We start from the raw sequence: 57,671 nt of genomic DNA, 5'->3' as shown, positions 1-57,671 counted from the left end.
AAATTGTGTGATTATGGTTTAGGTTTAACTGGTTTATATGTAACTAAAATAAGCCTTTCTAATGGTTACGAGGTTAGCTTTAATATAAGTTCAACGCGGGTCTATGAGGAGCATGCTCGTGGACAGCAATTTTATAAATGTACAGCGGTTTATTATACTAAAATATCAGATAATCAAGGTAGGGTTTGGACATTTGGTCGTAATTCAGGAAATGGTTTCTTACAAAATGTCAAGTATCCAGATGGCAGACAAATTAAGTTTGATTTTTCTCATATAACAGATGTTAATGGAATCACGTATACATATGGGAGCCTAACATCAAAACATCAGTTTCCTTATGTTAATTATTCTGGAGCAAACCTGACTCAATCTCTTAGAGAGTCTTTTTCAGTAGATTCCAGTTATACTAACAACGCTATTACACATATGAATGGTAGTGTAGATAAATATTTAGGTTACCCAAAACACTATACCATTTCTGCAGATCCTGGAAACGGTACATATAAAGAACATAAAAAACTCGATAAAAGTGGTAGTGTTGTATACGATGAAGTAAATACATGGAATTATACAGCAAATGCAACACCATATTTAATAGAGCAAACAATTACGCAAGATGGAGTTACTATTTCTAAAAAGTTTGCTGATTTTAATGCATATTTGTATCCTCAAACGATTACTGAAACTGCTTCAGATGGACAAATTAGGGTTACTAAAACTACATATTTGGAACTTCAAGCTTCAGCTACTCATGGGCATATGGTTAAGCCTGAAAAGATACAAGTAACTGATGATAGCGGTAAAGTTTTGCATACTATTATAAACCAATATGATAGTGAAGGATACTTGATATCTAGTACTAACGATGGTGTAGAAACAAAATACTCTTATGATTCTAACGGTAATTTAGCAACTTCAATGGACGCTAATGGTAACACTACAAAATATCAAGGTTATCAATATGGTAAGCCTACAGTTGTAATTGACCCTAAGGGTGGTAAAACAGTTTATAGTTATGATTATAGAGGGCTTGTATTAAGCAAAACAGATCCAGAAGGTAACACAACTAAATATTATTATGATATAAGTGGCCGTCCAACTTTAATCACTCCTCCAACAGGTTATTCTATTAGCTATGCTTATAGTAATAATGGTTTAACTGTCACTAAGTATCAAGGTCAAGTTGCTACGGTAATAAACTATGACGGTTTTGGTAAAGTGATAAATACAACCTCAAGTGTTAGGAATTCATCTGGTTCAATTGCACAAGTTTATAAATACGATATCGTTAATAATAAAGTATTTACTAGTTACCCGTGTTTATCAATAAACCAGTGCTCAACTGGAGATATTTACACTTATGACATATTGGGTAGACCAATTCAATTAATTAAAGATACTAGTTCATTTTAAGGGGTAGCGAAATGAAATATATAAAAAAAATATTTTTGGCTACTTTAGGGCTTCTTGGAGCATTGAACTCTTTTGCTAGTTACACATGGACCGCTCAATATACTGGAAGTAATGGAAATGCAGTAAAAAAAGTTACTAGTCCAAATGGAACAACCACATACAGTTATAGACAAGGTTTTGGCGAACCAATTTTATTAAGTAAAACTAGGCAATCTATAAGTAATACTGCTCTTTATGATAATGAAGGTAGACTTCTATCTTTATCTCAAGGTGAAGAAAATAGAAATTATAACTACACAGATTCTACTCATTTAAATTGGTTAATGTCCCAAAACGACCCAGAGCTTGGCACTACAAGTTATTCATATTATTCTAATGGACAGCGTAGAACTGAACAAATCGCAGGCTCAACGTTAACAAACTTTACATATGATGGTAGTGGTAATATTATCCAAGTGAATTACTCATCCTCAAATGGGATTCCTGCATCCCCAACAGTTACATATGGCTACGACGCTAATAATAATGTTATTTCTAAGAGTTTAGGTGAAGATAACCAAATAAACAATACTTACGATGCACTAAATCATCTGTTAACATCAAGCCTGAAATATTCATATCCTGATGGTACTTCCCAAAAAAGTATCTCTTACATCTATGATAACTATGGTCATATTAAATCTATTACTTACCCTGATAGGTTAGTTATTAATTATAATCCTAATGGGCTTGGAAGGTCACAATCTATTACAAGCTCGTCAAGTAATATTATTACAGGCATTACTTATAATTCTGCTAATAATATCACCTCTTATGCTGGGGCAAATTTTAGTTTGTCTATAGCCTACGATAATATGAATCGTGTTACTGATATTAAAACAACCAGTATCAATAGTAGCTATACTTATGATGGTGAAAACAACGTTATAAGTATTATAGATGGCTTAAGTTCATCTAATAATGAATCATTTTCATATGATGGTAATAATCGGTTAATTCAAGCAAGTGGTCCATGGGGACAGGCAAGCTATAGCTATGATAATTTAAACAATATAACCTCCCTTACAACCACTAATGATGGTGCTCATAGCTATGTTTATGATGGTAAGAACCTACTAAGTTTTGTTACATCTAATACAAAAAAAGGCACTCAGAAACTAGATTATGACACTAACGGGAATGTTATAAAAAAAGGTCAAGACACTTATGTTTATGATGCTGCAAATCATCTGATTAGTTTTAAAAATAAAGATCATGAAATTGAGTTTGTGTATGATCCACATGGTCATGTTATATCTACTACTGAGGATGGTAAAAAACCTGTTATCACATATTACGATGAATCAGGAAGATTGCTTTATAAGTTAGATCCAAATAAAACCACTCAGCAAGTAACTGATTATATATATCTTAATGATAAGCTTGCTGTTGAAGCTAGACATGACCAGGGTGATTTGAAAAATGTATCTTACCACTATATAACAACAAATCCATTAGGTTCTCCAATTGCTAGTACTTTAAATGGGGATACAGAATGGAGGCAAATTTATCGACCATATGGATTAGAGAAAAGTCAGATTACTCAAGATGAGGACCATATAGGTTTTACAGGAAAAGAAACGGTTAAGAATATGAATCTAGTGAATATGAATGCTAGATACTATGCTCCTGATTTTGGTAGATTTATGGCTTATGATCCAGCTGAGCCAACTGTAGGTGATCTATTTAGTTTTAATAGATATGCATATGCAAATAATAATCCGTTATTATATACAGACCCTACAGGATTATTTTCGTTTAGTGGTTTCTTTCATGGTCTAAATGATTTCGCGTCTGGTATGGTAAATGGGATGTCAGCTGGGTTTGTTAATACGGAACATACTCAAGGCTTTGCCCACAAGGCGGGTTGGGCTGTTGGGACTGCTTTGGGATTGACCTATGGAGCTACAGAGCTAAGAGCAGCTAGGTATGCTGCTAGTAAAGCAGGCGGATTACTTGAGTCATCGACTACAGCAGCAATGGAAGAACGCAACCTTGCTGGACAGGCTGATGTGGCTAAGGCTGTTAAGGGTATAGAATATGACTCCAAAGGCAAGTTGATTAGTAGAGAGCCAAAGAGTTTGAGAGATAAATTAACTATGGAGGAAGCTGAATCTGGCAAATATACGTTAAATGCAACACCTAAAGAAGGTTTGAGTGATGCTAAGTACAAGGGTATGCAGAAGCTAAGATATACTAGAAATTTTAGTAATGGTACTAAAACTACAATTCATTATATTAAAGACCCTGTAACTGGTAAAAGATATGATTTTAAATTTAAAAATCACGCTGAGGATTAGTAAATGATAGTTAAAACTAAGTATAATGAAAAAAGATGTCTAGAGAATGATCCTGTCGACTTAATAGTACATGGATTAGAATATTCAAGTGGCTCTTTAAAATATTATTTTGCTGAAATGTATCCAGATGGAACTGGTTCTATTGGTTATGATAAAGCAATAAATTATGAAATTGTTGATCCAAGGGTTTCAAAATATTGGGATATTGAGTTTTTTGATATTAATGGTTCTGTTGGGTATATAATGAGACATAGAAGCTGGATAAGCTGGGAAAAGAATAATTTAGGTGAGAGCTTTTGGGAAAAAATAGATACGTGCTCAGAACCTGAGATATATGAAATTTTTTCTGATTCTATAAATCAAATGAATGAAGAATCTAACACACATCTTATTAAAATAGAACTATTAGGAAAAATATTAAAAGGTGATTATAAGCTGTATTTTATTAAAATATTTGATGATTCAAAAGTTAGTGGAGGATATTTATTATCTTTATACAAGACTTTACCACAGAATGGTTCTGACGCAGATGAGTGGTTTGATACTTATGAGGAGTTAGAGAAATATTTTAAGGATAATGATTTAGAGGTTGAGTGGTTGGAGGATTGATTTGATTTACTGGTGTAGATCATACTCAAGGCTTATTGCGGCAAGCTTTAAAAACATAATTTAAAAGCAACTTAAAATCTATAAGACTTCCTCTAAGGAAAAAATAGGAGAATAAAATGATGGATGAATTAAAAAAGAAGAATATATTTGTAAGACTCTACAAAGGAGATCTATCGCTAGCCAAAACTTTTTGGCTACCTAACATATTGTTATTTTTGGTTGGTACACTTGCAGTTTATACAGCTTCTATATTTATAAAAAGTCCAGGTGCTTGGTTAATATATTTATTTTTCTACTCTATTATAATTTGGATATTCCATCTGTTGATTTTTATATCAATATTGAATGCGTGTAAAAAACATAAAGGCTTACTTATCTGGAGGATTTTATCCAGAATTTACAGCATATTAGGACTTGTAAGTTTCATAATCATAATATACTGTATTGCTTTTGCAGCTACAGTTATTATTACGGATATAAATAATAATAGCAATTTGAGAGATAAAACTTTTCTTTCAAAACTTGATAATTATTTGCTAAATCAAAACTTGCCACAAAAGATAAGTGATGTATTAAGTCTTGAAAGAATAATGGATGATCAAAAGCAACAAACCTATATTTTTAAAAATACTGACCCAAATCAAGAATTGATTTTTGATAGGTTGGATAACTTTTTCTGTAGAGAAATGCTAGATTTTAAACAAAATAAGAAAGTAGTATTTCAAGTTTATGATCAAAACAATAAACTAAAACAAGAAAACGAACTTACTTACGGTAAATGCTTAAAAATAATTAACGCATCTATCAAGTAATCGAGATAAAAAGTTGCGGTATTTAAAAAAGATGGCGACTACCTACTTTCACCTGGGCAACTGCCAGACTATCATCGGCGTGTTGTAGTTTCACTTCTGAGTTCGGAAAGGGATCAGGTGGTTCCTACAAGCTATCATCGCCAAAACTTGAGTTTTGGTATATAAAGATATTTAACAATTCAGCATAGAAATAGACTTAAGTCTCTCGGATCATTAGTACTGGTAAGCTACATACATTACTGCACTTACACACCCAGCCTATCAACGTCGTAGTCTCCAACGTTCCTTACTAGCTTATAGCTAGAGAGATCTAATCTTGAAGGAGGCTTCCCGCTTAGATGCTTTCAGCGGTTATCCCGTCCGAACGTAGCTACCCGGCAATGCTTCTGGCGAAACAACCGGAACACCAGTGGTTCGTTCACTCCGGTCCTCTCGTACTAGGAGCAACTCTTCTCAAATCTCTAACGCCCACGGCAGATAGGGACCGAACTGTCTCACGACGTTCTGAACCCAGCTCGCGTACCACTTTAAATGGCGAACAGCCATACCCTTGGGACCTGCTTCAGCCCCAGGATGTGATGAGCCGACATCGAGGTGCCAAACTCCTCCGTCGATATGAACTCTTGGGAGGAATCAGCCTGTTATCCCCGGAGTACCTTTTATCCGTTGAGCGATGGCCTTTCCATACAGAACCACCGGATCACTAAGACCTACTTTCGTACCTGCTCGAGCCGTCACTCTCGCAGTCAAGCGCACTTTTGCCTTTATACTCTTGGTATGATTTCCGACCATACCGAGTGCACCTTCGTACTCCTCCGTTACTCTTTAGGAGGAGACCGCCCCAGTCAAACTACCCACCATACACTGTCCTCGCCTTCCGGCTGAGTTAGAACTTCAATAATTCAAGGGTGGTATTTCAAGGTCGACTCCACATGATCTAGCGACCATGCTTCTTAGTCTCCCACCTATCCTACACATAAATGATCAAAGTCCAGTGCAAAGCTATAGTAAAGGTTCACGGGGTCTTTCCGTCTAACCGCGGGTACGCTGCATCTTCACAGCGATTTCAATTTCACTGAGTCTCTGGTGGAGACAGTGTGGCCATCGTTACGCCATTCGTGCAGGTCGGAACTTACCCGACAAGGAATTTCGCTACCTTAGGACCGTTATAGTTACGGCCGCCGTTTACTGGGGCTTCGATCCAGAGCTTCGCCTAAGCTAACCCCTTCAATTAACCTTCCAGCACCGGGCAGGCGTCACACCCTATACTTCCTCTCTCGAGTTCGCAGAGTGCTGTGTTTTTGATAAACAGTCGCAGCCACCTGGTATTTGCAACCCTCAACAGCTTACGTAGCAAGTACTTCACCATTAAGGGCACACCTTCTTCCAAAGTTACGGTGTCATTTTGCCTAGTTCCTTCACCAGAGTTCTCTCATAGCCTTAGTATTCTCTACCTACCCACCAGTGTCGGTTTACAGTACGGTTACTTATACAATATACTTAGAAGCTTTTCCTGGAAGCAGGGCATTAGTAGCTTCGCCAAATAAATTCGGCTTCGTCTCGTATCTCAGATTATCAAGATGCCGGATTTGCCTAGCACCTCTACCTACCTACTTTCACTTGGACAACCATGCGCCAAGCCTACCTAGCCTTCTCCGTCCCTCCTTCGTTCATATAAGCAGCACAGGAATATTAACCTGTTTCCCATCGACTTCACTCTTCAGCTACGCCTTAGGGGCCGGCTTACCCTACGTTGATTAACATTGCGTAGGAATCCTTGGGTTTTCGGCCAATAAGAATCTCACTTATTTTACGTTACTCATGTCAGCATTCGCACTTCTGATACCTCCAGCAAACTTCTCAATTCACCTTCATCGGCTTACAGAACGCTCCCCTACCAATATATTAAATATATTCCGCAACTTCGGTGCATAGCTTAGCCCCGTTAAATCTTACGTGCAGGCCGACTCGACCAGTGAGCTATTACGCTTTCTTTAAAGGATGGCTGCTTCTAAGCCAACCTCCTGGCTGTCTGGGCCTTCCCACTTCGTTTCCCACTTAGCTATGACTTAGGGACCTTAGTTGGCGGTCTGGGCTGTTTCCCTTTCCACGACGGACCTTAGCACCCGCCGTGTGTCTCCCGTGATAAAACTTGATCGTATTCTGAGTTTGCATCGAGTCGGTAAGCTCGTAAAAGCCCCCTAGTCGAAACAGTGCTTTACCCCAATCAGTCAATTCACGAGGCACTACCTAAATAGTTTTCGGGGAGAACCAGCTATCTCCGTGCTTGATTAGCCTTTCACTCCGATCCACAGCTCATCCCATACTTTTGCAACAGTACCGGGTTCGGTCCTCCAGTTAGTATTACCTAACCTTCAACCTGGCCATGGATAGATCGCGCCGGTTTCGGGTCTACTCCTAGCGACTAGGCGCTCTATTAAAACTCGCTTTCGCTACGGATCCCTTATTCAGTTATCCTCGCCACTAAAAGTAACTCGCTGACCCATTATACAAAAGGTACGCAGTCACATGACTAAATCATGCTCCTACTGCTTGTATGCAAGCGGTTTCAGATTCTATTTCACTCCCTTTATAAGGGTTCTTTTCACCTTTCCCTCACGGTACTAGTTCACTATCGGTCATTCAGGAGTATTTAGCCTTGGAGGATGGTCCCCCCATGTTCAAACAAGGTTTCTCGTGCCTCGCCCTACTTGTTCGTATGCTTAGTTCCATCTTAATCATTTCGTATACGGGACTATCACCCTCTATCGTCAAGCTTCCCAACTTGTTCTACTATAATTAAGACTATATCATACCAGGCTCTTCCCACTTCGCTCGCCACTACTATGGGAATCTCAATTGATTTCTCTTCCTAAGGGTACTTAGATGTTTCAGTTCCCCTCGTTCGCTCTCTATCTTATATCAGATAAAGTAACTAGACTACTCTAGTTGGGTTCCCCCATTCGGAAATTCCGGGATCAATGCTTATTTGTCAGCTACCCCAGACTTATCGCAGACTAACACGTCCTTCTTCGCCTCTGAATGCCAAGGCATCCACCGCTTGCACTTATTTTCTTAAGTCTATCTCTATACTAAATTGTTAAATATCTCTATCTTCATGCAAATAAAATAATGGTGGAGCCAAGCGGGATCGAACCGCTGACCCCCTGCGTGCAAAGCAGGTGCTCTCCCAGCTGAGCTATGGCCCCAAAAAAATGGTGGGTCTGAGTAGACTTGAACTACCGACCTCACCCTTATCAGGGGTGCGCTCTAACCAACTGAGCTACAGACCCGTATCTTATTTACACTAAAATCTATTATCTACAAACACTCTATCAATTTATCTGAATTAGCAATTAAGCTCTATTCTTATTATTCTTTTCGTATTTCCTTTAAGGAGGTGATCCAGCCGCAGGTTCCCCTACGGCTACCTTGTTACGACTTCACCCTAGTCATGAATCACTCCGTGGTAAACGCCCATTCGTTAAGCTATCTACTTCTGGAGCAACCCACTCCCATGGTGTGACGGGCGGTGTGTACAAGACCCGGGAACGTATTCACCGCGACATTCTGATTCGCGATTACTAGCGATTCCGACTTCATGCTCTCGAGTTGCAGAGAACAATCCGGACTAAGAGTACCTTTCTGAGTTTCGCTCCACCTCGCGGTTTGGCAGCCCTCTGTAATACCCATTGTAGCACGTGTGTAGCCCTGGTCGTAAGGGCCATGATGACTTGACGTCGTCCCCACCTTCCTCCGCCTTGTCAGCGGCAGTCTCAATAGAGTACCCAACTTAATGATGGTAACTATCAATAGGGGTTGCGCTCGTTGCGGGACTTAACCCAACATTTCACAACACGAGCTGACGACAGCCGTGCAGCACCTGTCACACAGTTCCCGAAGGCACCAATTCATCTCTGAAAAGTTCTGTGGATGTCAAGACCAGGTAAGGTTCTTCGCGTTGCATCGAATTAAACCACATGCTCCACCGCTTGTGCGGGTCCCCGTCAATTCCTTTGAGTTTTAGCCTTGCGGCCGTAGTCCCCAGGCGGAGTACTTATCGCGTTAGCTACGCCACTAGGCCCTTTACACCGAACCTAACAGCTAGTACTCATCGTTTACAGCGTGGACTACCAGGGTATCTAATCCTGTTTGATCCCCACGCTTTCGTCCCTCAGTGTCAGTATTAGTCCAGAATGTTGCCTTCGCCATCGGTGTTCCTTCTGATCTCTACGCATTTCACCGCTACACCAGAAATTCCCCATTCCTCTACCATACTCTAGTTTGACAGTATCAAATGCAGTTCCAAGGTTGAGCCCTGGGCTTTCACATCTGACTTATCAAACCACCTACAGACCCTTTACGCCCAGTAATTCCGATTAACGCTTGCACCCCCCGTATTACCGCGGCTGCTGGCACGGAGTTAGCCGGTGCTTATTCTTCAGGTAACGTCAATTCCATTAGCTATTAACTAACAGACCTTCCTCCCTAACTAAAGTGCTTTACAACCCTAAGGCCTTCTTCACACACATGGTATTGCTGGATCAGAGTTTCCTCCATTGTCCAATATTCCCCACTGCTGCCTCCCGTAGGAGTTTGGGCCGTGTCTCAGTCCCAATGTGGCTGATCATCCTCTCAAATCAGCTATGGATCGTCGCCTTGGTAGGCCCTTACCCTACCAACTAGCTAATCCAACGCAGGCTCATCCATTCGCGACAGCAACAAGTTGCCACCTTTAATCCTCAGATATTATGCGGTATTAACAGTCGTTTCCAACTGGTATCCCCCTCAAATGGGTAAATTCCTACGCGTTACTCACCCGTCCGCCACTCGTCAGCATCCGAAGACCTGCTACCGTTCGACTTGCATGTGTTAAGCATACCACCAGCGTTCAATCTGAGCCAGGATCAAACTCTTCAGTTTAATCTATTTCTTGACTCAATTACTAAACTCAAATTTATCAACAAAGTGTTTGTATATAATATATCTCTTAAATATCTTCCAGGCCTAAACCCTCTCTACCGCTAACATCACCCGTCAGCCAGTGAAGACATATAATACACACCTCCCTCTCTCAACGCAAGAGCTTTTTCTAAAATTTTTAAAGTTTTTTACGGTTTTTTAGGCAAACATATTTGTTTATGAAAAAATTCATTTGCAACTCAGAAAAATTTTTTTAAACTTAATAAATTAGGTGGTATAAAATTCAACCCGCATACAACCCTTTCTTTAAGAAGTTCTGTTCCTATGAGCCGAAAAATGTTATTTTTTATTTTGCTTATTAAATTACAAGACTAAAGATTCTGGTGGGTTATCTATATATTTTTCAGGCCTACCAGCGGATTCAACAAGAGTAGCATCTATTATTGCTCCTTTAGCATGAGTTATATTTAAACCTAAATCTGTCAGCTGTTGATTCAAATTATCTAGCAATATTGGTAGCTTGTTCTTACGAATTAGTAGGTTTCTAAATTTACAGATACTACTATAATCTGGTAAATCACCTGTAGGAGTAAAACCTGTGAAATATAAAAAATCTAAACGCAGTCTTAAACTATCGGATAGCTCTCTGTCACTTAGGCTATACATTGGCCAAGTAACAACAACTTAAACATCATCACGCTATCGTAACTCGGTCTGCCTCGATTATTACTATCTTGAACATATATACCTTTTAAAGCCTTTCTGAAGTAATTAAAGTCTAAAAGAAAAGTTTATTTAATTTTACAAACTTATTATCCTTACCTAATGACTCTTCTATACCTAAAAAGAAAAAATCCATAATTACTAAAATACAAATATCTTCGATATCTATATTTTACAGAATCTAATCAAAGTTTGGGATATTAATTCAACAGTCTTGAATATAAAAATATAAACACTATACTTTGCTATCAATTAGCAATTAGCAATTAGCAATTAGCAATTTATAATTATAAATGTCAAAATATCGTAAAGCATTATACATATCATTTGCAGCGGAGCAATCATTCATTTTATATGGTCAACACTGTAAAAGTTATTTTGTTCAAAAGGATAAAAGCCTGGATAGAGAGTATAAGATAAGGATGTATGATAATAGACCTAGAAAAGCATTATTTGATAAGGATATACCCTTTGTTCGTATAAACTATTTATATGCGGAAAATGATGATCTTCCATCTAATGATTGGCGAATACATAAGACTCTAAGTAATATTGAATTTGCTAATAACGCAGTATTAAAAGAGCTTCAATGTATACAACCCAATAGTGTAATTTATTTAAATGGTCACGGAAACAAAATAAACACATATTTATCACAAATTATTAAATACCCTAATGAGGATCAATATGCATATGGTCGTGTTTATTGTTATCAAATAGCTAATTTGTTATCAAATGGTATTCCCAATCATAAAAAAACTCATATTACTATTAAAATGATAGCATGCGAATCAATAGAATTTGCACAAAGGTTAATGGATGAGTTACACCATAAAGGATTCAAAAATACATGCGTTATTTATAGCATAGATAAAATGGTAACATATGGACCATATACAAAAGTAAGCAAAAATCACTTTTTGATGAAGGACATTAGTTCTATGGCAAGATCTTCTAATCTTGGACTTGTGCTTAGAGGAAGATTTAGATATGGAGAAGAGTATCCAGATATAAAAAGAGTTGTTCATAATTATAGTGGTTCAGTTGAAGATGAACCATCACGTGATTTTAAGAAAAAATATATGCAATTTGATAATGTAGTGAGAACATATACTAGTATTGATGGATTGACTGAATATCAAGAAGAGTTTATTCTTCTACAGAATATTTTATTTCAGACGCTAGCTCATTATTTAAATAATTATGAACAATCTTTTTATCATGGAATTTTTCATCGCCATGGAAATAGTGGTCATAAACGAGTTAAATGCTTCTGCGAGCAAATTAATTCAATATCAACAGAGTCTATTGTAAATAGTACAACTTTACCTGAAGATGCTATTACTCAAATAATTAAAGAAATTCAATTATTTGCTAATAAAGGTAGTGATTATACCCAGTATAGTGGAAGTATTAATGTTAATAATAGTTCTGGTATGACATTTATAATGAGGGGCCTTATAAAGTTTATTTCAATGTCAGGAACAATTAAATCCCCAAATTTTCAAACTTTTCTGAACTATATTTTTGATTCTAATAATATAGACATAGAAAATCTAAATAATCGTATTAATTGCCTAAATAAAATCATTAACTTTAAGTTGTAGATATGAGTAAGACTGTGGAATTAATAATGTCTTTGATGCTTAGGTCAATGTTTAAATTGGATTTTTTGACTGAATAATATTATAAGAAGTCATTCAATGATACTTTCTGGAACACTAATATATATATGTACAACATAGAAATACAGCAGTAACGACCAGACGATTATTAACAAATAGAATGTTGATATATTTAAAATGTCAAACCCTCCATAGTAGCTTGGAGATAAACTAGATAGTATGGCTAATACAACCACATGAAGAATTAAAGGGAAAGATCTTTTAAAAATAGGGAAAAAACCCTGATCAAGAGATGCCTGCTTGACCACATACAGCATATATAAAGATAACACAAACACAACAACATATCCTGTGTTAGGAAACTTTGAAAATGTAAAAAGGATTGATAAAAATACAAACATAGTTGGTAAAACTATGCTTGCAAAAGGAATGGCAAATCTACTTTTAATTCCATTAATTCTTAGCTTTCCTAAACATATTGGTATCGACATATACGAAATTACGTAAAATAATGACAAAAATGAAACTAAAGACGACCATGATCTAAACAATAGTAGAAAAAGTATAGCCAAACTAACGGTAGCATAAAGAGAGCGTCTACTAAAATTATATTTTGTTATCTTATCAAAGAATTTAGGTGCTTGGCGATCTTGTGACATAGCTGTAAGCATTCTTGTAGTTGAACCTGTATAAATCATACCAGTCCCAGCAGGTGAAATAACTGCATCTACATATAACACTATAGTCATAAGATTTAAGTTCAACATCATAGTCAACTGCACAAAAGGACTCGTGAAGTCCAACCCTGACCAACCATAACGCAGATCATTTGTTGTAAGAGCTCCGATAAAAGCTGTTTGAAGCATAAGATAAACAACCAATGTAATCAGTACTGAAAATACCATTGCTAGAACGATATCTCTTTTAGGGTCTTTTGCCTCTGAACAGAAAGATGCTATATTCTGAAAGCCATTAAAAGAATAAACCATACCAGCACCAATCATAGCGGAAAATATTGATGATGTCCCATAAGGTGCATAATTACCACCCACAGATGTAAAGTTACTACTGTGAAAACTGATCACCATAATTGATACAGCTGTTATAAATGGTATCAATACCTTCATAGTAGTTAAAATAACGTTACTACTTGAAAGTATCTTCACACCCCAAAAGTTAACTAAGCCAAACAAAAATATAATTATAGCTGCTAGGCCAAGACCTATAGGGGTCAGAGAGCCATGACCTGGATTAAATAAGTAAGTAGACACAGTATCAGACAGCGAAGCTAAATATTGAATACTACCTTCAGCCTCAGTAGCTATCACAGCTGTTAGTCCCAACCAAGTTGCTATAGTGCAAATAAAAGCAAAATCTTTGTTGTGACTAATGACTAGAAGCCTAGCCATTAACCCCCTTTTAGGGTAGTTAAAAGAAATCTCCGCAAGGCTTAAACCTAACACTAAAATTATAATTGAAGTAATTATCCAAGCAATGTAGGCGGCTGGACCTGCAATCTTAGCAGCGTAAAAAGAACTAAATAGCCAGCCTGAACCAATCATAGTCCCAACCCCTATAGCTGTTAAACCTATAAGCCCAATTTTATTTTCTTTCATATGATGTTACATTCCTGTAAATAAATAGCCTAAAAAATCATGATTATAATATAACCAAAATGTGTTTTTAGCTAGACAAATAATTTATTTCATATCCTACATTAATAACGTTTGAGCATCATGTTTATCATCTTCTCTTACTCAATAAACTCAAAAACAAATTTTGTTTGTTAACTAATACAATATATGCTATAACTAAGTGTGGCTACCGTAAGTCAAAAGGTAGTGATACTTTAATTCATTATTATAATACTAGGAGAGCTTATGAAGGCTAAAAAGATAATTACTGTTGGACTATTATGTGTATCATTTTTATTACTAAATAGCTGTGTTCTGCTATTAGGCGCAGCTGCAGGTGCTGGCACAATTGCTTACGTTGACGGAAAATATTCTATGAATCTGGAAGGAAGTATTACAAAAATTTATAATGCTGCGCTAGAAGCAATCCAAAACAATAATGACCTTGTAATAACTGCAAAAACAATTACTGCTACACAAGCAATGATAAAAGGTAGCACAAAAACTGATTCTACTGACTTCTATGTTCAAATAGATAAAATTACTGATAACGCTTCAAAGGTTACTATCAAATTTGGTACCTTTGGTGATCAAGCAATGTCTTCTACGTTAATGGATCAAATTCAGAAAAATGCTAAATAAATGTAAAGTAAGGGCGTATATGGTATACCTTAAAAAAAGTTTTTCTACTTTCTTTGCATGTATATTTACACTAACACTAAGTAGCTGTATATTGGCGGCTGTCACAGCTGGTGGAGGCACTGTAGCATATGTAGAAGGGAAATACTCTATGAATATTGAGGGTTATTATAAAGATGTCTACAAATCAGCGCTAAAAACTATAAATGATAATAATGATTTTGTACTTGTCTCTAAAGATTTGAACCTAGATAATGACACTGCTGAAATTGATGGCGCCACTAAAATAGAGAGCGATAATTTTTACATTAAAATTGAAAAATTAAATGCCAATGTGTCTAAAGTAACTATTAAATTTGGTACTTTTGGTGATCAGGCAATGTCTTCTACACTAATGGATCAAATCCAAGCTAACGTAAATAAGTCTAAAGCTTAATATCCTTACTAATGTTGGCGTATATATACAATGTTAAAAAAATTTAAACTAATAATACTCGGTTTTATAATAACAACTGCTCTTAACAGCTGTGTACTAGCAGCAATATTAGTTGGTTCTGCTGCGATAGCAGGTGGTACCGTATACTACATAAATGGCAATTATGTAATTGAAATACCCAAAGATATCCGCTCTGTATATAATGCAACGATTAAGACCTTCCAAACAAACAGCTTATACTCTTTAAATGGCCAATCGTATTCACAAACTACTGCTTCTATCAATGGCAAAGATAGTTCTGAAGATATCTCCGTAACTCTAAAAGACATTGATACGCGTAGCACGGAAGTTAAAATACGCTTCGGTATGTTGGGAGATAAACAAAAATCTGCTGACTTAGCAAACCAGAGCACAAAAAATATAACTTAAAAATTTAATTTCTATTAATTTAAATTTTTACTTTTTAAATATTTTTTTAAATGTATAATTTGTTATAAGTGCAACCTAGTTAGTTTTAAAGCTTATGAGCAATAAAGTACTAGATAGATATTATACAAATAACAGACATATTTGGGTGTTAGTGTTGTCTGGTGGACTCTTGGGAATCATAATTGGACTAGTTGCAACATCATTTGAGCTACTACTTAACCTTATAGCTAATTTCAAAAAAATGCTATTTGGCTATTGTGGTGCCAATATCTATTTACAAATTGCCGTTTCAATAGTAATCACTACAGCCATGGTAATATTATCTTTATACTTGATTAGAAAATTCGCTACCGAAGCGGGGGGTAGTGGTATACAAGAAGTTGAAGGAGCGTTAAAAGGTTGTCGTAAACTCAGAAAAAGAGTCGCTCCAGTGAAATTTCTTAGCGGCTTATTATCTTTAGGATCAGGTTTAAGTGTTGGTAAAGAAGGACCCTCTATACATATTGCTGCAGCTATTGCCCAGGTTTTTGTAGATAAATTTAAACTAACGCAAAAATATGCCAATGCTGTCGTATCTGCTGGTGCTGGGGCTGGCTTAGCTGCTGCTTTTAATACACCACTATCTGGAATAATCTTTGTAATTGAAGAGATGAATAGAAAATTTAGGTTTAGTGTATCTGCTATAAAATGTGTACTAATAGCATGTATCGCAAGTATTATTGTTTCTAGATCTATCGTGGGTAACCCACCAGCTATTAGAATTGAGACTTTTTCTAGTGTTCCCCAAGATACCCTTTGGCTATTTATGATCTTAGGGATATTTTTTGGCTACTTTGGGTTATTATTTAATAAAATCCTCATAAAAGTTGCTGATTTTTTTTCTGGTGGTTCGCGTAAAAGGTATTGGACTTTGGTAATTTGTGTCTGTGTAATTTTCGGTGCCGGTGTTGTAATTTCACCAAATGCTGTTGGTGGTGGATATATAGTTATTGCAGATGCTCTAGATTACAACTTGCCAGTGAAAATATTATTGCTATTATTTGCTCTAAGATTTATTGGAGTAATTTTTTCTTATGGTACGGGAGTTACTGGTGGGATTTTTGCACCTATGATCGCTCTAGGAACTATATTTGGACTTGCTTATGGAATGAGTGTAAACACCTTTTTTCCACAATATAATATAGATGCTGGTGTTTTTGCTGTTGCAGGAATGAGCGCTTTATTTACCGCAACAGTAGGAGCCCCGCTAACAGGAATAGTGTTAGTGATAGAAATGACTTGGAACTACCAGCTTTTACTTCCACTTATGATCACTTGTTTTAGTGCCTCTATGCTAACCTATATACATCACCAAAAACCTATATACGATACATTACTAAGAAGAACAATATCTATAGAAAGAAAACAACAGGCTAAACTAAAAAATGAAAAAAATTCAAAATCAGCTTCAGACTCTCAAGAATATATTATTGATTAAACAAAAGTATAATCACGCAATACCTTTGAAGCATTGGGATTAAAATGAAAATAGTTTTAATAAGTTTGCACAATATTTAGAAAATATTTAGAAAAGAAATTTGCTCAAGTTTATAACCTTTCTTAATACTTTAATGACATTCAGGTAAATAACTACCGCTTGAATACTAATAAAAAAGTAAATATTATATATAACTAATAACAAAATACTAAATTTAATGTATGAAAAAAACATTTTTTTTGAGTCTAGCTTCTATCACTATCACGACTCTTAGCTTTGCAGATACATCAATTAATCAGCCAAATATTAACATAGTGTCAGATTCAAGTGTTATTGCTACAAAACAAATATCTAAGGACTATCTGCCTACTTCTGAAAGTGTCAATGGAACTAAAATACTAAAAGCTAGTCAGCCTACACAAAGTAGTCACCTAGTTGGCTCAAATCCAGCTACATGGACACCTGCTTACTTAAGCGTTAAAAACTTTAAAAATTGCCTAAAAACTCAAAAGTATAGAGGTTGGGAGGGCTACTGTATGCCAGAGCAACAAAGTAAAGATTGTCCTAATGAGTCTTGGGAAAAGTTAAAACAAATGAATCTAGTTCCTTGTATAAAAGATAAAGATTAAAAAACCTGGCTTTAGGTGGATAGATGGTTATTTAATTAACTTCCGTATTCTGTAATTTGTGAGTTATGTTGCTTGACCTTTATACTATATACCCAAAGGATAATAGCTCCTACAAAAATCGGTAATAATACGGAAGGGAAAAGCATAAGTGTAAAATATTCTCCGAAAATCCTAACCCAGAAAACCCCAGCCGCGTTCCCTGAAATAAAAATTATTACACAGACTGAAAAGAAAGGTATTTTCCAGAGGTCTTTTCTTGATCCTTTTAAGGCTCTGCCTATTTCTATACCTAAATCAGTTGTGGTGCCAGTCATATGAGTCGTTCGTGCAAAACTACCAAAAAATAAGGTCGTAAAACTATTTTGCATACCCATAGCCATAGCAAGAAAAAGATCATCTATAACTTGATGATGAATAAAAACATCTATAAGAATAGTTCCAGTTAACATAACAAAACTCTGTAAAACCAAAGATTTTGTATGGTTTTTTGAGATAACGTAAGGGTCTGTATTTATAATAATACCATTTATAGCAGCCCCTATAATAAAGCCAAACACTAGAGCTGTTACTTCATAGGCAAAATGCCAATCGTAGTCTGCTATATTATGACCTAAAATTCTATAGTTACCTGTCATTGCTGCCACACTGGCACCAAAGGATTTATATAAGACTACGCTATCTATCCAACCAGCATTAAAAATCAAAACGATACAAATGAAATATGTGAATGTTAATTTTTTTGTGAACATTCTTAGTTCCACGTCTTTTTATTACCTAGAGTGTACCATATAAAGATTATTGTTTTGTTGGGTTTTTGCTTTTTGTTAAAACAGTCTAATAATTTTTCAATAAACTCCCTATAGAAATATTCCCTTGCTTATCAATTTTGACTGTTACTGCTCCATTATTATAAGTGTCTATAATTTTAGTTTTACCACTTCTAAATAAACTAATATTTTCTCTAGCTAAACTTTTATCTGAGATATAGATAAATAATTCTGGTTTAAATCTACTAATAAACTTAGAATAAGGAATCTTTGTTGAAATAATAGTGTTTGGACTGATAACACGATTGTATAACTTATAAATCATTTGTTGCACGCTAATAGAAGTATCATCTAGTATTAAAAATTCATTTTTACCAACTTTAAAACTAATAGAACAACTACTATCATCTCCTAAAAGCTGAACATTTACTTGCTGTAGTAAAAAGTTATTTTGATATTCACATTTTTGAGCAGGCAAGTCTGTAACGATGTTAGTAATGATTTTATTTACTGGTACTAGCTTTTTTAGATTAAAAAGGTCTATAGTATGACTAGAATCTCCTGAGATTATTAAATAGTCCAAATGATCTATTGCTTGTAATTCTAAATATTTTAATAAATTAGTTTGTAGAGAAAAGTTATTAGATAAATTTTTATTTGACGTATAAAGTAAACTTATATCATGCTCTTGTAACAAAACCATAGTTTCTTTTGTATCAAATATATGTATCTGAATGCTTTGATGTTTTTTTGCTATATTTTCAAAAGGTTGAAAAAACACTAAACATAATGAAAATCCTAACAAACGTAATGGCCTACCTATAGGCAAAAAAACTAGAATTAAACCAATCATGACTATAGTTAGGCTAATAGCAGAAAAATATCCACCATAATCTATTAACTGAACATAATGAGTTAAAAATTCCAAATATGAGTTGAGAATCCCTAATAAAAAGCTAGGAATGATCCATAATTTAATGCCGATAACTGATAAAAACAAGCATAAAAATAATAACGGTACGATTAACAAGCTAACTAATGGAATAGCAACTATATTTGCTATAATCGAAACTAACGAAAAACTGCCAAAAAAATATACTGATACAGGGATAAGTAAAATGGCTAAATAACTCTGACTTAACAAGCTTATCCAAACCTTTGATTTATATTGCTGCAAAATAATAGTAAGAAATATAAGAAATGCTACTGCTGAAAAACTTAGCCATAAACTCACACTATGGATAGAATTAAAATCCAATATTAATATCAAAGCTAGAGCTATACTAAGTGATCTGGTTATAGAAACTCTTTTTTTAAAAAACCATAAAATTGCTACTACAGAAAGCATAACCACAGCCCTTTGAGTAGGTAGACTAAAACCAGCAAGCAAACTATAAATAAAAGCTATAATTAATGAAAAGGATACAGCTACATATTGTGCTGGAATCTTACGACATAAAGTTGGTGAAAAAGACCAGAAAACTCTAACTATAACAAAAGCTATAAAACTTAATAAACCTATATGTAAGCCAGATATAACCATCAAGTGTGATGTTCCAGATTCTAAAAATAAATTTTGTTGCTCTTGGTTAAAATCTTTTTTGCCTATCAATAAGGCTAATATCAACTCTCTTGTCTTATAGTTTTGTAAATCCGTTTGCAAATAGTTATATAAATAGTATCTTAACCGTTCAGGCAAATAGCTGATAGCTGTACCTTGGAATTTTATCTCAGAATTTGGCACCAACTTACCTAAAGCAACTATATTATTATGCTCCAAATACTGAGTATAATTAAAAGAGTTAACGTTACTATACTCATGAGGTTTATATAATTTTACCTGTAACTGTAATTCATTAGCTGGAATTAAATAATGAGCGTATTCCCTACTGGCTTTTAAAAAAAGGTTTCCATAATTATATGAATGAAAGGTAAATTCTAACTCTTTTTCGCTACTTTGTGGAATAGAGCTAACAACCCCACTTAAGGTAACATTGCTATTATATTTATAACTTTCTATATTTTGATATGGTTTACACGAAACTAGACAGCATAAAATAAATAGGTTAAAGAACCACCTAACTACAAACACCACTTTAATTTTTTTTAACTTAATGGTATTTAAATACTACAATATTTAAAATTTTATTTTAATATTAACGTGTAAAAAAACTCCTTCCTTTTTGGGTTGTATTTTTTTGAAAAAAGTGGATAATAACTTTGTTTTTCAGACCATCTCACATTTAAGGACAAGATGAAATCTTTAAAAATACTCATTGACCATGAGAAAGCTTGGTCACCTTACTATCCAACAGAAAATTTAATAACTATAGATAAATATCTACAAAACATAAGTCAAAAGCCAAGCTATATAATCAATCTATCAGAAAAAATCGCTTACTTAGAACAAGGATATTATGCTTGCCTATTAGCCAAAGCTAACAATGATACAATAATCCCAAATGTAACAACTCTTAACAACATAAAACATTTTGAAGAAATACACCTTGCTGAACTTGCTCTAAAAATAAATCATAATGCTCTTAACCATATTACTAAAAACAATATCTTGGATATTATGATCTTTTTTGGAACCACGAACATAAAAGGATTTGAAAAAATAGCTAAAAAAATATTTGAAATGTACCCAGCCCCATTACTATCAGTAAAACTAGAGAAAAGGGATTCTTCGTGGCATTTCAGAAATCTAGAGATAGCTAATATAGGCTCATTAACTGACCAAGAGCAAAGTCTATTTGCTGAAGCACTAAATAATTTTAGTACGAAAGTCTGGCGTAAAAAGAGAAATAAAAAAACTTATCAATATGATCTTGCTATTTTGCATGATCCCAATGAGATTCTTCCGCCTAGTGACCCTAAAGCATTAAAAAACTTCAAAAGAGCTGCTAATCAATTAGGAATATATGTAGACATGATTACCCAAGATGACTATATGAAGTTACTTGAGTATGATGGTTTATTTATTAGAACAACAACTTCTATTAATCACTATAGTTATAGATTTGCTAAAAAAGCTGAAGATAATAACCTAGTTGTTATAGATGATACAAAATCCATAATTTGTTGTACAAATAAAGTTTATCTACATAATTTACTAGTCAAAAATAAAATACCAACTCCTGAAGCCCGATTAATTTTTAAAGATAATACTTTACCTTTAGAGGAATTGGTTGCTGAGCTAAGCCTGCCAATAGTACTTAAAATCCCAGATGGATCATTCTCAAAAGGTGTAAATAAAGCTTCAACTATTGAAGAATTACAGGAAATTTTAGAAAATATGTTTCAACAATCTTCTATAATCATTGCTCAGAAATATTATTATACAGAGTTTGATTGGCGTATAGGTATACTAAATAGTAAGCCTATTTATGCTTGTAAGTATTATATGGCAAAAGGACACTGGCAAATAACTAATCACAGTAAAAAATCTACTCAACATGGTAGTACAGAAGCTTTTGCTATACATCAAGTTGAAAAATCTATAATAAAAACTGCTATTAAAGCTGCAAAGACTATTGGTAACAGTTTATATGGTATAGATATCAAAGTAGTCAATGGTAAACCTATAATTATAGAAATTAACGATAACCCATCTATTGATTCTGATATAGAGGATGCTTATATTGGTGAGCAACTTTATTCGACTATAATGTTAGAATTCCTAAATAGGATGAATTATAAGAAACTACCTTATGCAAATTTATAAAGCTAGCTTAAATGATTTAAAATCGCTTGTAGAATTAGAGGATTCTATTTTTAATAGTGATCAAATATCTAAAAGACAATTTAAATACAATATAAAAAAACAGAAACTATTTTTTGTTGCTAAGGTAAATGATCAGTTAGCTGGCTATATACTTTGCTTTGAATACAAAAAAAGTATAAGAATATACTCTCTAGCTGTAAATGAAAAATTCCAAGGTAAGGGTATTGGGAAAAGCTTACTTAACTATTTAATAACTAACTCAACAAAAAATATATATCTTGAAGTAAATGTAAATAATTCAAACGCTATAGCTCTTTATGAAAAACTAAATTTTATTATTTACAAAACTATTTTAAACTACTATCAAGATGGTGATTCAGCTTATAGAATGGTTCTAAGAAGAAATTAGGTACTCTTCTAATAAAGCTGGAATTTTTTCTACACTCAAAAACATTATTTTTTGTCTAGATGTTATACCTTTAACTATAGCTATATCTTTCTTTTTAATCTTAAAATGCTTTGATAAAAAATCAATCACAGCTTTATTTGCTTTACCATCTACAGCAGGAGACGATATTTTTATTTTTAAAGAACCTTTATGCTCACCACAAACTTCAGATTTTGAGGAGTTAGGTTGGATATATACAGATATTTTGTACATCTAGCTTACGAAAATAATTGTATTAATACACTTTGCAAGAAAATTTGTATACAAAATAGACTTACCAGTACAATAATAGGCGAAAAGTCAAAATCTGATCTAGGCTTTATTAATTTTCTTGCTCTTGCTAGTAAAGGTTCTGTAACTTGAAATATTATTATAAACAGAGGATTGTACCCTCCGTGAATAAACCAACTAGCGATAGCTCTTATTATTATTAAATAAACGTACATATTTATAACAGCAAACACTATATCTAGGACTGGTTTAGCAACTACAAATACTAAGCTTACATCAAAACCCTTTAGTAAAGCTAAAAGCAAATTCTGTACAATAAAAACAAAATACGTAGCGACTATACATGACCAATCTAAACCAAAAAATCCAGGCACAAGCTTTCTGACAGGAAGAATAATAATATTTGTAGCTCGCATGACTAGCTGGCAAATAGGGTTATGAAAATCAGCTTTCACCCACTGTAAAAAAAATCTAAATAAGAGAATAAAAGCATATAAACCAAAAACAATATTTATAAGAAATTCTGCGACATTTACTATACCACTTAGCATTATAAGTTAACTCCAATCTTGCATTTTACAATTTTAAATATTCTAATGCTGCAACTACAGCTTCAACCTGTGCTTGTATACATTCATCAGGATTAGTTTTAGGGCTATCTGGATAAACTTCCGTTGTCGTTGTATATTTAGCATCAGTAAATGACATACAAAGCTTTGAACCTGCTGAATCACATTGTGTTAAACCATCAACAACTGCTATCTCCCCAGAGATTTGTCCTTTCTCATCAATTTTTGCTAGATGGGTAACCTTAGCTACAGCAGATATTATGTACTCTTGAAAACTTTTTTCTAATTTGTTTTGGTTCGCTACTAGATAAAATCCATCTGTTATACCCCATTTATCAATCACTATAGCATCTCTAGCAGCTAGTGCTGGTCTAAACTGGCTATCATCGGTATCTGTAGTCTCATGTAAGTCTATATGCATAGATATATCTACACCAAGAGAAAATACATATTCCATAGCCTCAGTAGCTTCTGGAGAGGCACTACCTAAATAAAAAGAACGGTTTGGATCTACAGCATCTGGATTCCAACGGTTGATAGTCTCATAACCCCATGGACTAATACACGGTAAAATTATGATGTTAAAATATTTTGAATACTCTAAAGCTCTTATTTGCGCGAAGTTAATAGCTCCTTGGACTCCACTTGTCTCATAACCATGCACTCCACCAGTTACTAACACATATGGCTTTGAATCATCCCAGTTTTTTGTTTTTATAGCATATAAGTCATATTTACCTACTAAATACTCTAACTTGCCATATATTTCTATATCAAAGTCTTTAACTAGCTCTTTTATCTTAGTAACCACTTCTTCATGGTAAGAACGCTTAATCTTTTGTTCTGCTAACCACCGTTTTTTTTCTACCTCGCCCCACTTTTGACCTAAGGTACCGATATGATAATGTTCCATAATTTTGATATTAACTAGTTCAATTCTATAATTATCTAATTATATATTATTTTACCAAGACATCAGAGAAATTATTTGTAGCGGAAATTTATTAAGAATTTTTATGGCTGGGCTACCAGGATTCGAACCTGGGAATGACGGGATCAAAACCCGTTGCCTTACCGCTTGGCGATAGCCCAACAGAAGCTAACCTAAAAGTTAGTAGACATAGTTTAATGTCTTAACTAGCCACTTGTCAAGAGGTTTATTGATTTTTGTTGCAAGTTGCTGCAATCGTGCCTTATCATCTGAGAATAAATAAAAACATGAGCCTGTTCCTGTCATTCTAAAATTAACGTCTAAACTTTTAAGATAACTCTCAAATTCTGGATAATTTGCGAAAAATACTTTCTCAAAAGCATTTTGCATAATGTCACTATCAAATTCTAAGTCTTTTGACAGTAGTTTAGAACTTTTAACAAGTTTTTTACTACTAAAAAACTCCTTTGTACAAATATGAATATTTGGCTTAACTAACAGTATAAACTTAGTATCAAAATCCTTTGGGTACAATACTTCGCCAACCCCCTCTGCCCACGCAGAACGACCATATAAAAAAATTGGCACATCTGCACCAAGCTTTACTGCCAAACTTATCATTTCTGAATTTTTAAGCTCTGGTGCATAGTGATCACGCATAGCAATAAGAGTGGTTGCTGCATTTGAACTACCACCGCCTAGGCCCGCGCCCATTGGAATATTTTTAACTACATCAATATCAACACCAATACGTTGCACACCATAGGTTTGTTGAAAGGTTTTAATTGCCTTAAAAATCAAATTATCCTCTCTTGAGGATATTGCAACGTCACTTGTTATATTTATGTTAGTTGAGTTGTTAAAACTAAATTTTAGCTGATCTTTCAAATCCACAAAAGTAAACCAAGTTTGTAAATTATGATAACCATCTTCACGCTTATTAAGTACATGCAAAAATAGGTTTATCTTTGCGAAACTGTTGTATGCTTTAGGTTTTATAGTCGCCATGATTTTATAACTACTTTTAGTAAAATATCACCTCTAGACATCTTAAATTTTGTTGGAAGTGGATATTTTTGATCTATTAACTCATAACCTTGATAACTTATTTTCCAACCTTGTTGCGAAAGTTCTCCTGCTAGATTATTAGCTTTTAATTTTAAGTTTGCCGGAGTTTGTGGTACAGCTATAGCTTTGATCCAATATTTTAGCCCATCTAATGGAACATACCAACCCAACTCATCTAACATAAGTGTTTTAACATCTTTAGCTTCAAGGATTTCACCTTTGCTGTTTTTTAAAATAACCTTGTTTTTGTCACCTGAAATCTCTACTTTCCCAACACCTAAAGGTCCATAGAGGCTCATAATAAAGTTATCCTTATCTTGAGAATATGTATAATTAGCAGAATCAGCTTTATTATTATAAATAATACCTATCACGCCACTAACTTGCCATTTAACAAGATCTAGCAATTGTGAATCTAACTTAGCTCTATCAAACTTTTTATGTGCATCTATAGTATTTGTATCCAAAGTAGAGCATGCGACCAATAGAGTCGATAATATAAAAAATGTAGCAAACTTAAATTTCTGCTTTATATCTATTTTTAATCGTAACATAATGATTTGCATTTTCTATAATATCTTGTTTTTCTTTTTCACTTAACTGGCGGATTTTCTTTACTGGTGAACCTAAATACATGTATCCTGATTCTAACTGTTTTCCGGGAGGGACTAAACTTCCAGCACCAACCAAAACATTTTCACCAACAATAGCGCCATCTAAGACTATAGCTCCCATACCTATCAATGAGTTATTCCCTATATGGCAACCATGTAATACTACCCCATGACCTATAGTCACATAATCCCCTATTTTTAGATCATAACCTTCACCAGAGTCTTTTGGATATTCCGTAGTGTGCAAGGTACTGCAGTCTTGAACATTACTACATTTTCCTATCGTTATTTTTAACAGATCTCCTCTAACACTTACTTGCGGCCAAATAGAAGCTTCTGCCTTTATAACTACATCACCTATTACAGCAGCTGATTCATCTATATATGCTGACTCTACAATTTCAGGATACTTACCATTAAAAGCTCTTATACACCTAGACATAATTGCTCTTTGTTTTTATTATCATCTTTTAATGATACCAAACTATAACTTTCTGATTTAATCTTTTTATCCTTAAAAAAAGGTTGAACATAGCCATTACTATCAATAGTAAATAAAAGAATAGCATTAGTATTGTCGACAAAAAAATTCTCTAGCGTGTAGTTAGGAGTTATATTAGTACTTCTAATTTTAGCTCCTTGATTTAGTCTCTCGATTAATACATTAAAGTCTATTCCTTCATCAAATAGTAAGGTAGCTAAGTTAGTCTCTATAGAGCCTATACCTTTATAACTTTCTTTTTGCGATGCTCTTAGCACATATGTGTTATTTGCACCAAACTCATATTTATATTTCATCGCTGAAACAGCATTTACATATTCACTGGTAGATAAGCCTAACATAGCACCTATCCCAACTAAACTAATACTCCAATCAGCATGGACTGACACTGGGCTTCCATAATAAGTATTTAATCCTAATTGCCGACATTTTTGTACATTTGTCCAAGATGAATCTGTAATCAACACCTCAATGTCATTTTTAACAAAAACTTCCGCAAGTTCACGCGCAAACCTATTTCCACCGATAATTAAAAAGCCTTTACCTTCTGGTTCAGTAACCTTAAGTAACTTAGAAATAAAAGGCGCAAATACACTTTGAAAAATTACTGTAAAAACGATAATCATAAACACAAAAAATACTAATGTGTTAGCTTCATCATATAACTCTGGTTGCGTTTTAATTATTTTAACAGATGCCAATGCTGCTACTGAAGCTGCTACTATACCACGTGGATATATCATTCCCATAACAAACCTTTCGCTTAAAGAGGTTTTTGAACGAAATGTGCATAAGTAAACAACTAAAGGACGTAATACAAACTGTAAAAAAATAAAAACTTCTATTAAAGAAAGCCAATATTCTATTACTAAACTAAAATCAATTTCTGCACTAAGTACAATAAAAAGTATAGATATAATCACTATACTAAGGTTTTCCTTAAAAGAAACTATATCAGACATCCGAATGTCTTTCATATTAGCCATAACTAGACCAGCTACAGTAACCATCAAAAGTCCAGCACCATGCATGATGCTGTCTGATACAATAAAACCAACAACAACTACTGCTAAAACAAAGAAACTTTTAAGATACTCTGGGATATAGTGCCTCTTAAAACTAACACCTATTAGATACCCTACAATAAAACCTATTACAACACCAAGTACGCAAACAAATATTATATAGGCAATAAATAGCCCTATACTATTTACCTCACTAGAAAAACCACCACCAATAACAAACCATGAGAGCATAAAAACTACAACTAATGCGCCTATAGGATCTACTATTATAGATTCCCATTTAAGGATATTTGCAATATGGCGCTTTGGACGAACAGCTCTCATTAAAGGAGGAACAACTGTTGGACCACTTACACAAGTAACTCCTCCTATTAATAATGACAATTCCATATTCAAGCCCACAATATAATGGCAAAACCAGGCTGTAAAAACTACTGTTAAACCCAATCCTACTGTTACCAATAAAAAAACGACTCTACTAACATTTTTTATTTTATTAAAATTAAGTGATAAGCTTCCCTCAAATAATATAATTGACACACAAATTGAGACAAATGGCGAAAGGGCCTCCCCAAATATAACATCACCATCTACTAACTTAAAACCCATAGGAAATGCCGCTTCAGATATTGGACCAAGAATGATTCCACTTAAGATCAGAAAAAGGATAGATGGAAGCTTAAGTCTCCATGATAAATATTGTGATACTATTGCAAAAAGCAATATCAAACCCGCTGCTAACAATATATAATTAGATGAGTGTAAAAATAGCTCGATATTATTACTCAAGTTTTAACCTTAGAATATAATAAAAGACTTAAGATATTATATGATATATATAACTTTATCAATACTTTACGATAGTACTATAAGGTCAAATAAAAAAAGCCAAAACCCAGCAATTTACAATAAATTTTATAACCTTATTAATTCAAAATATAGCTAAATTATTTTATATAAAAACAATAATTTTAAAAAAGTTTTCCTAATAAATAACTAAATATAAGCTTATACATAAACTGATAAATCTAAAGTTATTGTATTCATGTGTTCGCCATTATACAGTTCTTGGTAGGAATATTCTGGACCCAATAATACATTGTCATCAAAATATGATCTTTGGGCTGAGAAAATAAGTTGATTCCTAATACCAGAAGAGGTTTTACCAAACGTTGGTGATGCGTTAGACAAAGGCATAGGAATATTTGCAGCATTGTAAGATTGGCCATAAGTAACGTTAAAGTTGGTATTTTTACCTGCTAGAGTTAGAGCATACACCAAACCAGCATACCAAGCACCTGTGTTAACGTTTGTACCATTCTTATTGAAATCTTCTGCAGTAGTTGTTGATGACCAACCACCCTGTATCTGCCAGATACCCCCAAGCATAGCATACGCTAAGTTAGCGTCAAAGTTAATAACACCTATATTTTCATTTTCTCTACCAACACTTTTTAAGAATTGTGGAATACTACTATTTCCAGCTCCAGCTATATTAAATACGTAGCCAGCATTAAAACCGGCTGATAAATTTTCTGTTAGAGCATCAGCGTAAAATAAACCTGTTGAGAAGTTTGCTCGTTTATCATCAGAACCAAAAACAGCAACGTTAGCGTTTATAGTATCTGTTTTATAGTTAGCTGATACGTTAGTTACCTTATCTGGGGATAAAAATTCATCAATAATACCACTACTCCAAGGTCCTCCACCACCGTAAGATCCTACCGATAACTTACTTCTACCAGCCGTTATGAAAAACGGTGAAGTATCTAGATTACCAAAAATTACAAAAGCATTACCTAAGCCAAAGCCACCTGATTCATTTGTGTCAAAATCAAACTGTGCTGTTACATAATGTCCTAAGTTTGAAAGGAAGTATAACTTAGCATTAGTTAAATATATATTCTCACCTGTCGCTGAAAAGTTAGTTCCTGATATTCTCTGGATTGAACTACCAAACCAAGTCTGAGCATCAGCTTCTATATAGCCACCGAAGAATACTGAATAATCATCAAACTTATCTCTTTGACCTAACAGTGTAGAAGCAAAAAGGTTTGAAGATATCATCCCAACTGGAATTGTGTTATTACCAGAATAAGAACCTAGATAACTTACTTGACCTCGAGTTGTAATTGCTGGTGTACCACCAACGTCAATACCATTATTTGAAGCAAATACCCCTCCACTTTGACTATCACTAACCTCTATAGAATTTCCTTGAGTTATGCTTAAAGAGATATCTTCTGGGTCTATTTCACTAGTTTTAAGGGTTCCAAGATCCAAATAGTTTTCTGTTGATCCCAAATTACCACCTACTTTAGAGCTGTACGTAGCAAACTGTGAGCTACCACCAGAGGTGTTTCTGATATTACCTTGCTGAGATTTAAGTTGATTTACTTGTCCTTGTAATAGTTGAACTTGAGCTTGTAATTGCAGCAAAAGCTCTTTTTCATTTAGGTGTTGTGGCGTTGGTGTAGAACTATTTTCAGAAGAAGAACCTGTCAAACTAAGATCTTGTTGCCCAATACTTGTAGCTCCAAGAGGCCCACCTTGCGAAACTACCTCAGTATTTTGCTCAGCGTATAAGTTAGTTCCAAAAATCAAACTTAAAAAAGCTATTTTGAGCATTTTACTTTTAAAAGTATAAGACATAAACCACCTTTTTTTAAAACTTCAACGTGTATACAGACAAACCGGAACACTTATTTACAGACCTTTAATAATATACTCAAATAAAAGCAAATTAAATAAAAATAACCCAGCAAAAAATAGTTTTGTTTATAGGGCCCCTTTGCAAGCTAGCGTTAGACGGATGGTGACAAGACATTTAACTTGATTAAGTAACCATTACATTTTTTTGATATACTCAACAGCGTTCTCGTCTAAAGAAAGCATACCTATGTTTGAATCGTAGAAGATAAGTTCAGCGTAACGCGCCCAATCTATAAATGTATCAAATACACGTGCAGCAACATCCGCTGGAAAGTAATCATCTAATTCTGCAAGAAACCTACTTTTCGGTGCTGAATTAGATTCTCTATCATGTAAAACCTTAACTACATGCCTTGCTAGTGGTATATATTTCAAAAACAATCTACCAAATATAAATTTTCTCTCATCAATATTTGAATCAATAAATTTGCGTCCCATAGCTGTCATTTTAATATCACCATCAGAAACTTCTGCAAACCTTAAAATAGATAATATCTCAATAATTGGGAATAAATCATCAATATCAAGATGTAGCTCATCTGCTAATTGTGATAAATCTATAGCATCAGCGTTTTTAATATCAGACATTTGATCTAAAAGACCATTCATTTCTGATATATCAACGTCAGGTATACGATAACCTATCGTCATTGCTGTTTTTTTATTCATCCGCTCTGTAAGCTCTTTAGTTTGGGCTGTAGTCATCATCCTATAAACCTCATCTACCAAATCTGCCACAGCAGGATCTTGGGAACTTCTTGGATGAGGAATATTAACTTTTAACTCGCCCCGTATAAAGCCAGGATTACTACCAAATATAATAATCCTATTAGCAGTTAATACTGCCTCTTCAATACTATGAGTCACATATAAAATACCTTTCATAGCGTCATTAGTTTCCCAAAGCTCTAACAAGTCTTCTCTTAGATTTTCAGCTGTCAAAATATCTAAAGCTGAAAATGGCTCATCCATTAAAAGTACATCAGGTTCTAGTACCAAAGCTCTAGCAAAACCAACTCTTTGTTTCATACCACCAGAAAGCTCTTTAGGATAAGCGTTTTCAAAACCATCAAGCCCAACCATATCAATAGCCTTTAAAGCTCTTTCTCTACGCTCTTGTGAGCTTATATTGCGAGCTTCTAGACCTAATTCAACATTTTGCAACACTGTAAGCCATGGCATAAGAGCAAAACTTTGAAAAACCATCGATATATCAGGAACTGGAGCTGAAACCTTTTTACCTCTGTATAAAACTTCTCCTGTAGTAGGGCTTAACAAGCCAGCTATAATTCTTAGTAAAGTAGATTTTCCCGAGCCAGATTTCCCCAGTAAAGCGACAATTTCTCCTTCATACAATGTGAAATCTATATTATCTAAGACCTTTAGTAAGTGCTCTTCTTTAATCAAGAAGCTCTTACTTACATTTCCTACTGAAATTATTTGCTTGCTCATTTATTTTATCCCCTATACTACATATTCATACTGAAGCGATTTTCTGCATAGCTATAAAGTCTTCGCCAAAAAAGCTTATTTGAAGACACTACTAATATGCTCATCACAATAACACCCAAAAGTACATTAGCTGTATGATCTCCCTGTATATTAGTATATTTAGTAATGTAGCTACCTAAACCTGCAGCCTGTATAACTGTATCCTTACCCCAATTTATATACTCACATACTATACTTGCATTCCATGCACCTCCGGCAGCAGTTATAGCCCCTGTTACATAATACGGCATAACAGCTGGAAAGAGAAATCTTCGCCACTTAGTCAACCCCTTTAACTGCATATTTCTTGCAGCAAGTTTTAGCTCTTCTGGCACTGCTGAAGCTCCTGCAATTACATTAAATAAAATATACCACTGTGTACCAAGCGCCATTAGTAAGATACACCAGATATTAAAATTCAAATTGAAAGTAATTACTAAAGTACCAAACACACCATAAAGTACATTTACTGGAAAAGCTGCTGCCATTTGTGCATATGGTTGCACTTTTTGGGCTATTTTAGGACGCATACCAACCCACACACCTATTGGAACCCATATAATAGAAGTTATTAATATCAAAACAACTACCCTTAAACCAGTAAAAAGTCCACCATACAAAGCCTCAAAAGCTTCAGGTAAGCAAACATCACCTTTAACAAAGATAGTTTCATAAGCAAAATATAAAAGAGCTAATACAGCTAATGATATAAAGCCAGACCATATAACCTTCTGCAACATAGTTTCTTTTTTATCTTCTTTCTTATGTTTTTTTTGATTAAAGGCTTTAGTTAGGTCTTTTTTAAAAAAGTTGTTATTAATAATCTGTCCTATAATTTTACCAACTAAGCCTGTAAAAAATTTTATAGCTAAAGATTTTTGTAAAATTTTAAGAAACCAAGATTTAGTATGTACTTCGGTCTGGTTCTCTCCTAGCATAAATTTCTCTGACCATGCAACCAAAGGTCTAAATAAAAGCTGGTCGTATAAAATTATAGTTACAAGCATAGTAATAATTGCTGCAGCAACTGCTATAAAATCTTGAGCATTATTTGCTGCATCAATAAATGAACCTATCCCTGGTAAATTCACGAAAATTGATTGAGAGGCACCAAAATTAACAACTATAGTTTCAGAAGCAACTATCATAAACCAAGAGGCTGACATTGACATCATAGTATTCCATACTAAACCTGGCATAGAAAAAGGAACTTCAAGTTTCCAAAATTTTTGCCATGCTGATAACTGATACATATCAGCTGCTTCCTTTAGCTCTTTAGGTATGGTTTTTAATGACTGATAAAAACTTAAAATCATATTCCATACTTGGGCAGTTATAATCCCAAATATAACTGCTGACTGAGCCCCCCATAAAGAACTAGGAAAGAGCACTAAAAACCCTGTTACTGTAATAGCAAAAAAACCAAGTATTGGTATTGATTGTAATATATCAACAGCTGGTATTATTATACTTTCTGCTCTTTTACTTTTTGCTGCCCATGTACCAAATACAAAAGTTATTAGCAAAGAAAAAGCTAAACCAATAAACATACGTATAGTTGTTTCAGCGGTATAATAAGGCAATAACCACAAACTTAACGAAATTTCTGAATACTTTCGTACGCTTGCTTGATCAGTATAATCAACAGCCCCACCTAACCCAGATGTTGACCATACAAATATACATAAAATCAACAAGATGATTGACAAAGCTAGAATGTCCCACTTGGTTTTAGAAACTCTCGTTGACATATTTGCAGTATACAATCTTTTCATATGCCAGCTACCTTTATTTTTGACAACAAGCCTTAGTATATGCCATTTAAGTTTTTTTTTGTATTATTAATTTGGCCTAATTTTTGTTAAAATCTAGCCAGTTAGTATTTCTAAAAAGCACTAAAAAAATGAAAAAAGAGCAAAAAATTATTAAAGTAAAAAAAGGTGAAAGAGTTTGTTGCCCAACTAAATATCATGAAAATTGGGATTTGCATCCAAGAGTGTTTATAGATCTTAAAGATAAAAAATCAAATACTTGCCCATATTGTGGTACGGTTTTTAAAATTGAAAAATGATTCAACTTCTTGATACTCCTAGCTGACTCTAATCAAAAAGTTTTAACTTATAGTGGTTAATACTCACTCTGTCGTATTTTTTGGTAGTGTTTTTATATTACTCAAAATTAGATCCTCTAAACTATAAATATCTGTGATGTCATCGTCAATTTTATTAGCATCACCCTCATCACCTATATCTATTCCTAAATATACCCTACCGTTCATGTTTATAGCATAAAAGGCTACTGGTTGATTATACTTATTTGAAAAAGCCCAAACTCTAGATTTATTATCTCCATAATCACTTGCTTGAAGCTTAAATTCTTTAGGATTATTTTTTATAGTCTCTCTGATAGCATCATACAACTGTTTAACTGTGATTCCTTCTTGCAGCTCTAGACTATGAAGTCCAGCATCAGCATCAAAAATATCGTCATGAGTCACAAAACTTCCTGTAACCACAGGTATACAACCACTTAAAATTAAGCCTATCAAGAACATTAAGGTAGCTATACTTTTTTTCATTTATATATCCCTACTACTAAATAAAATGCTACAACCACTGCAAATAATGAAAAAATTACACTTGCTAGAATATATCCAAATGCTAGAAAACCTTCACCTCTTTGTAGTAAGTTTAGTATATCTAAACTAAAGCTAGAAAAAGTTGTAAACCCTCCTAAAAAGCCCGTTACAAGTAGAGCTCTGGTATACGCAGATATATCTTCATTAAACAAGTTTGTTTTTATTAAAAACGCAGCAATTAAACCGATAAAAAAAGAACCTATAATATTACATAAAAAGACACCTACAGGAATCTGTTTAGATATGCTAGCACTAGCTTGAGTTACCAAAAACCTAGCTATAGCACCAAGCCCACCACCAAGGCCTACTAATAATACCATTAGTCTCATTTAATTCTCCAATATTCCATACGCCCCTAATTCTATCATTTCTTGAGCTAATAATTTACCTAAACTTTCAGGGTCTGCTCCACTTTTTGACCTTCTTATAATTTTTTTACCATCACTACTAGCTACCATTGCTTGCAATGTTATTTTTTGATTCTCTACAATTGCATAAGCACCTATAGCAACATGACATCCACCTTTTAACTCTTGGTTAAAAGCTCGTTCTGCTTTAGCAGCAAGAAAACTAGTTTCATCATTAAGTTTTTTTAACTCAGCCAAAAGCTTTTTATCTTTTTCTAGAGCTTCTATTGTAACTACACCTTGACCAACAGCAGGTAGAGATATCTCTATAGGTATGTATTGGGTAATTCGAGTCTGTAAACCTAATCTAATAAGTCCAGCACTAGCTAATATAATAGCTTCATAATCATTATTATCTAATTTAGATAATCTAGTTTGAACGTTACCTCTTAAATCTTTGATAACCAAATCATTTCTATAGTTAAGCAGTTGAGCTTTACGACGTAGACTAGAAGTCCCAACCACAGCCCCTTTAGGCAAATCGTCTAACGATGTATATTTATTTGCAACAAACGCGTCTCGCGGATCTTCTCTAGGCATAAAACTTGCTAAACAAAATCCTGCTGGAAGCTCATAAGGAACATCTTTTAACGAATGTACTGCAATATCAGCTTGATTGTTTTGCATAGCTACTTCTAGTTCTTTCATAAATAAAGCTTTACCACCAACTTTATTTAGAGGCTTATCTAGAATAATATCCCCTTGCGTCTTCATTGTGACTATTTCACATGAGATACCTAATTTATTTTGTATTTCAGATTTAACAAACTTAGTTTGCCAAAGAGCTAGTTTACTTTCTCTACTTGCTATTATGATTTTTTTATTCATACATTAAATACTTGCGATATATAATTAGATATATCATTTATTTCTTCCATACACACACTATGCTGCATACCATTATAAGATTTATACTTAATTTTAAAGCCTTGTGCAGCTAGTTTAGCAGATAGCTCTTGTCCTAAAGCTTCTGGCAAAACTTGGTCATGCGTACCATGACACACCAATACTGGAGCATCTTTATTAATATCTGTAACATCTTTCTTAAACTCATCCCATGCCGGTAAATATGTTGACAAAGCCATTACTCCACCTAGTTTACGTTTAGTGGTAAGCATTGTATAAACAGCAATAACTCCGCCCTGTGAGAATCCTGCCAAGATAATATTTTCTCCTGCGATTGCTTGAGCAATCTGTTTATCAATTAGAGTATTTAACTTAGCTACAGAATTCTTGATACCTTCAATATCTACAACTCTATTTAAACTATTAGCATCAAGAGATTTAATATCGTACCATGCTGACATTTGCATACCCATATTTATAGTAATTGGCATTATATCAGCATGCGGGAATATAAAACGAATATTATCTAGAGGAATACCTAGATGATCAACTATATCAACAAAATCATGACCATCAGCACCTAAACCATGTAGCCAAATTACACAATATTTTGGATTTACCCTTGCTTCAACTAGCTCGTAATTCATAAATTCATAAATTTTACAGAACACTGTGTAAGATGATACATTAATTTACATAAAATTTACTCAGATAAATAATTTTTATGCACAAACCTCATTGACGTAATTATAAATTGGACTATCAAAAAAATATTTATCCCTTTAAAAATGTTGTACTTCAAGGATCCTAATTTAGCGCGTGATAAGAAGAAAAGCTCTCCTCTTTATGTGGATAACTATGTTTATATTTATGTAACTTTCTGTGATAAATAGTTATCTTTTTATTTTTTTTATTTTTCTTAAAAGCTTGAAATTACCAGTATATAAGGATTTGAAAGCAAAATATCTGCCAAAGGAAGTAAGAACAACCAATCTATACCTCCCTGTGGATAAGAATGTGTACTTTTTGTTAAAACCCAGTTAACTATTTTCTAGAACCTTAAAATAAGCTTCCTGATTTACAAGGTTTACTGAGCTATTTTCTAAAACTAAAGTGCTATTTAGATCTAGTTTACTATTGACAGATATCTTCTTTGTCATAGCTAATTTCTCTATAGATACTAATACTTTGTTTCTTTCTAGTAACTCTACAACTGTAGCTTTGAATTTGATATTAGGGTTTTGTATTAGATATACTAGCTTCCAATGTAAATTTGAATCTCTTTCAGTTTGTCTGTTTATTCTTATTGGAGTATCTACTTGTGCTATAATTTCATTTACAGTATCAATACTTAATAATTCTTGATGACCTAAAAAACGTCTAATCTGATAGTGAACTAGCAAATCAAGATATCTCCTTAACGGACTAGTTACTTGTACATAGTTTTCTAAACCCATACCAGCATGCTTATCAGCTTGTGTAGCGTATTTCCCTCTTTGTAACTTTTTCCTCGCAGCGAACATATCCGCTGGCGTTATCAGAGATTCTAACTCTTCTTTAGTAAGTTCATGCTGTGGCTGTGTAGAAAAAGGAACTGCTATATTATGCTCTAGACAAAATTTACCTACAGCGACACCTGCCATAAGCATTGTATCTCTTACTAAAATTCGCGATTCTAACGTGTGTAAGTCATATATACTAACTCTTTTATCAGCTTCTATCTTAATTTTAGCCTCGGGGAAATTAAGCTCAACTCCTCCTGCTTGTAAACGTTTTTCTGTAAATCTTCTTGCAAACTTTGCAATATCACCAAGCTCAAGGTAACTTATGTTTTCTTCTGCAAACTCATAACTTAACCTAATTACTTTAACTTTACTAAAGCATATTTGTATATCACCTATATCACCATTAGTAGTGATACTAAAGCCAATAGATAAAGCTGGAGATATTTCTTGTAGTCCTAATCCTAAAACTTCCGTAGCTTCAGTTGGAAGCATCGAAATAATTTTCTCAGGAGTATACAAATTTGAACCTCTAGCTCTAGCTTCTAGATCTATTTGCTCACCAAAAGCAATACTTGAAGATGGATCAGCAACATGTACCCATATTTTACTATTTTTAGTGTCCCAGCTTATAGCATCATCAGGGTCATTACTATCTTCATCATCTATTGCATAAGCTTTTAGGTAAGTTAAGTCTACTCTACCAATATCCGAACTAGAGTTATACTCAAACTTTGCTGGGTTATTCTCTAGCTCTGCTTTATACCTGTATAAATATGGATTAATATGCTCATCCCAATAACCTATATCTAAAAGTAGTTTATAAGCACTACTTTCTGATTCTTCTATATTAAGGTACTTAAAAAATCTACAGTTTGGGCTTTTTAATAACGCTAAAGCTTCTATCTCTTTTAGGAATTTTTCATCTTCTTGTAAATATGTTTTACTATTTAGGCGTGCTATAAAGTTATTAAGCTCTTGTTCTTTTTTGTGTTTTTCTTGCTTTTCTCGAATTATTGTTTCTTTTTGCGTAGGCGAATGTATGTTTACACTAAAATCTTCGTTAAAACTGAAAAACTCTCCTTCTGACACTAAAAGCCAAATCGTATATGCTTGATTAACTCCTGTAGTTTCAAACAGCAGCTCGCTTAACTCCTCTATTGAAGTTTCTGTTTGCTCTTGCAAAAGCTCCCAAGTTAACTCAAGATCATCAATTTGTAGTTGTTTTAACTCTGCTAACTCAAAGTCGCTCTGTGTATCTATTAAGAATTGGACATTTTTAGGTGGTAATTTTATTTTTTTGCCATCTATGGTTTCTATTTCTATCTTTTTATCTAAAACGTCTATAATCTTAGCTGGTTTAGACTTAAAGATAACTAAGCTATTTTTTTGCATTTTTCTATTCAAGAATATAATTAGTTACCTAACTATAAAACAAGCAACAAGAATTGCAAGTATATACCAAAACTTTAAGCTTTAAATTTGAAGCAATAAAAAATCAACTGATAATACCAAAGTAGCTAGCGATATATTTAAATAATGCTTTATGAACTTGGTATGTCGGATGAACTTTATCAAAAAAAGCAAATTCTTGAGGATTAGCGCATAAAGTTCCTGTCTCTGCCGCTAAGATAGCAGAGGTTATATCAGAATTAAGAGGAATTTTATCCATAACATTTAAATTTAAATCCATATCATTTAATTGTAACTGTCTACTATCATTTTCCTCTATCTCTGGATTTGAAGCTAATAAATTTTTATAAAATTCTTTTTTGTCTAATAATGAATTTAATGCAAAATAAGATCCCAACCAGCAGCTTTTATGTATTTTGTCAGGAGACAGGTTGGTACTATAAGTTTGGTTAAATTTATCTGTATCATTAATTAGAGTATTAAACATTTCATCTAAAGAAAGAAAATCAACATTATCATCCATATCAGCAAACTGCTTGAGATATTCATTATGCAATTTAGAAACTTCTTTTAATAAAGCTTGATTTCCTATTTCTATTGACTCAGGCGTTAAACTTAAATCAGGCAGACCAATAATTAAAGTTTTTGATGCTTTTACTGATTGTATAGCAACCTTTATTTTATCTGTAACTTGTTTTGCTATATCTGGAATTGTACTAGGGTCTTGTGATACATCAATAGTCAAATAATCATTAGCACCAATAAAAAATATAGCGAAAGTTTTGTCAGTATCATGAGCACCTGTATCCACTGAGTATGAGCTAATCTCAGTACCTAATGTATATGGCAATCCAATATCTGTCCATGATGGTTCAAATACAACTGTAGCGCCACCAACCGCATAATTACTTATTTTGATTTTATCTTTTAACGAATTATTTAAAATATCACTCCATACTGCACCGTTAGAAAACATTCCTTTATTGTAAGGGATTGATTTAGGAATTGTACCATTTGTGTAACCATATAAATTCCCATAGTCACTTAAGCTATCACCAAAAATCAATATTCTTTCAACATCTTTTAATTTGCTGCCTCTTATTTCTATTTGAGTGTTACAGGCAGAAACTGTAAATATTGGAATCCTGCGCTTTAATGTAGTGGTGTAGCTATGCCATTCATATGAATAATCACTATTTTGATGTTCTATATTAATATCTCCAGTTAAGTTTTTGAAATCTGCGTAGTTTGCAGTAAATCCATTAGTTAAAATATATTGTAAAGAACCACTATCATTTGTAGAATCTAATGAATGGAAATCTATATTTATAGTTGATACATAATTGATTATTTCACTGTTTGTATAATCTCCTATATTTATGTACTCAAAAGGTTCTAATTTTTTGTTTATTATCGTTGCTCCAGAACTATCTCGTGGGTGAACATTAAATTCTACAGGTGTTGAACAGTTGTTTTCTAAAATTAGTTCCGAGCGTGCATCTGCTAAACAAATCGAAGGAAGTATAAAGCTAAAACCAATCAAAGCTGAATATAAGCTTCTCTTAACACATAATGTTTTAATCATTTTTTTTCTCATGGTTATTTATCTCAAGGTGTAGTTATGTATGAATTTGATTCCAGGTAGTAATTTATTCAGTATTAATATATTGATTTTTTCTAATATATTTACAAATTCAAAACCTGTCCATTGTGATTCTATAGATTCTTAATTTTAAAATCCTAGCATGGCTTCAGGCCACCGTCAAGTTGGCTTTATCGTTGAGGAAGTAATAGCCTTAAAAAGCTTTCAAAATATAAGATATATATGTGAAAATTAGCCGTGTTTTATATATTTGTTAATATCTAACGGTGAAAATTTAATTTTATTACAAAAATGTACTTAAAACCACCCCAAAAACACAAATAATGAAAACTTGACTAAACACTCTTTACAGATAAGTTTTGGATCTCTAGAATACTTTCAATTTGTCCATTAACTTTATAAAAGTAAATGATAAACAACTTTTTCAAATACCTTTTTTCTTTAATTCTCATTCATCACAATAAGGTTATTTTATGATATTAGCTAATGATATGACTAACGCATTATTGGTTTTCCCAGATGGCACATACTATTTAGGTAGATCAATAGGGGTACGAGGTTGGACAGACGGAGAAATATGTTTCAATACATCAATGACAGGTTACCAAGAAACCTTAACAGATCCTTCTTATGCTGGACAGATCATTACTTTTACTTTTCCTCACATCGGTAATGTAGGAATCAATAACGAGGATAATGAGTCACTAGGGGTATTTGCTAAAGGGTTAATCGTGCGTGAGAATCTCACAAACCCATCAAATTTTAGAGCTAAAAAAAGTATCGATACTTGGCTAAAAAATAGAAATATCGTCGGTATCTGTGGTGTTGATACGCGTGCAATCGTGCGTAAAGTACGCAAAGAAGGTGCTGTAAGAGTAGCGATATTATCAGTTAAGCCAGGTGAATTCCTCGATGCAAACTATGTCAGATCAAGAATCAAAAACAAATCTAACCTTAATGGCAGAGACTTAGCTATAAGTGTCACTACAAATAGAGAATATGACTGGAATGAGCATACTTTCTCACTTGGACAACAAGTATATAAACAACAAGAAAGCTATAAATATAATGTTGTAGTTATCGACTATGGTGTCAAATACAATATCCTAAGAAACCTAGTAGATGCTGAATTTAAAGTAACAGTGGTACCTGCTGATAGTACTTATGAAGACATTATGAAGCATAATCCTGATGGAGTATTTTTATCTAATGGTCCGGGAGATCCATTTGCAACATCTGACTATACTATGCCCGTTATCAAAAAACTTCTAGAAGTCAAAATGCCAATATTTGGTATTTGTTTAGGCAACCAATTATTAGCTCTAGCTGCTGGCTTAAAAACCAAAAAAATGCACAAAGGTCATCGTGGTGTAAACCAACCTGTACTGGATGCTAATACTAAAAAAGTTCTTATCACAAGCCAAAACCATGGCTTTGTGGTTTGTGATGGCAATGTTCCTGATAATATTCAAATTCATATGAGTTCTCTGTTTGATGGTACTGTTGAGGGCTTAAGATTTAAAGATAAACCAGCTTTCGCGGTCCAATACCATCCGGAGAGCTCTCCAGGTCCACATGACTGTAAGTATTTGTTTAATGAATTTGCCGAGATGATAGCAGAAAGTAAGAAAGGGAATTGAAAACATGCCAAAAAGAACAGATATAAAAAGTATTTTAGTACTAGGTGCCGGTCCAATCATTATCGGTCAGGCTTGTGAATTTGACTACTCAGGAACTCAAGCATGTAAAGTTTTAAAAGAAGACGGCTACACAGTCTTTCTAGTAAACTCAAACCCTGCAACAATCATGACAGATCCAACAACAGCAGATAAAATCTTTATCGAACCAATTACAGTTGAGAGTGTTGGTAAAATTATCGCTAGAGAAAAGCCTGATGCAATCCTACCTACAGTTGGTGGACAAACCGCCCTTAATTGTGCTTTAGAGTTAGACAAAGCCGGTGTTTTAGAAAAATACAATGTCGAAATGCTTGGTGCAAAAGCTGACTCTATAGAAAAGGCCGAAAATAGAGAAAGATTTAATAAAGCAATGGCAAAAATTGGTTTAGAAGTACCTAGAAACATGGTAGTACAATCTATGGAACAAGCTTATAAAGCTCTAGAAGATATAGGACTTCCTGCTATTATTAGACCTTCTTTTACCCTAGGTGGTAGTGGTGGTGGTATAGCTTACACAAAAGAAGAGTTTGAAAAAATTGTTAAAAATGGTCTAAACCTATCGCCAACAAATGAAGTTTTAATTGATGAGTCAATCCTAGGTTGGAAAGAGTATGAAATGGAAGTTATCCGTGATAAAGCTGATAACTCAATTATTGTTTGCTCAATTGAGAATATCGATCCAATGGGTATCCACACCGGCGATAGTATCACTGTAGCCCCAGCACTAACTTTAACAGATAAAGAGTATCAAATAATGCGAGATGCTTCGATTGCTGTACTTAGAGAAATAGGTGTAGAGACTGGTGGTTCAAATGTGCAATTTGCTGTGAATCCTAAAGATGGTAAATTAGTTGTTATCGAGATGAACCCACGTGTATCACGATCTTCGGCACTAGCTTCAAAAGCTACAGGTTACCCAATCGCAAAAGTTGCCGCAAAATTAGCTGTTGGCTATACTCTTGATGAAATTGATAATGATATTACAAAAGTTACTCCAGCATCATTTGAGCCAACTATTGATTATATAGTTACAAAGATCCCTCGTTTTACATTTGAAAAATTCCCGACTACTTCAGCTAAATTATCTTCGCAGATGAAATCCGTTGGTGAAGCTATGGCAATTGGCAGATCATTCTCTGAGAGCTTACAAAAAGCTCTTGTATCACTTGAAACTGGTCTAACAGGTCTAGACCAAGTTGAGATACCTGGTTATAATAAAGAAAAATCTTTTTATCAAAATAAAGCTGTTATTTTAGAGTGTCTAAAAGAGCTATCTCCTATGCGCATATTAAGAGTAGCTCAAGCTCTTAGATACGGTATAAGTGAAAAAGACATCCATGATGCTTGTAAAATAGATCCTTGGTTTATTGAACAAATTGCAAATATTGTTGCTGCAGAAGAAAAGCTTAAAAAGACAGGTCTACCAAATAGTAAAGAAGAGTTTTCTATTTATAAAAATCTTGGTTTTTCAGATGCTAAGATTGCCGAACTTGTTGGTAGAACAGAAAGGTACATTAGAAACTTTAGGTTTGGTAAAGAAATCTATCCTACATTTAAGAGAGTAGACACATGTGCTGCTGAATTTGAGTCACAATCATCATATTTGTACTCCACTTATGAACACTATAGCTATGAAGAAATCGTGCGGGATTGTGAGTCAGATATATCTGCTAATAAAAAGGTTATCATCTTAGGTGGTGGCCCTAATCGTATTGGTCAAGGTATAGAATTTGATTACGCTTGTGTTCATGCTGCTAAGTCTCTTAAAGAAGAAGGTATCGAAACTATCATGATTAACTGTAACCCAGAGACAGTTTCTACAGATTATGATACTTCTGATAAGCTATATTTTGAGCCTTTATGTGCCGAGAATGTCCTAAATATTATCAAAAACGAAATGCGTAAAGGTGAAGTTCTTGGAGTAATTGTACAGTTTGGTGGACAAACACCACTAAAACTAGTATCAGCTCTACATGAGAATAATATCCCTATACTTGGTACAGATCCAGATAAGATTGATCTAGCAGAAGATAGAGAGAGATTCAAAGAGCTACTTGATAAAGTTGGTTTAAAACAGCCTCTAAATACAATTGCATATACTATTAATGAATTAAAGAAAAAGATTGTTAATGTCGGTTACCCTGTGGTTGTGAGACCATCTAATGTCTTAGGCGGTAGAGCAATGGAAATTGTCCATTCACAAGAGGAGCTAGATGCTTATATCAAAGCTAATAGTAAATGTATCCTTGAAGGACCTATTTTGATTGATAAGTTCCTAGAAGATGCTACAGAGCTAGATGTAGATGCGCTTGCTGATGGTGGTGAGCGTGTCTTTGTTGCTGGTATCATGGAGCATATCGAAGAGGCTGGTATTCACTCAGGTGACTCAGCTTGCTCTATTCCTACTCGATCTCTATCTAATGAGCAAATTGAAGAAGTCAAACAAGCAACTATTAAACTAGCTAAAGAGCTAAATGTAATCGGTCTAATGAATGTTCAGTTTGCTTATCAAAATGGACGATTATATGTAATTGAAGTAAACCCTCGTGCATCAAGAACAGTACCATTTGTCGCTAAAGCTACTGGTAATAGTATCGCAAATATCGCTACTAAGCTTATGCTTGGTAAAAAACTTTCGGAGTTTATCTTAAACAACCCTATCCCTCGCCATTTCTCTGTCAAAGAAGCTGTTTTCCCATTTGGCAGGTTTGCTGATGTCGATTGCTATCTAGGTCCAGAAATGAAATCTACTGGTGAAGCTATGGGTATGGATAGATCTTTTGGAGTAGCTTTCTACAAAGCTCAAGAGATGTCTTTTAACAAGCTCCCACTAAAAGGAAATATCCTAATATCAGTAAGTAATGCTGATAAGCCTAAAATATTTCAACCAGTTAAAGAGCTGATAGAGCTTGGATTTAACATCTTTGCAACTAAAGGTACCGAAAGCTTTTTAAGAGAGCGTGGTCTACAATGTAAACTCTTTGATAAAGCTTCTGATAATATTGGCAATGATCAAGTACACAGTACTGTCAAAGCTATTGAAGCAGGCGAAGTTGATTTATTGGTTAACACATCAATAAGACAAGAGCTAAAAATAAGCTTAGCGTTAAGAAGAGCTGCTATTATGAGTAGAGTTTCTTATGTCACAACTGTTGGTGCCTTTGAAGCCTTTGTAACTGCTGTCAAAGATATGCGTAAGATTAATAATAATTTTGATGTTAAAACTGTTAAAGAGTGGATTAATAGTTAAAAATATAACTTATCACATTTTCATGCCCCACCGACTAGTCGGTGTGATTTCAAAAGATTGGGCAAACTAAAACCTTGAGGACAAAATGCTTTCATTTCAAAAACTCCTTAGAGGAGACCAGATTAGTAAAGATGATTTATCTAAGCTATTTTACCAAGCTGATATATACAAAGATAAACTAGCTAACTCCGAAATTATTAAAGATCTAGATGGCAAGATTTTAGCATCATTATTTTTTGAGCCAAGCACAAGAACAAGGTTTTCATTTGAATCTGCAATGAATAGATTAGGTGGTAAAGTCATATCACTAGAAAACGTCTCGTCAAGTTCACTACAAAAGGGCGAAACTCTTGATGATACAGGTAGAATGATCGATCAATATGCTGATATTATCGTTATGCGTCACCCTAAGCCTCATAGTGTCGAAGAGTTTTCAAAACATGTCCGTTCGCCGGTAATAAATGCTGGCGACGGTGCAAATGAGCATCCCACACAGTCTCTAGTTGACTTATATACAATTTACTCTGAAAAAGGTTCTATTGAGAATCTTAAAATAGGTTTTATAGGAGATCTTAAGTATGGTCGTACGGTTCATTCACTCACTAATATACTCACTAAATATAATGCTTCTTTTAAATTTATATCTTCTCAAGAATTACAGATTCCTGATAAACTTAGAAGTTTTGTTGAGCAAAATGGTAACTCTTTTGTGGAGCTAGAGGAAGTAAGCAGTACAGCTCTAGAAGATTTAGACGTACTGTATGTAACTCGCGTTCAAAGAGAAAGATTTCCAGATGAAGAAAGCTACCTAAACAATAAAGATTTATGCTATTTAGATAAAAAACATATTTCAGCTAGCAGTAACTTTATAATTCTTCATCCTCTGCCTAGGGTTGATGAGATGGATAGATCCATTGATGAACTTGACTGTGCTAAATATTTTGAGCAAATTAAATATAGCGTGCCTATAAGAATGTCTTTACTGTATTCATTAGCAAAAAATGAATCTAATTAACCAACTTAGAAAAGTTTTGTACTTTTTATAGAAAAATAATTCTTTGTCTTTGACTTTAAAACATATTTTTTATTAAATTGTAATTTGGCTTGGAAATTCTATTTATGGCTCCATATGTCCTATATACAAAAGATATTTACTATATAAAATTGACTTTTTAGTAAATAATCTATAAATTTGTATCCACACTAATGGGGGCGAATATGGTTTCGACATGAATGTCAAACTCTAAGGTGCATGCCGAGGAAGTACCGTAACCTCGTAAATAACAGTACAAATGCCAATAATAACTGGCAACAAAAAAGCAAACCGCGTAGCGGCTAACGACAGTAACTTTGTTGCTGTTGCAAAAGCTGCCTAGTCTAGCTTAATAACCTAGAAACGCACGGATATGCTAGCTTATCTTATGGAGCTATCTTTACATCCGTTCATATTGACGCATAAGACGGTCTTTGCTTTTTGTCTGGGAGTCAGGGCTGTATTTAACAGACTCGCTAACTATTACCCTGGCTAATTGGGGAGTAGCTAAGCTAAACTCAAATAGATTAGCCTAAGCATGTAGATCCAAAGATGGAGAGTTTATGGACGCGGGTTCAAATCCCGCCGCCTCCACCAACCCTATGTATCAAAAGTCTATTAATATAATAACTCTATCTTAAAAATTATATTAATAGATATCAACAAACTTATAAAAAATACAGGTTTAAAGTATTAGAAACCACGTCTATTGTAATTAAATACACAGTCTCTAGTAAAGTTTCCATGATCTTTTTATAGCAATTAAAGCTTCATTTTTGCGTTTTTCAGAACCTTCTTGGGTGTTAGCTTTATAAGAACTTTTAGATCGAGGACGATTAATAAAATCATTTTGATCATAATTGTTTTTGTAAGAATTAAATTCTTTACTCACCTTACGCAAGTTGGTCATGAATTTCTAATTTCATATAGTTGCTTAAGAGCAATAGCATTAGATCTAACCAAGAGCTTATATTTCAGAGCGAAGTGGTTTAGTGAAGTTTTTATCTTGAGCATTTCTAGTTTACAAAAAGCCACTAATGAGCTGTAATAGCTTTGACTTAATCTGACATTGTGTATAAAATAAGATGTCAAATTAAGGAAGAATAAAATGAATGCATCTCAAAAGATAATCAAACCCAAATTAGGTCTGTTAGAATTAGCAAAACAATTAGGTAATGTCAAGCAAGCTTGTAAAGTGATGGGTTACTCAAGAGACAGCTACTATCGCTTTAAAGAGTTATACGATAATGGTGGAGAATTAGCTTTACAAGAAATATCCCGTAAGAAGCCATTAGAGAAAAATAGAGTTGAGGCACATATTGAGCAAGCAGTAGTTAATATGGCTTATGAATATCCGGCGTATGGACAACATAGAGTATCAAATGAATTAGCAAAGCAAGGAATATTAGTCTCAGGAAGTGGAGTTAGATCTATTTGGCTTAGACATGACTTAGAGAATTTTAAGAAGCGATTAACAGCACTAGAGACCAAAGTAGCTCAAGATGGCTTTATACTTACAGAAGCTCAATTACAAGCTTTAGAAAAAGAAAAAGCTAAAAAGGTTGCTACTGGTGAGATTGAAACGCATCATCCAGGTTACTTAGGATCTCAAGATAGCTATTATGTAGGGTATATAAAAGGTATAGGTAAGATATATCAACAGACATTTGTAGATACGTATACTAGAGTAGGATTTGCTAAGTTATATACAGAAAAAAATGCAATAGTAGCTGCTGATATGCTTAATGATAAGGTATTACCATTCTTTGAGGAACATGGAATAGATCTATTAAGAGTATTAACAGATAGAGGCACGGAATATTGTGGAAAGCTGGAGAATCATTCCTACCAGATGTACTTAAGCATAGAAGACATTGACCATACTAAAACAAAAGCTAACTCCCCTCAAACTAATGGTATCTGTGAAAGATTTCATAAAACTATGAAAAATGAATGTTATGAGACAATGTTTAGAAAAAAGGTTTATTCAACGATTGAGGAGATTCAGCAAGATGTTGATATATGGCTGGATTATTACAATAACGATAGACCACATTCTGGTAAGCACTGTTATGGAAAACGCCTATGAAAACTTTTATTGACTCAAAACCTTTGGCAAAAGAGAAAAATTTAGGTAATATGTTTGATAAATCTGACACTAGTTTAGAAATAAATTCAGTCTCAAATTAATTGGTGACTGTCAGATCAAGTTTGAGCTACTACAAATGAGCAAAAAATATGATTTCTTTGAGTTTTCTCAACTTTAGTTGGTGATGCTGATAAAGAAGTATTTTGCTTAATTGATTTATGATAAACCTCTATTTGCCATCTTTTTTGATAGTCATGATATAACTGATTAGAATCTATTTCTAAATCATTTGTTACAAGATATAAAATTCCTTTTGCACCGTTCTCGTTTATGAAAATCTTTTTTGTTAAAAGGACAGGGAAATTCATATCTTTAAGCCATATCTTTAAAGATTCTCCATCAGCAATATCAAGTTCAGAGAGTTTAATAAAATCCTTACTCTTTCTAGCATAATCACTCAAGGCAACAACTCTATTTGACTTCATACCAAGTATGAATTTCTTCGATAATGTGTGATGTATGAAATTCATATTATCTTTAGAGCAAAACCAGCTATCTGCCAAAATATATTTAAACTTAACATGATTAATAACTGCTCGATTTATCATGTTTTGAAACATTTGGTTTTTAGTAACTTTAGATCTTCTTTTATACCGCTTATCTTTTTCATCATAATATCGCTCATCCTTTTTCACTATTTCATAGTCTATTGGAATAGATAAATTTGATGTACTAAGCATACATGAGACTATATTAATACCCTTTACATGAACACCTTTAGCATGAGAGTGATGCCAACAGACTATATCATTTTCATCTGTACTTGGCTTTTCACTAATTGTATCATCCAAACAAAGAACATCGTATTCGCTGTTATGTTTTCTAACTAAAGGCTTTATATACTTCCAAAATTCTAAGCTTGTTAAATCTGACTTGTTTAAAAACCTTGTTATTTTGTCATGTGATACTTCTTGATCTAATATATCTGATAATTTTGTAGCCGTAGCATACTTAGTTTGGCTTATAAGATAATCTGTGTATATGTCTAGTAAATCCTTCTCCATTTCTTAAAAAACAGAATTTTTTCCTATGTCCAGTATTCTAAATATCTTTTTAAAACTTGCAATCTTTTGCGTAAGGTGAGTTTATAACACTTATGGATGGCTCTACTATTACCATAATCCTTGTGAAGATATTTTCATTGAGCTCCTGTTTTTAGGATAAAAAATACCGCTTCTATGAATTTTCTTAGTTTAACTGTATCTTTCGTATGTAAGCCTTTTTGTGATGTAAGAAAAGTTAAAATAGTTGACCAATTTGATTCTGATATATAATATTCCATGTCCATTAAGTATATTTTTTGTTTCGCAAAAATATTTAAATATACTTACTTGCATATTGCAAAAAATTTTGTTCATGGAACCTAATAGCTCTATGAAGTTATACCTTAAACTTATAAACTTATCATAAGGAAAAATATGTCAGCAGTCCATTGCATCTGGGTGGGTCAAAAAGAGATCCCTTTAAATTATCTTGAAAATATTAAAAAATTGAGGCAAGAAAATCCTTTGAATAATCATTATGTATGGCTTAATAGAGGAGCGACGAAAGAAGAGTTAAAATATGCATCAATCGAGGGGGTATTTTTTAAACATATCAAGGAGTTACATTCAGTAGTTAAAAACCTAGAGCAACCTCATACTGCTAATCAATCTAAAAATCTAGAGCAACCCCATCCAGCTAATCAATTGTATAAACTTGCTTTGCTTGAGGCTGACACAACTTTTGGTAAAGCTTTTGCTAACAATATGTTGAAAGAACTCATCCTATATTTAGGGATATATAGCGAGGATGATGGGTGGAATATTGTAAGAGATATAGGAACAACATTTTATCAAAACCGCATACCAACGGTACAACAAATATTTTTTAAACAATATAGACAATATGATTATTATGTGCAGAGTGCAAAGACGCCTGTGATAGTAGGAAAAAAAGGTGGTTGTGGACTAATTTACGAAGGAGATAAAATCATACCTATTCTAGAAAGTTACGCAAAAGCTAATTGGTCAAACTTATTTACAATAAAATCTCATATCTCTCTGGATTATCAATTTGATATGAAGGGGGACTATAAGTTACTAGATGAAATGTTTCTAAAATTTAAAAAAGACCTCCCTGTAGAGGGGCTTCTATCTCTTGCCTACCTAAATATACAAATTCGTGAAATATGGGCGAAACGTTTTTCTGATAACCCTTACTCTTCCACTCGTTGTGTAACCACTAGTACACGACATAAACAATTGTCTATACAACTTAAAAAAATGGCTGATGAGCTAGATTCTTTAACCTTGAAACAGATAGCGTACGAAACCTTAGGGAATAAGGAGATGATACTAGCTTATAAGGCTAAGCAAAAAGAAATACGGGAGTTATATTCTAAAGTGTCATTAGTTACACAGTATAGAGAGCTACACTCATCAAGGCTGATGAGTATAGCATGTGATGAGATTTATAGTGGCTGCGTAAATGGAATGATATTAAGAAAATACAACAGAGACTCCCCACCAAAATGTTCTTTAAATTACGATGAAGGTAATGTCGAAAATAACCGAGGAACATCTTGGATTCCCGGTGCTAACAATTTTAAAAAATTATTACAAGGGTGGAAAATGACTGATGTTAACAGACTTAGGTCTAAAAGTGTTTATGTAGAACATAATACCAATCATGAAGACCTCCAACTTAAAGTCGGTGATAAATATGTTCGATTAAAAGTATTACCGCGCATCTTGAAGACTAAAGATTACTAATTTACTGTGTTATTACTTGTGATTCATAGATTAAAGTCAAAAAGGTCACTTTAAGGGATAATTTTATCTATTATACTTAGTTAAAATTATGTTGACTTATTAAATAAATTATTATAATATTTACAAATTAAATTAAAAGTTAATGAGTATGGAAAAATTTTTATCATCATAGGGTTAATGTTTTTTATAAATATGCCTGCATTTAGTGAACCTCAACTAGTAGTACATCCGGTACATATATATCTTGCAAATGAGGTTTCTGAAACACACAGTCTGGGTAGTACAGAAAGAGATGATAAATTTTATGATGTATATTTTAGATTGTTTAATGATATAGCTGTAGTTTTAGAAGGAGATAGTGATATAACAATAAGAGATACCAACTCTTATAATGGTAAAGTAGTTGACCATAGATATAATGCTATGAGTGATGTTAATTGTGTTGCTGTATGTAATGGTGGATATGATTATGTAGACATATCTCTAGATAACGGAAAATTATTCTGGTTAGATAAAGTATGGAAAGTATTTGGTTATAGATACCACTATTGTAATATAGGTTTAGATGTCGACGCAGTAGTCTATTACGTTGAGAAAGATGGTAATAAACTTAAACTAAGAGTTATAGAAAGTGATGGAAGTAAATGTACATTTACTCTGTCTAGTGGAACTAAAGCTGGCGTGTTAGCAGATAATAGCAAACCACCTGAAAGCTATTTTTACAGTGCTCTATCTGATCCTGATGTTCAGCAAAAATTAATTACAGGTCAACTTGAGTTTGTTAATGGTGAATTGAGAGAAAATGGGAAAAATAACTACAAATTAGAATTAGAGTCTAATTCTAATTTGGATGACCATTTGAATCAAGTCTACACTAAAATCACCGGTAAAAAGGTAAATAAAAGATAGGTTCCATGAACAAAAAGATCTATAAAGAAAGATATTTAATAGCAAATATCATTTTCTAAAATTAAAGGTTAATCACATAATTAGCAGGACTATTAACGCTAAAATAATAACGTTTAGAAAAATTTATAGATTAGATATTTTGACAATTATTTTCTTCTGCAGCTTTAACTGCCTTAGCAAAGGTATAGTCATTTTCTTTATCAAAAACTATTTACCAAGTCATAACTCAAGTAAAATATAAGAAAATTATTTTTTAAGATAATTGTTTTTTAGAGATAACGCTACTTAAAAAATTAAGTAGCCTTGCAAAGAAGAGAGCTTATTTAGTAGAAGTAGAAATAGGATAAAACTGTTCCATTTGTTTTGCAAATTCTATCGGATCTATTGTAGTTGGTGTCTGACCTAATGACCAAACCATAAATCCATTAAAGTTAGAGTAGCTATTAATTGCTGGACCATAAGCATCACCTTTATCAAATACAGCTTTATATTCTTCTGGTGATACATAACTACTTTCACTAGGTGCAAAATCATCACCTAAAACTATTTGAGTTACATTATTTTTCGCTACTTTTAATGCATTAGCTGCAATCTTAACAGATTGTGTAGGTGGTTGATTAGGCCATCCTGGAGCATTTAAATTGTTATAATTTTGGATTAAAATAGCATCAAAACAAACCTTACCACCACATGCTTCTGGATTTAACATAGCAGCAAATGGTTTTGCTTGACTGTCTGTCCAGTATATAGCAGGTTCTACTCCTTTATCCTCATATGTTTGAGGGGCTGATGTTATAAAAAAGCCTCTAGGAAAATCATCAGCTCTAGCTTCAGCATTTTCCCTCATTTTAGCTATTAAATCTTGCATACTCTCAGTCCAAGCTTCACTACCATCAATAGAGCTACCTTCTAAGTCAAAATCTAATCCATCTAAGTGATTTTCTGCTAAGAAATTAACAATATTTTTTGCTAAAGTATCTACATTATTTAAGTCTGGGGCCCATACACTAGTATTAGCTCCACCAACTGATGCTATTACTAAAGCTCCTTTTTTATGTAATCTATCTACACCATCAACAAAGTTTTCAAGTATCACAGCATCTGCAAAGTTGTTAACTGTAGTTCCCTTAACCAATAAGAAACCTGGTAGGATAACATTATAGTAATCACCGAAAGATTCCATATAAGAAGCTAAATTACTACTTTGTCCGTTTGTCCATGTACCCCAATATCCTGCCATAACTCTTTCAGGCCAATTACCTACTTTTTCATATGCTATAACATCAGTATCGACTACTTTACCATCAACTATAGTTAAAGGAGAGGCTTTGTAAGTTTCTCCTCTCTCTTTATAGCTATCTGGAGTAACTGTAAACTCACCTTGAGAAGGTATACTGATAGTATTTGAACCATTTACTAATTGTACAGTTTGGTCATAACCACTAGAGTTTGTAACTTTAGCTGTAGTAGAGTCTGGAGAAGTTCCTGTTGCGTAGGTAACATTTAAACTAACTGTAGTAACTTCAACAGCTTTGGTTTTAAAATTTATTTTTAAGCTTACTTCTTTAGTACTTTCATCTATAATTATTGGATTAGGTGTAACCTTATTAGCAATATAAACTTCTAAAGCATCTGAGCTCAAAATATTAGGTACTGAAACATCAAAACTACCCTGACCTAAAACTATAGGTGTTTGTCTGGTAGAGTCTATAGTATATGATTCACCGCCTATTACAACATTAAAAGTTTTTACTGTTTGAGGTAAACCTGTAGTATTAACAGAAACCTTTGTCTCAACAGCTTGTCCACAATACTTCCAAACATCACTAGTTCCTGGAGCTGCATTTTGAGTCCACCATTTTGCTTCGTATATCCCGCCATTATATTTTGCAAAATCTTTTGCTACATATATAGAACTATCTGAGTAAGCAGGGACTTTTGAAGCATCATATGGATCACAATCGCCTTCTGGAGCAGGAGGAGTTGGTCCTGGAGGAGTTGGCTGAACTTTTTCTTTATATTCTAAACTAATGTTTCCACTGTTACTTGAAACTGTAACGTTTGATGGAGATATAGAACCTTCTGCATTTTCTAACTTAACCATATATTCAGAGCCGCCTTTAGCATAATCTAAATCAACAACTCCATTATTAACTGTATGAACATTATTATCAGGGTCAATAAACTCTACTTTTGCATTTGCTGGTAACTCATCACCTGTAATGTTTACGTTAGCTACAATATGCTGGTCCATAGGCTTCGGAGCTGGTCCTGGGCCTTGTTCATCCCAAGCATCTGCACCATATATACCTATAGGCTCATAAGCAGCAATAGTACACCAAGAACCTTCTGGAAAGGCTTTACACTTATAAGTATTACCTCCTTCTGTAACCAAAGTTCCTGGAGTATAACTACTTACCTTCGAAGCAGACCACGGTTGTATATCTGCTGCTGATAAAGCTGATATACTACCAAAAGCTGCTAACGTTGCTAAAAAAGTTTTTTTATACCTCATATCAAAATCTCCGCTAGTTTTATTTGATAATATTTTGCATGCAATAACTATGATTACATTTTAAAGGCTTTCTCCTTTATAAAAATAAGTATACAAGTCTAAATCATAAGTTTATATAAAAAATTTTAACAAGACATAAGTATTTTTAACAATGGTAAAGAAACTAAAAAACTAAATTTCTAATATATAGTAATGAAAATACCTATAAATTTATAACTTTTTTATAACTTTTTAGTATTTAAAAATTTTGAGCTTACATTAAAAGGAATTGTTGCAAACTAAAATTATAGTAAGAGAAGTAAATTATTTTTCTAGATTTTCATAGGCATAATAATAAATAGACTATTATCTTTTTCATCTTTTATTAAAGCACTCATATTAGGATTATCAAGGTATATAGACATAGTCTCCTCACTAAGAACATTTATAATATCTAATAAATATCTATAATTAAAACATATTTCTATAGGCTGATCATTATATTGTACTTCTACAGTATCTTCTGCTTTTTCATTGTCAGGATTATTTGCGGATAAAAGCATCTGACCAGCTGAGACATCTAAACGTATACCTTTATATTTATCGTTAGCTAAGATAGACGTTCTTAACAAAGAGTTTTTAAATATCTGTTTATCTACAGCTAAAAGCTTTGTGTTGTTTTTAGGAATAACCTTTTGATAGTCAGGGTAACGGCCATCTATAAGCTTAGAAATAAAACTAAAACTACCAAACTGTGCTTTTAAATAATTTTTGCCAAGACAAATTTTTATAGGTTGCTCAGTTTTGCCTACTATCTTTTTAAGTTCCAGGATAGCTTTTCTAGGAATAATTGATTGGCTAGTACTGTCTAGTACTTTACTATCAATTATAGCTTCTGTAATTGACATTCTATGACCATCTGTAGATACAGCTCTTAAAAGATTTGAATTTATTTCCCAAAACATACCATTTAAAAAATATCTAGTATCATCACTAGCCATAGAAAAATCTACTTTCGAAATAATATGGTGAAAATCTTGTTGCGTTAAATCAAAACTTGCTTGCTCATTTATATTGCTGTCAATAAGAGGATAATTATCCGCATTTAATGAAATAAGATTAAAAGTACTATTGTTAGAAACAATAGTTACTTTATTATCATTTATATTAAAATCAATTATTGAATTATCTGTTAAACTTCTAACTATGTTAAAGATTTTATCAGCATTTAAAGCTAGTTTTATAGGAGTGTCACAAGTAACTGGAATATCACAAGATATCTCAGTATCAAGGTCAGAAGCAGTAATTTTTAAGTTATTATTATTTATATCAAATAAAATACAAGACAACAAAGGCATAGTACTTTTGCTATTTGCTACAGATAGCATAGATTGCAAAGGTTTTAATAAGCCATCTCTATTTATTGCAAAATTCATTTTTAAAAAACCCCTTTATCAATTAATATAAGTCTATTTAACGAGAAATTTTATCTAAAAGCAACTCATAATCATCAGAAATCGATGTGTTACTTTGCCTTAACTTAGTTATTGCTTTAACAGCATGCATCACTGTAGTGTGGTCTCTACCACCAAAAGCATTACCAATCTCTGGTAAACTATGTGATGTTAACTCTCTTGCCAAACTCATAGCTATTTGTCTGGGTCTAGCTATGTTTCTACTTCTTTGATTAGAAGTTAAATCCTTTACTCTAATTCTATAAAAATCCGCAACAACTTTTTGAATATTATCTATTTTAACTTTCTTCTCTTGAATTTTAATTATATCTCTTAGGCAAGATTGAGCAACTTCTACAGTAGGCTCTTTATAATTAAACCTAGAAGTTGTAAGTACTCTATTTAAAGCTCCTTCTAATTCTCTAACATTAGTTCTAACATTTTCAGCTATAAATACAGCTGTTTCGTTAGGTAATTTTTGACCCAAGTCATGAGCTTTTTTAAGCAAAATAGCTATTCTAGTTTCTAAATCTGGCATGTCTACAGATACTGTTAACCCATACCCAAAACGTGAAACCAATCTTTCTTCCAAGCCTTCTATTTCATTTGGGTATTTATCACTTGTTAAAATTATTTGTTTTCCATTTTCATACAAAGAATTAAAAGTATGAAAAAATTCTTGCGCTGTACCTTCTTTACCTGCTATAAACTGAATATCATCTATTAAAAGAATGTCAGCTGATCTATATACTCTTTGAAACTCGTCTTGATCTTGTAACCGTATGGAGTTTACATAATCTTTTATGAATTGTTCTGAATTTGTGTAAATAATTTTTGCTTGAGGATTCACATCCCTAGCATGGTTACCTATAGCTTGCATAAGGTGAGTTTTACCAAGCCCACTTCCTCCATATATAAACAAAGGATTATGTAACTTACCTGGATTAATAGATACTTGCATTGCAGCTGCTCTAGCTATCTTGTTAGCATCCCCCACTACAAAACTATCAAAAACGTATTTTTCTTTTAATGGTAATCCAAAAGAATACTCTTCACCTGCTTTAGCTGTTATTAACATAGCTTCATCAAAACCAAATAATTCTTGAGATGGTTTTATTTGTTTAAGCTTTTTTGTTTTTGTAGGCTCAGCTATTACAGTTGTATGTTCTTCAATATCATCTTTTATTTCCACATTTGAAGAGCTAAAAAAATTTGCTTGGGGTCCAGCTGAAACAGTGTTTTCTAAACTAGTATCACCAGAAAACTTTTTGTTAGAGTATTCAACTACCAAATCATTTCCGTGATGTTCTTGAATTGTAGATATTATGATATTTCCATATTTTGCTTTTATATGTTTTTTAAAATACTCATTATTACAATAAATTGTAAATAAATTTGCATTTTGGACTACAGTAATAGGCTTTATCCACGTTTTATATTCAAACGTGGTTAGGTCTTTTTTAAGCTTTTTTAAGCATTTATTCCATGTAGCCATAAGTGTAAAAATTAACAAAAACCATAAAAAAAGATTTTGGTTAGTATTTCCCGAAATGTTTTTAATAAATTGCTCTAGATTGTATTAGAACTAAAAAAAATAAGCAAACTAGTTTATTTGTATCTGTGGATAATTTTGTGAATTAAATTGTTTATTGTTTGTTACATTTATTGTTTTTAAACTTATTCACAAATATGTTGATAAATTTGTTAATAATTCAGTTTGTCTTTTATCCACATTTTTACTCAGATTCTTTTTAGTATCTTTTGACAT

41 protein-coding genes, 3 tRNA genes, 3 rRNA genes, 1 other RNA gene and 4 pseudogenes (1 of these 52 running past the window's edge) are annotated in these 57,671 nt (G+C 33.4%); 20 read left to right on the top strand and 32 right to left on the bottom strand.

The genetic code is table 11. The features are described from left to right. The 4 genes from FRA_RS00260 to FRA_RS00245 form a co-directional block, all read left to right on the top strand. Nucleotides 1-1,413, top strand: partial view of an RHS repeat domain-containing protein gene (locus FRA_RS00260; protein ID WP_162173594.1) — the 3' portion only. Its footprint begins 540 nt before the window's first position; 1,413 of the gene's 1,953 nt are visible here — the last part of the coding sequence; its start codon lies off the left edge, out of view; it ends in the stop codon at nucleotides 1,411-1,413. Between the two features lie 11 nt (nucleotides 1,414-1,424). Continuing rightward, complete coding sequence (locus FRA_RS00255; protein ID WP_035720627.1) at nucleotides 1,425-3,752, top strand: RHS repeat domain-containing protein; 2,328 nt, start codon at nucleotides 1,425-1,427, stop codon at nucleotides 3,750-3,752. 3 nt (nucleotides 3,753-3,755) lie between these two features. After that, the gene (locus tag FRA_RS00250) at nucleotides 3,756-4,361 is read left to right on the top strand and encodes a hypothetical protein (protein ID WP_035720625.1); all 606 of its coding nucleotides are present in this window, start codon (nucleotides 3,756-3,758) and stop codon (nucleotides 4,359-4,361) included. 116 nt (nucleotides 4,362-4,477) lie between these two features. After that, complete coding sequence (locus FRA_RS00245) at nucleotides 4,478-5,173, top strand: hypothetical protein (protein WP_035720624.1); 696 nt, start codon at nucleotides 4,478-4,480, stop codon at nucleotides 5,171-5,173. A 29-nt stretch (nucleotides 5,174-5,202) separates the two neighbouring features. Here FRA_RS00245 and rrf read toward each other — a convergent pair. The 6 genes and pseudogenes from rrf to FRA_RS00215 form a co-directional block, all read right to left on the bottom strand. After that, nucleotides 5,203-5,318 (bottom strand): 5S ribosomal RNA (gene rrf, locus FRA_RS00240). A gap of 47 nt (nucleotides 5,319-5,365) precedes the next feature. Then, nucleotides 5,366-8,254, bottom strand: a 23S ribosomal RNA gene (locus tag FRA_RS00235). 52 nt (nucleotides 8,255-8,306) lie between these two features. Further along, nucleotides 8,307-8,382: transfer RNA gene (locus tag FRA_RS00230), tRNA-Ala, on the bottom strand. Between the two features lie 7 nt (nucleotides 8,383-8,389). Next, nucleotides 8,390-8,466 (bottom strand) — tRNA-Ile (locus tag FRA_RS00225). Nucleotides 8,467-8,566: 100 nt separating this feature from the next. Beyond that, nucleotides 8,567-10,096: ribosomal RNA gene (locus tag FRA_RS00220) — 16S ribosomal RNA — on the bottom strand. Together the 16S, 23S and 5S rRNA genes with 2 tRNA genes alongside form the textbook arrangement of a ribosomal RNA operon. A gap of 363 nt (nucleotides 10,097-10,459) precedes the next feature. Next, a pseudogene (locus FRA_RS00215) lies at nucleotides 10,460-10,842 on the bottom strand (transposase). Between the two features lie 270 nt (nucleotides 10,843-11,112). Here FRA_RS00215 and FRA_RS00210 point away from each other — a divergent pair. After that, nucleotides 11,113-12,426, top strand: coding sequence for a hypothetical protein (locus FRA_RS00210; protein WP_035720613.1), 1,314 nt, complete (start codon nucleotides 11,113-11,115; stop codon nucleotides 12,424-12,426). A gap of 89 nt (nucleotides 12,427-12,515) precedes the next feature. Here the strand turns inward: FRA_RS00210 and FRA_RS00205 are convergent, their stop codons facing one another. Then, nucleotides 12,516-14,060 (bottom strand): APC family permease, encoded by a 1,545-nt coding sequence (locus tag FRA_RS00205; RefSeq protein WP_051686785.1) that lies wholly within the window; start codon nucleotides 14,058-14,060, stop codon nucleotides 12,516-12,518. A gap of 264 nt (nucleotides 14,061-14,324) precedes the next feature. Here FRA_RS00205 and FRA_RS00200 point away from each other — a divergent pair, with 264 nt between their 5' ends. From FRA_RS00200 to FRA_RS00180, 5 genes are all read left to right on the top strand, one after another. Then, a complete protein-coding gene (locus tag FRA_RS00200; protein WP_035720612.1) occupies nucleotides 14,325-14,720 on the top strand; it encodes a DUF3568 family protein in 396 nt (131 codons plus the stop codon). Between the two features lie 19 nt (nucleotides 14,721-14,739). Beyond that, nucleotides 14,740-15,153, top strand: coding sequence for a DUF3568 domain-containing protein (locus tag FRA_RS00195; protein ID WP_035720619.1), 414 nt, complete (start codon nucleotides 14,740-14,742; stop codon nucleotides 15,151-15,153). A 30-nt stretch (nucleotides 15,154-15,183) separates the two neighbouring features. Further along, on the top strand, nucleotides 15,184-15,582 hold the full coding sequence (locus FRA_RS00190; protein ID WP_035720611.1) for a DUF3568 family protein: 399 nt from the start codon (nucleotides 15,184-15,186) through the stop codon (nucleotides 15,580-15,582). Between the two features lie 94 nt (nucleotides 15,583-15,676). Further along, entirely contained in the window at nucleotides 15,677-17,059 is a 1,383-nt protein-coding gene (clcA, locus tag FRA_RS00185; RefSeq protein WP_035720610.1) for a H(+)/Cl(-) exchange transporter ClcA, read from the top strand. A 221-nt stretch (nucleotides 17,060-17,280) separates the two neighbouring features. Beyond that, entirely contained in the window at nucleotides 17,281-17,688 is a 408-nt protein-coding gene (locus tag FRA_RS00180) for a hypothetical protein (protein ID WP_051686784.1), read from the top strand. Between the two features lie 35 nt (nucleotides 17,689-17,723). On the opposite strand, the gene FRA_RS00175 is transcribed toward FRA_RS00180, so the two are convergent. Beyond that, on the bottom strand, nucleotides 17,724-18,437 hold the full coding sequence (locus FRA_RS00175; RefSeq protein WP_035720609.1) for a YoaK family protein: 714 nt from the start codon (nucleotides 18,435-18,437) through the stop codon (nucleotides 17,724-17,726). An 85-nt stretch (nucleotides 18,438-18,522) separates the two neighbouring features. Continuing rightward, nucleotides 18,523-20,550 (bottom strand): ComEC/Rec2 family competence protein, encoded by a 2,028-nt coding sequence (locus FRA_RS00170; RefSeq protein ID WP_321174124.1) that lies wholly within the window; start codon nucleotides 20,548-20,550, stop codon nucleotides 18,523-18,525. A gap of 159 nt (nucleotides 20,551-20,709) precedes the next feature. Between FRA_RS00170 and FRA_RS00165 the strand changes: the two genes are divergently transcribed. Further along, complete coding sequence (locus FRA_RS00165) at nucleotides 20,710-22,182, top strand: RimK family protein (RefSeq protein WP_035720608.1); 1,473 nt, start codon at nucleotides 20,710-20,712, stop codon at nucleotides 22,180-22,182. Next, a complete protein-coding gene (locus tag FRA_RS00160; protein WP_035720607.1) occupies nucleotides 22,169-22,591 on the top strand; it encodes a GNAT family N-acetyltransferase in 423 nt (140 codons plus the stop codon). Before FRA_RS00165 ends, FRA_RS00160 begins: the two co-directional genes overlap by 14 nt. Here the strand turns inward: FRA_RS00160 and FRA_RS00155 are convergent. From FRA_RS00155 to FRA_RS00105, 11 genes are all read right to left on the bottom strand, one after another. Next, a complete protein-coding gene (locus FRA_RS00155; RefSeq protein ID WP_035720606.1) occupies nucleotides 22,577-22,843 on the bottom strand; it encodes a DUF167 domain-containing protein in 267 nt (88 codons plus the stop codon). The genes FRA_RS00160 and FRA_RS00155 overlap by 15 nt on opposite strands. A gap of 5 nt (nucleotides 22,844-22,848) precedes the next feature. Continuing rightward, nucleotides 22,849-23,412, bottom strand: a complete 564-nt coding sequence (locus FRA_RS00150; RefSeq protein WP_035720605.1) for a YggT family protein — start codon at nucleotides 23,410-23,412, stop codon at nucleotides 22,849-22,851. A 25-nt stretch (nucleotides 23,413-23,437) separates the two neighbouring features. Further along, on the bottom strand, nucleotides 23,438-24,346 hold the full coding sequence (locus tag FRA_RS00145; protein ID WP_321174125.1) for a M14 family metallopeptidase: 909 nt from the start codon (nucleotides 24,344-24,346) through the stop codon (nucleotides 23,438-23,440). Between the two features lie 101 nt (nucleotides 24,347-24,447). Beyond that, nucleotides 24,448-24,522, bottom strand: a tRNA-Gln gene (locus FRA_RS00140). 19 nt (nucleotides 24,523-24,541) lie between these two features. Then, nucleotides 24,542-25,369, bottom strand: a complete 828-nt coding sequence (gene ispE, locus FRA_RS00135) for a 4-(cytidine 5'-diphospho)-2-C-methyl-D-erythritol kinase (RefSeq protein WP_035720603.1) — start codon at nucleotides 25,367-25,369, stop codon at nucleotides 24,542-24,544. Then, nucleotides 25,357-25,983: a lipoprotein insertase outer membrane protein LolB gene (gene lolB, locus FRA_RS00130; protein ID WP_245313662.1), complete on the bottom strand. Its 627-nt coding sequence runs from the start codon at nucleotides 25,981-25,983 to the stop codon at nucleotides 25,357-25,359. The genes ispE and lolB overlap by 13 nt, the downstream gene beginning before the upstream one ends. After that, nucleotides 25,946-26,485, bottom strand: coding sequence for a gamma carbonic anhydrase family protein (locus FRA_RS00125; RefSeq protein WP_035720601.1), 540 nt, complete (start codon nucleotides 26,483-26,485; stop codon nucleotides 25,946-25,948). The genes lolB and FRA_RS00125 overlap by 38 nt, the downstream gene beginning before the upstream one ends. After that, nucleotides 26,470-28,359, bottom strand: coding sequence for a cation:proton antiporter (locus tag FRA_RS00120; RefSeq protein ID WP_035720600.1), 1,890 nt, complete (start codon nucleotides 28,357-28,359; stop codon nucleotides 26,470-26,472). The genes FRA_RS00125 and FRA_RS00120 overlap by 16 nt, the downstream gene beginning before the upstream one ends. Nucleotides 28,360-28,578: 219 nt before the next feature. Then, nucleotides 28,579-30,222 (bottom strand): DUF3573 domain-containing protein, encoded by a 1,644-nt coding sequence (locus tag FRA_RS00115; protein WP_035720599.1) that lies wholly within the window; start codon nucleotides 30,220-30,222, stop codon nucleotides 28,579-28,581. A gap of 195 nt (nucleotides 30,223-30,417) precedes the next feature. Then, entirely contained in the window at nucleotides 30,418-31,734 is a 1,317-nt protein-coding gene (locus tag FRA_RS00110; protein ID WP_035720598.1) for an ABC transporter ATP-binding protein, read from the bottom strand. A 17-nt stretch (nucleotides 31,735-31,751) separates the two neighbouring features. After that, a complete protein-coding gene (locus FRA_RS00105) occupies nucleotides 31,752-33,548 on the bottom strand; it encodes an ABC transporter permease (RefSeq protein ID WP_035720597.1) in 1,797 nt (598 codons plus the stop codon). Nucleotides 33,549-33,676: 128 nt separating this feature from the next. On the opposite strand from FRA_RS00105, the gene FRA_RS00100 reads away from it, so the two are divergent. Further along, nucleotides 33,677-33,844, top strand: a complete 168-nt coding sequence (locus FRA_RS00100) for a zinc-finger domain-containing protein (protein WP_081835939.1) — start codon at nucleotides 33,677-33,679, stop codon at nucleotides 33,842-33,844. A 63-nt stretch (nucleotides 33,845-33,907) separates the two neighbouring features. On the opposite strand, the gene FRA_RS00095 is transcribed toward FRA_RS00100, so the two are convergent. From FRA_RS00095 to FRA_RS00070, 6 genes are all read right to left on the bottom strand, one after another. Continuing rightward, complete coding sequence (locus FRA_RS00095) at nucleotides 33,908-34,351, bottom strand: hypothetical protein (RefSeq protein ID WP_035720596.1); 444 nt, start codon at nucleotides 34,349-34,351, stop codon at nucleotides 33,908-33,910. After that, entirely contained in the window at nucleotides 34,348-34,740 is a 393-nt protein-coding gene (gene crcB, locus FRA_RS00090; protein ID WP_035720595.1) for a fluoride efflux transporter CrcB, read from the bottom strand. The genes FRA_RS00095 and crcB overlap by 4 nt, the downstream gene beginning before the upstream one ends. Continuing rightward, entirely contained in the window at nucleotides 34,741-35,646 is a 906-nt protein-coding gene (gene hemC, locus FRA_RS00085; protein WP_035720594.1) for a hydroxymethylbilane synthase, read from the bottom strand. Further along, nucleotides 35,643-36,311 (bottom strand): alpha/beta hydrolase, encoded by a 669-nt coding sequence (locus FRA_RS00080; protein WP_035720593.1) that lies wholly within the window; start codon nucleotides 36,309-36,311, stop codon nucleotides 35,643-35,645. Before FRA_RS00080 ends, hemC begins: the two co-directional genes overlap by 4 nt. 393 nt (nucleotides 36,312-36,704) lie before the next feature. Further along, a complete protein-coding gene (locus FRA_RS00075) occupies nucleotides 36,705-38,561 on the bottom strand; it encodes a ribonuclease catalytic domain-containing protein (protein WP_035720592.1) in 1,857 nt (618 codons plus the stop codon). 103 nt (nucleotides 38,562-38,664) lie between these two features. Beyond that, nucleotides 38,665-40,164: an SGNH/GDSL hydrolase family protein gene (locus FRA_RS00070; protein WP_081835940.1), complete on the bottom strand. Its 1,500-nt coding sequence runs from the start codon at nucleotides 40,162-40,164 to the stop codon at nucleotides 38,665-38,667. A 491-nt stretch (nucleotides 40,165-40,655) separates the two neighbouring features. Here FRA_RS00070 and carA point away from each other — a divergent pair, with 491 nt between their 5' ends. The 4 genes from carA (at nucleotide 40,656) to ssrA (ending at nucleotide 46,741) form a co-directional block, all read left to right on the top strand. Then, entirely contained in the window at nucleotides 40,656-41,822 is a 1,167-nt protein-coding gene (carA, locus tag FRA_RS00065) for a glutamine-hydrolyzing carbamoyl-phosphate synthase small subunit (protein WP_035720591.1), read from the top strand. Between the two features lie 4 nt (nucleotides 41,823-41,826). Then, on the top strand, nucleotides 41,827-45,111 hold the full coding sequence (gene carB / locus FRA_RS00060; RefSeq protein WP_035720590.1) for a carbamoyl-phosphate synthase large subunit: 3,285 nt from the start codon (nucleotides 41,827-41,829) through the stop codon (nucleotides 45,109-45,111). 85 nt (nucleotides 45,112-45,196) lie between these two features. Continuing rightward, the gene (gene pyrB / locus FRA_RS00055) at nucleotides 45,197-46,126 is read left to right on the top strand and encodes an aspartate carbamoyltransferase (RefSeq protein WP_035720589.1); all 930 of its coding nucleotides are present in this window, start codon (nucleotides 45,197-45,199) and stop codon (nucleotides 46,124-46,126) included. Nucleotides 46,127-46,319: 193 nt separating this feature from the next. Then, nucleotides 46,320-46,741, top strand: a transfer-messenger RNA (tmRNA) gene (ssrA, locus tag FRA_RS00050). A gap of 133 nt (nucleotides 46,742-46,874) precedes the next feature. Here ssrA and FRA_RS00045 read toward each other — a convergent pair. Both FRA_RS00045 and FRA_RS00040 read right to left on the bottom strand, forming a co-directional pair. Continuing rightward, nucleotides 46,875-47,036, bottom strand: coding sequence for a hypothetical protein (locus tag FRA_RS00045; protein ID WP_464110828.1), 162 nt, complete (start codon nucleotides 47,034-47,036; stop codon nucleotides 46,875-46,877). Nucleotides 47,037-47,050: 14 nt separating this feature from the next. Continuing rightward, nucleotides 47,051-47,191 (bottom strand): annotated as a pseudogene (locus FRA_RS00040) (IS701 family transposase); the annotation flags it as partial. 61 nt (nucleotides 47,192-47,252) lie between these two features. On the opposite strand from FRA_RS00040, the pseudogene FRA_RS00035 reads away from it, so the two are divergent. Next, nucleotides 47,253-48,334 (top strand): annotated as a pseudogene (locus FRA_RS00035) (IS481-like element ISFw3 family transposase). A gap of 30 nt (nucleotides 48,335-48,364) precedes the next feature. Here the strand turns inward: FRA_RS00035 and FRA_RS00030 are convergent. Beyond that, nucleotides 48,365-49,297 (bottom strand): annotated as a pseudogene (locus FRA_RS00030) (IS701 family transposase); the annotation flags it as partial. 414 nt (nucleotides 49,298-49,711) lie between these two features. Between FRA_RS00030 and FRA_RS00025 the strand changes: the two are divergent. Further along, nucleotides 49,712-51,046 carry a hypothetical protein gene (locus FRA_RS00025; protein WP_035720564.1) on the top strand — a complete coding sequence of 445 codons (1,335 nt, stop codon included), beginning with the start codon at nucleotides 49,712-49,714 and terminating at the stop codon, nucleotides 51,044-51,046. 192 nt (nucleotides 51,047-51,238) lie between these two features. After that, complete coding sequence (locus tag FRA_RS00020; protein ID WP_155960888.1) at nucleotides 51,239-51,955, top strand: hypothetical protein; 717 nt, start codon at nucleotides 51,239-51,241, stop codon at nucleotides 51,953-51,955. A gap of 319 nt (nucleotides 51,956-52,274) precedes the next feature. Here the strand turns inward: FRA_RS00020 and FRA_RS00015 are convergent, their stop codons facing one another. From FRA_RS00015 to dnaA, 3 genes are all read right to left on the bottom strand, one after another. After that, nucleotides 52,275-54,470 carry a glycosyl hydrolase family 18 protein gene (locus tag FRA_RS00015; RefSeq protein ID WP_035720560.1) on the bottom strand — a complete coding sequence of 732 codons (2,196 nt, stop codon included), beginning with the start codon at nucleotides 54,468-54,470 and terminating at the stop codon, nucleotides 52,275-52,277. A 311-nt stretch (nucleotides 54,471-54,781) separates the two neighbouring features. Then, entirely contained in the window at nucleotides 54,782-55,885 is a 1,104-nt protein-coding gene (gene dnaN / locus FRA_RS00010) for a DNA polymerase III subunit beta (protein WP_035720558.1), read from the bottom strand. Nucleotides 55,886-55,922: 37 nt separating this feature from the next. Next, nucleotides 55,923-57,398, bottom strand: coding sequence for a chromosomal replication initiator protein DnaA (gene dnaA / locus FRA_RS00005; protein ID WP_035720556.1), 1,476 nt, complete (start codon nucleotides 57,396-57,398; stop codon nucleotides 55,923-55,925). Between the last annotated feature and the right edge of the window lie 273 nt (nucleotides 57,399-57,671).

It is taken from the genome of Allofrancisella heilbronnii, assembly GCF_000710735.2.
GTDB classification, from domain to species: domain Bacteria; phylum Pseudomonadota; class Gammaproteobacteria; order Francisellales; family Francisellaceae; genus Francisella; species Francisella frigidaquae.
Note: the sequence above shows the minus strand (reverse complement) of the source record. Positions and strands in the feature narration are given on the sequence as shown.

Coding starts and splice junctions, on each gene's coding strand:
- FRA_RS00190 (WP_035720611.1), top strand. CDS start 15,184: ATGTTAAAAAAATTTAAACTAATAATACTCGGTTTTATAATAACAACT.
- ispE (WP_035720603.1), bottom strand. CDS start 25,369: ATGGCGACTATAAAACCTAAAGCATACAACAGTTTCGCAAAGATAAAC.
- FRA_RS00020 (WP_155960888.1), top strand. CDS start 51,239: ATGCCTGCATTTAGTGAACCTCAACTAGTAGTACATCCGGTACATATA.
- FRA_RS00255 (WP_035720627.1), top strand. CDS start 1,425: ATGAAATATATAAAAAAAATATTTTTGGCTACTTTAGGGCTTCTTGGA.
- FRA_RS00075 (WP_035720592.1), bottom strand. CDS start 38,561: ATGCAAAAAAATAGCTTAGTTATCTTTAAGTCTAAACCAGCTAAGATT.
- FRA_RS00025 (WP_035720564.1), top strand. CDS start 49,712: ATGTCAGCAGTCCATTGCATCTGGGTGGGTCAAAAAGAGATCCCTTTA.
- FRA_RS00250 (WP_035720625.1), top strand. CDS start 3,756: ATGATAGTTAAAACTAAGTATAATGAAAAAAGATGTCTAGAGAATGAT.
- carB (WP_035720590.1), top strand. CDS start 41,827: ATGCCAAAAAGAACAGATATAAAAAGTATTTTAGTACTAGGTGCCGGT.
- FRA_RS00100 (WP_081835939.1), top strand. CDS start 33,677: ATGAAAAAAGAGCAAAAAATTATTAAAGTAAAAAAAGGTGAAAGAGTT.
- FRA_RS00125 (WP_035720601.1), bottom strand. CDS start 26,485: ATGTCTAGGTGTATAAGAGCTTTTAATGGTAAGTATCCTGAAATTGTA.
- FRA_RS00180 (WP_051686784.1), top strand. CDS start 17,281: ATGAAAAAAACATTTTTTTTGAGTCTAGCTTCTATCACTATCACGACT.
- FRA_RS00160 (WP_035720607.1), top strand. CDS start 22,169: ATGCAAATTTATAAAGCTAGCTTAAATGATTTAAAATCGCTTGTAGAA.
- dnaA (WP_035720556.1), bottom strand. CDS start 57,398: ATGGCTACATGGAATAAATGCTTAAAAAAGCTTAAAAAAGACCTAACC.
- FRA_RS00155 (WP_035720606.1), bottom strand. CDS start 22,843: ATGTACAAAATATCTGTATATATCCAACCTAACTCCTCAAAATCTGAA.
- crcB (WP_035720595.1), bottom strand. CDS start 34,740: ATGAGACTAATGGTATTATTAGTAGGCCTTGGTGGTGGGCTTGGTGCT.
- dnaN (WP_035720558.1), bottom strand. CDS start 55,885: ATGAATTTTGCAATAAATAGAGATGGCTTATTAAAACCTTTGCAATCT.
- FRA_RS00165 (WP_035720608.1), top strand. CDS start 20,710: ATGAAATCTTTAAAAATACTCATTGACCATGAGAAAGCTTGGTCACCT.
- FRA_RS00015 (WP_035720560.1), bottom strand. CDS start 54,470: ATGAGGTATAAAAAAACTTTTTTAGCAACGTTAGCAGCTTTTGGTAGT.
- FRA_RS00095 (WP_035720596.1), bottom strand. CDS start 34,351: ATGAAAAAAAGTATAGCTACCTTAATGTTCTTGATAGGCTTAATTTTA.
- FRA_RS00175 (WP_035720609.1), bottom strand. CDS start 18,437: ATGTTCACAAAAAAATTAACATTCACATATTTCATTTGTATCGTTTTG.
- carA (WP_035720591.1), top strand. CDS start 40,656: ATGATATTAGCTAATGATATGACTAACGCATTATTGGTTTTCCCAGAT.
- hemC (WP_035720594.1), bottom strand. CDS start 35,646: ATGAATAAAAAAATCATAATAGCAAGTAGAGAAAGTAAACTAGCTCTT.
- lolB (WP_245313662.1), bottom strand. CDS start 25,983: ATGTTACGATTAAAAATAGATATAAAGCAGAAATTTAAGTTTGCTACA.
- FRA_RS00115 (WP_035720599.1), bottom strand. CDS start 30,222: ATGTCTTATACTTTTAAAAGTAAAATGCTCAAAATAGCTTTTTTAAGT.
- clcA (WP_035720610.1), top strand. CDS start 15,677: ATGAGCAATAAAGTACTAGATAGATATTATACAAATAACAGACATATT.
- FRA_RS00245 (WP_035720624.1), top strand. CDS start 4,478: ATGATGGATGAATTAAAAAAGAAGAATATATTTGTAAGACTCTACAAA.
- FRA_RS00150 (WP_035720605.1), bottom strand. CDS start 23,412: ATGCTAAGTGGTATAGTAAATGTCGCAGAATTTCTTATAAATATTGTT.
- FRA_RS00210 (WP_035720613.1), top strand. CDS start 11,113: ATGTCAAAATATCGTAAAGCATTATACATATCATTTGCAGCGGAGCAA.
- FRA_RS00110 (WP_035720598.1), bottom strand. CDS start 31,734: ATGAGCAAGCAAATAATTTCAGTAGGAAATGTAAGTAAGAGCTTCTTG.
- FRA_RS00105 (WP_035720597.1), bottom strand. CDS start 33,548: ATGAAAAGATTGTATACTGCAAATATGTCAACGAGAGTTTCTAAAACC.
- FRA_RS00200 (WP_035720612.1), top strand. CDS start 14,325: ATGAAGGCTAAAAAGATAATTACTGTTGGACTATTATGTGTATCATTT.
- FRA_RS00080 (WP_035720593.1), bottom strand. CDS start 36,311: ATGAATTACGAGCTAGTTGAAGCAAGGGTAAATCCAAAATATTGTGTA.
- FRA_RS00195 (WP_035720619.1), top strand. CDS start 14,740: ATGGTATACCTTAAAAAAAGTTTTTCTACTTTCTTTGCATGTATATTT.
- pyrB (WP_035720589.1), top strand. CDS start 45,197: ATGCTTTCATTTCAAAAACTCCTTAGAGGAGACCAGATTAGTAAAGAT.
- FRA_RS00070 (WP_081835940.1), bottom strand. CDS start 40,164: ATGATTAAAACATTATGTGTTAAGAGAAGCTTATATTCAGCTTTGATT.
- FRA_RS00205 (WP_051686785.1), bottom strand. CDS start 14,060: ATGAAAGAAAATAAAATTGGGCTTATAGGTTTAACAGCTATAGGGGTT.